Source organism: Zobellia sp. OII3, assembly GCF_002211465.1.
Classification (GTDB): domain Bacteria; phylum Bacteroidota; class Bacteroidia; order Flavobacteriales; family Flavobacteriaceae; genus Zobellia; species Zobellia galactanivorans.
Genome location: NZ_MWRZ01000015.1, coordinates 1 through 57,671, shown reverse-complemented (window position 1 = coordinate 57,671; position 57,671 = coordinate 1). Strand labels below are relative to the sequence as shown.

The window sequence follows — 57,671 nt, the reverse complement described above, 5'->3', positions numbered from 1 at the left end:
GTTTATTTATAGACATATAGGTGAAACGACAAATTTAATAGGGCAATTTTTTGGCTACGAAACAGATGTAGAAGGAACAACCATAGGGAAAAACGATACAGGTATTGAGTTTGACCTTGAAACTAGTAGAATGTATTTTGAAAAAGGCTACAATACGCTTGATAAATTAGTTGCCAATACCTTAGAGCAAGAGTGGCTTGAAGAAATTGATACAACTTGGTTCGGGAAAATGGAAAGAATACAACTGCTGTCGGTTCTACTTAATCATAATGCGCATCATTGCGGACAAATATCTTCTGCAATTGTAAAAGGGAAAAAATACGTACTGTAAAGAACAAATTTTAATATCTAGAATGATTGTGGTAGCATAAAGAAACCAAAAGAACACCACTTCAAACCTTTAAGTTATTTCAAAAAAACTAAAAAATATTTGCGCAACCAAATAACCGCACATATATTCGCAGTTAAATAACTGCGTAATGAAATTAAGAAGAGATGTTTTTCAAGCCATAGCCGACCCAACAAGAAGAACCATCATCACCTTGGTTGCTGCGAGTGCAATGACACCAAGTGCTATTGCAGAGAACTTTGGTTATTCCAGACAAACCATTTCCAAACATATTCAAATCCTTACCGAATGTGAGTTATTGAAACAGGAACAAAAAGGGCGAGAAATATACTATCAACTTAACCCTGATGGTATGAAACAAATAGCGGATTTTATCGAACCTTTTAGGAAAATGTGGGACGACCGATTTAACACCTTGGAAGCTGTCATGAAATCGAAGATTCACTAACACAAAAAATAAAATGAACAAAAAGTGAATAAAATGCACCAATCAAACTCAAAATAAACCATGGAACAAAAGACAAAGGTTAATGCTCCTGATGGCAGGCAGGAATTGACAATTACCAGAGAATTTGACCTTCCGGTCGAGCTTGTTTACAAAGCCTACACAGAAGCCGAGTTTGTCTCACAGTGGATGGGGACCAAGGTGCTTAAGTTAGAAAATAAAAACCACGGAAGTTATGCCCTTGAAACCTCGCACGAGGGCAAAGTAATGTTCAAAGCCAATGGAACCATACATAAAGTGGTGCCCAATCAAGAGATCGTTAGAACTTTTGAAATGGAAAATATGCCCATAGGCGTACAATTGGAGTTCTTAAACTTTGAAAAAATTACAGAAGACAAAAGCAAGTTAACCATTCAGATTATATACAAATCAGAAAAACATCGTGAAGAGCAATTAAAACTACCATTTGCTTATGGCTTAAATGGGGCTCACGATAAACTTCAAGAAACATTGACACCATCAAAATAATTCAAAAATGAATAAAAATAAAATCATGTATTGGCTTGTAACCATCTTTCTTTCATTTGCTATGTTAGCGGGTGGTATACAGCAATTACTTCAAATTGGTGGTTACAATGAAATCATAACACACTTGGGCTACCCCCTATACCTGTTAAGTATTCTTGGTGCTTGGAAAATACTAGGTGTCATTGCCATCCTCATCCCAAAATATCCACTTTTAAAGGAATGGGCCTATGCCGGTTTCTTCTTTGCTATGTCAGGAGCATTCATTTCGCACTTAGCGGTTGGTCAATCATTTGTAGAAGCCATTCCTTCATTAGTATTATTGATTGTGACGGTTTTATCTTGGTATTTAAGACCAGCCAATCGAAAATTGGAAAAACAATAAATATGGCTGATTCGAAACCTAAAACTGTAGATGAGTTTATTGATTTGTCTCCAAAGGAAGCACATGAAGTAATGATTAAACTTAAAAAACTCATTGAAGTCACAGAGCCAAAAGCTGAAGGTGGTATTAGTTGGAATGTACCAATTTATAAATACAATGGAATTCTTGCCGGATTTTCCTTAGCTAAAAAGCACGTGAGTTTTGGTATAGATTCTTTAACTGATGAAGTACGCAAAACACTGGAGGGCAAAGGCTATAAAACAGGTAAGAAAACAATCCAAATAAAATTTAATCAAGATATTCCTTCAGAAGAACTGATAAGCTTGGTAAAAGAGCAAGCCAAATTAAACGAAATTTAAATGGAAAAAGTAGACCGATACATCGAAAAAATAAAAAACTGGAAAGAAGAAACCACGTTATTGCGAGAAATCTGCTTAGAATGTAATCTTGAGGAAGATTTTAAATGGATGCACCCCTGTTATACCTTTCAAGGCAAAAACATAGTTCTAATTCACGGTTTTAAGGAGTATTGTGCCTTATTATTCCACAAAGGGGTATTGCTTAATGATGCCGAAAATATTTTGGTACAACAGACCGAAAACGTACAATCTGCTCGACAAATTCGATTTGGGCACAAAGAGCGAATTATTGATCTGAAAGCCGTTATCAAAACCTATATTTTTGAAGCCATAGAAGTGGAAAAAGCAGGATTGGTAGTCAAAATGAAAAAGACTTCGGAATATGAAGTGCCCCAAGAACTCAAACAAGAATTTGAGGTCGACCCAGATTTTAAAACTGCATTTTACAACTTGACACCAGGGCGACAAAGGGGGTATTTACTTTACTTTTCAGAAGCAAAACAATCGAAAACAAGAACTTCGAGAATTGAAAAGACGAAACCGAAAATTTTTGAGGGAAATGGTTTGAATGGTTGAAAAGTCAAAACAATTGAATTCGGTATAAAAATATTGACAGACCGAGTACAAGAATTCAACTCTCTTGAACCTCAACATAAGCTTGTGAGGTAGTTAACAAGCTCTACGCAAAAAACATTACCTCAACAGACAATTTATGATGAACCTACAATAGGATTGTAAAGTTTCCGAAAACAGTTAAAAATTTTGTTTCCCCGCTGCCGCAAGCGTCGCGCCCGTGCCCTACCTCCCCTGAAAAGCAACTTTACCACTGCTTTGCCGGCTTGCCACTCGCCCATGGCTTACACGCTCCCCCAAACGACCAGCATCAAATCCATTTTTCTATACCTAGTGCCACAGGCCCAAGGGCCATAAACAATTGCTAGGTTCCCGCCCGCCTAAGCCAATTTTTAATTGCTTTGCACCTGCCAAAGCAAACGCTAAAAACATGTAATAAAACCAATACAAACACGTTGTGGTCAATAAACGAAATAAAATAGAATGGCCGAACCTACAGGGATCTTTATTGAATTTGCAATTGATGAAAAGGGCATAAAAAAACTGCTTAACCATAAGTTCGAAAAAGCTGCTTACAATAAAAAACTGGGATATTATTTTTGCGAACTGCTATACGATTGCAATTACAATCCGGGCAATGTATTTATCTTAAACTACAATGTAAAGACAAACAAATGTTTTATTGCCTATGTATTGAACCACTTTGAAAAATCGTTAATACAAGCCCTAATAGACAGCTTGCAAATTATCAGCTCATTAAAAAGTCCCCAAACCACCGAATATTCGATTGTATCTTCCACATTTCCCGAGGTGCTCGAGGCTTATAAAATTACGGACGGAAACGTAGCGCAAACCAACCAAGCATTGCCATCGGATATTGTAACCAATTTGATGGATAGGTTTTGGTCTTTTTCAGAAAACAATGCCTTCCCCGAACCTAACATAGCCTTGACCAAAAGGAATTATTTTTATAAAAACTTCAAAAACTACTACAAAAAATACCTCGGGTATATCGAAGAAATAGAAAGACCCCATAAAATTGCAAAAGCGACAAAGGATAATCCTTATCATTTATTTGACAATTTTTACACCTATGACAATAGGGTCTTTGAGTTTAGAAATCACACAAAACAAATTATAGAACTCCCTCAATCGGACCCAGTTTCATTTAGGGACGTTGCGGGAATCAAGGCCGACAAGAATTTTGTCTATAATGCGGTACTAGCTCCCAACTCCCCACCAAGTACGATCAAAGTCGGTGCCTTTACCAAAAACAATCCTGATGCCATTTGGCAATGGATCATTATGGAAGGCATTGATGGGGAGAGTTTTAATTATGTAAAAGAAAAATGGGACACCGTATATTGGAAGGACAAAAACGCTGTGTTCATTTATAAGAACAAGGAACTTATAAAATTGGAAGGCGCAGATAGTTCGTCCTTTACTTATTTGGACTTTTGTTACGGCAGGGACAACAACCACATATTTTATTTAGACCAGGTCATCCCCATTGATGTAAACAATTACACATTGAACAAAAACGGATTTATCTATGATAAGAAAAACGTCTTTCATTATGAAAACCAACTGGAACTGGATGCCGAGACATTTAAGGTTTTAACATATGAGTCCGAGGTAAATCCGTTTATGGGAGAGTTTATCCTGGAAGACAAAAATGGCCGATATAGTTACAACAGAAAAAGGAAAGACGAGCTAATACGGCCCATAAGCACGGAATAAAACACCAAGCCCTAGACCATATCGCCTAAAACCAGGGGCATTGGTTTACCAAGCCTCCCTTTTCGCCGAAGCCGATGCAATACCAAATCAACCTACAGAAAACCGGTAAGGGGCAAAGCCTGGGCCGGGAAGGATTTTTACCGAATTTTTCAAAGGGCCACGCACCTTTGATAGGTCATTTTGCTTAATTTACCGCCGTACATAAAGGGCTAGGCCTTTACGGGCGATGTTCGCAACACCACCAAAAGTCCCCATGAACCAGAAACAGAAAAATATGATCGAACGAAAAAAAGCGGTGTTTAATTGGAGTGGCGGAAAAGATTCGGCCTTGGCACTGCAAAAGATACTGCAAGAAAACGAATTTGAAGTGCTTTCCCTATTGACAACCATCGACGAAGAAACAGCAAGCTCTTCCATTCATTCCATCCCCCTCGGCCTTTTGAAAAAACAGGCCGATAGCATCGGTATTCCGCTTTATCCGGTACCGCTTTCAAAGGATAAAACCTATAAAAAAGGAATGGCCGAAGCCGTTACGCATTTTAAGAACAAAGGAGTAAGCCACTTTATTTTTGGCGATATCTTTTTGGCCGACGTAAGAAGGTATCGGGAAAACATGCTCCATCCACTGGGAATAGAACTGGTCGAACCGCTTTGGGGCAAGACGTCCGATGAAGTGATGAAGGACTTTTTAAAGTCGGGAATCAAGACCAAAATAATCGTAACCCAAGCGGATAAATTGGACCGGACCTTTATCGGTAGGGAAATAGACAGGGACTTTGTCCGATCATTGCCCAATGGGGTCGACCTGTGCGGGGAAAATGGGGAATACCATACGTTTTCCTATGACGGGGAACTTTTTAAGCAGGGCATTGACTTTAAGATTTCCGAGGCCAACTTAATATCGCACGAGTTTAAATTGGACGACGGAAAAGTAAAAAGCTATGACTATTGGCAAGCCGAAATATCGGAATAAAGGACAACCGATCGCACAACAAAAACCGAAAAACAATCAAGTTTCCCCGTGGCGCGAACCTTACCCCGTGCCCTGAAAAACAACATAAAAGTTGCCTGGCCAGCGCACCAACTCGCCCGATGCCAACGCAGACGGCGTCCCCAACCGGAACTTTGAAGGCATTTTCCAGTTTGAACAACCACAAAGTGGCAAAATAAAAGTCCCTTCGTTTTAATTAAAATGAAGGGACTTTTTGGATACTAATTCCTACTATGATCATAAATCCTCCATCACCGACTAAAAGAGGTTGAGTAGATCAAGAATATCTTATCAATTTTGATCTGCTGGTGACAGGTTTGGGTTCGCATCAATCTCCGCTTGTGGAATTTTAAATATCCAATCATCATTTTCCGATGGGCGTTCCACTTGGAAAGCCTCTTGGTATAATACTTCCGATGCTCCTGAACCGCCATCCGCTGCGTGGTCGATTCCCTCGTCCCATCTAATTTTGTCGGTATAGCCGAAACCTTCTCCCCATAGTTCAAGGCGACGTTGGAACTTAATGTGCTCCATTAAAGCTTCTTTGGTATTGTAAGCAGTTACATCGTAAGCGCTGTCGCGTTCCTCGCCCAAAGGTCTCAAAGCTTCCTGTGCACCTGCAATGTCGTCCATCATGGCTTTGGCTTCTGCCTCGATAAGGTACATTTCCGACGAACGCATGTAAATGATATCATCGGGATCAATAGAACCTGAATTGGCGTTCTTCAACTTAAAGTGCATATAGGGGTGTTGATTGTATGCATTGGTAATACCGTAAATTGCATTGATCTCTGCCCTTCTGGCATTGTATCCTTCCAAATCATTTTCATAATTTGGGTCTCTCGGCAAACCGGTATTTGAATCAAGTCCTCCCTGATTGTTCGCTGCGGAACTATTGGTATTCGGTGCATCGATAAAGAAAACATCCTTTCTGTAATCCGTATCGGGAATGGCATCGACCAATCTTCGGTCCGCAATCTTTGGGTTGTTTCTGACCTGACTACCGTTAAAGGTATTACTTACCAAATAGAAATATGAAGAAAAAAATGCGGTCTCGGCGTCTATTACGTGGCTTCCCCAAATAACTTCTGAAAGGTTATTGGAGTTAAAACCGGATTTCCATTCTTCCTCGCCCATCAACGGATAGTTCTCACGCGCCTTTACAGCTGCTTCGGCCGCCGTTTCCCAATCTCCTTTTGATAAGGCAGTGCGGGCCAATAGTCCATAAGCGACATCTATGTTCAATTGGGATTTGGTATCTGCTCCCCCACTTGGTCTTCCCGTGCCTTTTTCAAAAGCAGCTATTGCATCAACCAGGTCAGCCCCAATCTGGTCGTAGACCTCTTGTACGGTAGACCTTGGCTCACTGGTGAACGGTAATTCCGAGGAAAACAACAACGGCACCCCCGGATCTGTTGCCGGATCTCCGATTAAATATCCCTTGGCATAATGCTGTACCAAAGAAAGATAGGCATAGGCCCTATATGTATAGGCCTGTCCCAAAATTTCATATAGTGCCTGTGATTCCAACATTGTTCCATCCGTAGCCCTATTGATAAGCAGGTTGGCACCCAATACAATGTTATATCGGTGGTACCATAGTAACTCACAGGTCAAGGATGTCGGGTCGGTGTGCGAGTTCCATTGCATTTCGGTTCTCCATCCCAAATTGTTGGCACTCGCCGAATGGATAAGCCCCCCTGAAAGGTTATCTCCAAGGGGAACCCAGTAATGGTTGTTGGCCCTGGAGGATTGGCCTCCGGGAAGAATGGTCTGCGACTGGGAATATAGGCCACGATGCAGTCCATTCAATATCAATTGCATGCTTTCTTCGTCGGCAAGCGCATCTACCGCAGAAATGGCATCGGTGGGCGTTGTTTCGAGAAAATCGTCGTCGCAAGAAGTTATGGTTGTCCCTAGGAATACCAATAACAATATATTTATTTTTCTTAACATAATTCTATTTTTTAAAAAGTAACGTTCACCCCTAAAGAGATAATTCTTGCAGGATTAAAGTCGTTTCCTTCACCGGTTCCCGCCAGGTTAAACTGAGGGTTCAATCCCTTTCTCTCGCTTTTGGTGTAGAGATTTTCACCTGATATGGATACCCTAAGCTTATCTAGGCCGAGTTGATTTGCAATCTTATCATCAAAGGTATACCCCAAGTTCACGTTTCTAAGTGCCCAAAACGAAGCATCGGTTATGAAACGATCCGATTGTGTTCTGACCAAATTAGGGTTACCCGATTCCAATCGGGGCACATCGGTAATGTCACCCGGTCGCCTCCAAGCTTTTAAAATATCCGGGTGGTACGAGCTTCCAAAATTACCACTGTGCATCATTGCCGAATATCCATTGTCCAATATCGATCCACCAATACCATAATTGATCAAAAAGTCAAAAGAAAATCCTTTATAGCCAATGCTGTTGGCTATTGACCCCAGTAGATCAGGAATGGAACTATCACCCGTATAGGCACGTTGCGTCTCTTGCCAATCATTGGTTGTGGCTATTTCACCATTGCCATCCAACACGGGCACGCTATTGCCTTCTTCATCGAGTTCATACATAAGGAACAATTGATCCCCTGTTTGAGTATCAACACCGCCGGTCCTCAATAGATAGAAATCATATCGGGAATGACCTTCCGCCCAACGTTCGGACTCATTAATAAAGGGATCGGGCAAACTGGTAATCTCATTTTTAAATGTAGAGCCTTGTAAGGTAACATTCCATCTAAAGTCGTCAGTATCGAACAGATTCGCTGTCAGTGCAACTTCCCAACCGGAGTTGAACATGTCGCCAACGTTCACCGGCACTTCATTTAGGCCATTACTTGGTGCAATGGGCATTTTGTACAATAGGTCGGAAGAGTTTTTCTTGTAGTATTCCACAGAACCATCCAAGAAATTATTGAACAGGGCAAACTCCAAGGCGACATCAAAGTTTTCAATGGTTTCCCATTGTAGGTCGGGATTACCAATATCCGTAAAAATAATAGCAGGACTAGCCGCATTGGATGTAATAGAGAACCTTGCCTGGGAAAGGAAGAAGTCCAAAAGATCATCATTCCCTACTTCACCGTATGAAGCCCTCAACTTCAATTGGTCGATAATATCGGAGTCTTTCAGGAAATTTTCTTGATCGATTCTCCAAGAACCACCTACAGAGTAAAATGTTCCCCATCTGGTGTCGGCATCGAATACGGATGAACCATCACGTCGAACCGAAGCACTGATATAGTATTTGTTATCATAGTTATAATTTACTCTTGAAAAATACCCTTCAATACTCTTTCGTGTGGAAGCCCCTTCCAAATCTACAATATTCGAGAAGTTATCGAACTCATAGATTCCATTGGCCGCCTGGATCGTTTTCATACCACCGTTGAACGTAAAGGTCCTGTCGAAGCTCTCGTGTCCTGCCGTAATATCCAAATTATGGTTGCCGAAGCTTCTTACATAGCTCAATATTTGGTTAAAGTTCTCTACTTGCCTTCTGGATCTTTCCTCACTATACCTTCCATCAGGCTGGGCATCACCGATTATGGCATTTTCGTATTCTTTTTCAAGCCCTTCGTTGATATCCCTACCATAGTTCACCCTCACACTTAGTCCTTCAAAAATTTCCTGCTCTGCGAAAAACCTGAAACCATAGGTATTGTCCTTATCGCGCTCGTCATTGAGCATAAGCTCTTGAAGTGCATGACGTCCTTGGTAAACAGGTCTTGAGCCAATATTGTACTCAGAAAAACCTTCTCCACTGTCAAAAACTGGGTTTCCAAAATTGTCGGTTACCATATTTCCTTGAAGGTCGTTTACATATACGGGATACACAGAACCTATATTTTTAGCAAAACCAAAAGGGTTTACTATACTGTTGGTCCCTGCGGAACTAGGAGCCACAGCCTCTGTAAGGGCAATACTGGCACTACCTCCAATGGTCAATCGATCGTTGACATCGAATTCTGCGTTAAGACGGGTGGTCAAACGATTAAATTTTGAGTTTACCACAAAACTCTCCTCGTCTAGGTATGAAGTGGAGAAAAACACCTTATGATTCTCGCCTCCACCGGAAACGTTTACATTGTAGTTTTGACGAACCCCTGTTCTCGACATCGCATCGTACCAATCAAGGTTTTTATAGATAACCTTGGCATTGGGGTTCAACGTACCATCCACACCTACAATTTGATCGTTGGGCACATCAAATGGATTGTAGCCCAAACTGTTGTAAATGTTTTCGGAAGCAAAGGCCGGATCTCCACCACCCGCACTTGAATTTTTTAGGGCTTCCCACATGCTTTCATAATACTCGCCAGGTGTAAGTTCCGGATAAAATGGAATAGCAGTGGATACAAGGCCATATTGCATAGAAGCATTTACCTGTATTCCTTCCTTTCTTCCACTTTTAGTAGTAATGATCACAACCCCATTGGCTGCCCTGGAACCATACAGAGAAGTTGATGCGGCATCTTTTAGGATCGTAAACGATTCAATATCCTCTTGGTTGATCGTATTCAGCGAACCTTCATATTGTACACCGTCTACGATGAACAAGGGATCGGTATCGCCGTTCAATGTTCCTACTCCACGGATAACAATCCCCGGTGAAGAACCAGGGCCTGTAGGCGATGTAAACTGCACACCTGTGGCACGCCCTTCAATGGCCGCAATTGGAGAGGTAACACTCCTATTCTCCAAGTCCTTGGCGCCAACGATATTGGCAGAACCTGTAAAAGCCTCTTTAGTACTAGTGCCATAGGCCGTAACGATTACCTCTTCGAGCGCCTGTGCATCCTCTTCCATCCGCACATTGATGGTATTGGACGCCCCAACGGTTCGCTCAACGGTTTTCTGTCCCATATAACTAAAACTAAGGACATTTCCAGTAGCGACAGCAATACTATAGTTACCATCAAAATCTGTCTGTGTCCCCGTAGATGTACCAACTACAACAATGGAAACACCAGGTAATGGCAAGCCTGATTCGTCGGTCACCTGACCCGACACGGTTTTGTCCTGCGCCTGTAATCCCAAACAAAACAACAGGGATACAATCGACACATAGCATCGAATTTTTAATTTCATAAATCTAGTCTTTGGTTGCATACATTTTAAATTAGCCGAATTAAAATAAGGTGATAAATATATTTTATTTTGTAAGAAATAGAAAAATAGGACTACACATAAAAACCCTACAAAATACAACATTAACCAATTTTAAAAGATTTAACAAACCTAAATGATGAAGGAATAAGACTACTTTATATTTTTGTAATAGTTACAAAAATCAGTATATTATTTTAAACTATTTGTTTTTTAAACCTACATATATGATAAGATAGCAATACCCTAGGTCGAGTAAAAACACCTCCCTGGCACGAACGTCACGCTCGTACTAAAATCCCCACTTCGGCAGGCTCAGTGTAACGCTTTGAAGGGGGTGCCCGAAGGGCGGGGAATGTTCTGCGACACCAAGCAGTACCTCGATCAAAAAAATAACCCGGCCTTCACTTTATTTTAATAGTTCCCCTTCTATTTTTTGCTGTGTATTGTCTAATTTAGTTGCTACGACCAGCCTCCATCTTATCCATAGGTCTGTGTCCGTATCCACTTTGAACAAAGCATAAACAAAAGATAGAACGATGAAAAAAGTACTGTTCCTAACCGGAGATTTTACTGAAGACTACGAAACCATGGTACCCTTTCAAATGCTGCAAATGGTCGGCTATGAAGTGCATGCCGTTTGCCCCGACAAAAAGAAGGGAGATACCGTTAAGACCGCCATCCACGATTTTGAGGGCGACCAGACCTATACCGAAAAACCGGGCCATAATTTTGCCCTGAACTATAGTTTTGACGATGTGGTCGCCGAAGACTACGACGGTTTGGTCATTGCCGGCGGAAGGGCACCCGAATATTTGAGGTTGAACCAAAGACTGCTAGAGATCACCACCCATTTTTTTGAGACCAACAAGCCCGTAGCGGCCATTTGCCACGGTATTCAGATACTAACGGCCGCCAATGTGGTAAAGGGCAGGAAACTTACCGCCTACCCTGCCGTAGGTCCCGAAGTGACCCTGGCCGGTGGCGAATTTCAAGATATCCCCGCAGACGGGGTCTTTGTAGACGGCAACCTGGTTACTTCCCCGGCATGGCCCGGACACCCTGGCTTTATCCGTGAATTCTTAAAAGTAATGGGCGCGACCATTACCCTGTAAAACGGTATTACAAATTCTAAGGAAGCTTATTGTAGCGCAATAAAATGCGAAACATTTAAATACCCCCGCTAGCGCGAGCTTCACGCCCGCGCTAAAATCCCCCACTTCGGCAGGCTCAGCGCACTGCTTCGAAGGTGGAGGGCACAGGGCGGGGGTGTTTCTTGGAGGACGAAAGTCCCCCTGTTTATTCCTCTGGAGGGCGCATGAGGTACTTTTACTTGTCGAGCTTTAAGTGCCTACACAGGTCCTCGTAGCCCATCTTCGCATAGTCTACCGATGCTTGCCCCTTGGCGGCACTACCACTGGGCACTATGATATATCTGAATTCCGTGAGGTAGGGAGCATAGATATCGCTACCATCCACACTTGAAACACTAATGTTCAATACATCTACAGCAGAAAATAATTTGATGGAATAATATTGAAAATCAGGATTATACCGATGGTAGGGCAATTGAAAATACAGGTAATCGCCACCATTACTTTTTCTGGCAAATACGGTCACCAAACCGTTATCCCTAATTTCTTGGTCTAAGTCGGGCACATTCATATTATCGGATGCATTAATGGCATTTATAGGTGTTTCCCCAAAATCGAGGGTAAACCATTCGGAAGAAATGACATTGGCCGTACCGGTTTCCCCCTGCTCTCCATCCTGTCCGTCCGCACCATCTTGTCCGTCGATCCCGTCTTCACCATCCCGACCATCAATACCCGCAGCCCCCGTTTCCCCTTGGGGTCCCATTGGGCCTAAGGCACCATCATTACCGTCTTTGGAGCAAGAGACAAGCAATAAGACCAGAAGTAAGCCGTATAATACACCCTTTGTTCCCATAATTGAAATTTTATCTTTTCCCTGTAAAACTAAGCCTCGCTCCCTTGGGTAGAGTCCTGTATGTTTGAGATTGAAAAAATCAGGATACATGTGATGGCCAAGGCTTTGCTCCCCGCTGTCGCAAGCATCACCTCGTGCTAGAAAAACACCTATATATAAAATAAGGATGCGGATAAAGTCGTTGTACTTCCTAACGAAGACAATCCACTAAAACAAAACACCTTATAGTCCACTAGATCAAACCAAATTCGTTTTTTTAAGTCCAACCCACAAACCGATATAACATGAAAAAGCATTTTTTTATACTTTCGATGATATCCTTGTTTACGATTGGCTGTTCCAACAATGACGACAACGATAAGGAAACAGTTCCGGAGGCCGAAGACACCTTTACCACCGAACAACTTTCGGATGCGGCCAACTACTCTAAAGAGAAAGGGGGAAGCGCCGTCTTGGTCATGACAGACGGCTCCGTTATTTTTGAAGATTACCACAATGGCGCCGACCAAGATACCGCGCCCCATATTTACAGTGCGACCAAGCTTTATTGGTCGGCCGTTGCCGCATTGGCCAAACAACAGGGCCTTATCGATTACGAAGAGTACGTTTCGAACACCATCACCGAATGGCAGGACACCGGTCTGCATCCGGGGAAAAATAAAATCAAGATAAAGCATCTATTGACCCTGTCTTCAGGACTCTCCCAGAATTTTTTAACCCTATCGGACGAGAGCGATAGATATCAATATGCCATTGACGAATTGAAAATGGTAAGTACCCCCGGGGAAAAATTCTCTTACGGACCGAGCAACTATTATATCTTCGGGGTTCTTTTAGAGCGAAAATTGCAAGAGAAGGGCATTTCCCAAAACCCATTGGAATACCTTGAATCTGAAATTTTCGATAAAATCGGATTGGAGTATGACAGTTGGTCCCATGACGAGGCCGGAAATCCCAACATCCCCAACGGTTGCCATTTAACCCCGAGAAACTGGGTCAAGTTCGGACAGCTTATGATCGACAAGGGCAACTATAACGGCACGCAAATCATCGAAACGTCGCTGTTGGAAAATATGTTCGTTGCCACGGGTCCCAATCCGGGACACGGTAATTTTTGCTGGTTGAACAATGTAAACGGTTATGGGCTCAATCCCCTAGATGCCGCCCCCGATGGTTCATCGGGCGGAATTATGTACTACCATGGGTACACCGAAATCATTGGCGGTTTGGGATCAGGAAAAAACAGGATGTATCTCATACCCTCGCTCAAAACGGTTATCATCCGACAGACCACACTTGATGAAGATACCTTTGAGGACCATGAATTCCTAGAATTTTTATTGAACTGATCAAGGCGCAACACAGCGTTTAAAAAAGTGAAAATCCCCTACCTGTATGGCGGGGGGATTTTTCTTGTTCTTAATGAAAACTGATTCCTGATTTGGCCCAAGTAATTTTTAAATCGTCTAGGGCCCGCTGAAACCGATCAAAATCTTTATTGTGGGTTTGGGTCCACCCTACCTCCGCATAGGCTGCCAGCCTCGGAAAAATTTGCTTTTCCATGCTTTCTACCGTTGGTATCCATTCACTCCACATTTGGGTGCCCGAACCTAAAATACGCGCATGGTACTTTTGGTCCAAGCCTTTAGGAATGGGATCAAAGGCGTAGGACTTTGACAGGGGCAGTCTTTGGTAGGTATAATCCAAGTAGGTATCCCAGTGATTCGAATTCACCACATCATACCCCTCTTGAACCGCCCGATTGATCAATTGCAAATCGCCTTTCCAAAAGTGTACGATGGCCGATTTTGCCAGTTTCTCCGTTTGAACCGTTTCTTGCTCGCGTTCCCCATGTATATCATCGCCCATAATTTCATTCCACCCCATCATTCGTTTTCCGGCATTGTCGATATAGTTCGATATTTCATTGGTAAAGTAAATCTGTAAATCAGCAGGGCTACCCAAGTTCTTTTCCTTCATAAAGCTTACAATATCTTGATGGGTCTCCCAAGGCGTATAGTTCACCTCGTCTCCCCCGATATGCACTACGGAACCTGGAAAAAGGGCCATTACCTCATCGAGGACATCCTTGAGAAAGCGCACTACCTTTTCGTCTCCAATATTGAAGGAATCGTCCATTTTTCCGAATACGGCTGGAACTTCGGTTGTGGTCCCCAAGGTCCCTAGCCAGTGGTAAGCCGCAATTGCCGCCATGGCGTGGCCCGGCATTTCTATTTCGGGCACTACGGTGATATGCCTAGCCTTGGCATAGGCGATGATTTCCTTGATCTCTTCTTGGGTATAAAAACCTTCATGGGGTCCTTTTGTTCTTTCCTCACTCTTTCGGCTCACCTGGGTGTTCTTTCTTTTGGAACCGATTTCCGTGAGCTTCGGATATTTCTTTATCTCGATCCGCCAGCCTTGGTCATCGGTCAGATGCCAGTGAAAGGTATTCATCTTCAAGAGGGCCATTTGGTCCAACATCTTTTTGACCGTCTCACTCCCCTTAAAATGCCTGGATTCATCCAACATAAATGCCCTCCAAGGAAACCTGGGAGTATCGCTTATTTCCAAAATTGGAAGCGTAACCCCCTCCACGGGTGCAGCATAGCCAAAATCTGGGGGAAGCATCTGTCGCAAGCTTTGGATGCCATAGAACACCCCTGTATTGGTAGCGGCTTTAATGGTTATCCCCTTTTTTCCAACCGATAGGATATAGCCTTCCTTGCCCAACTCCGACAACAGGCTTTCCTCTAGAAAAAGACCAATACCCTTGCCCTTGCGCTTTATTCGGGGCGATTGCCCAAAGCCTGTTTGAAGCACTTTTGCCAAATAGCTTGCTTCATTCCCCAAGTTTTCAGCGCTTATTATGGAAATCTTGCCCTTTAATTGAAAGGAACCTTCTCCATATGCCACTGACGTAGGCTGGGGAATGATAGTGACTTCTTCCCTAGCCTGCATTGAAAAAACGGAGAGGACAAGAGCTATAAAAAAGGAATTGGAAAGCTTCATATACTATATATTTTTATGTACTGTGTTTTGATTCTACTTTGTGTTTTAAGTGATACTAGCCTTGGTAAACCACTGCGCCGGACTTAACCGTCCTTACAATTTCGATGGTATTGGCGCGCCGTTCAAAGACGATGAAATCCGCGCTAGCCCCTTTGGTCAACCCCAAGGTTTTATTGGCCCCTAACCACTCCATAGGTTTTACGGAGGCCATATCCAGAGCTTCCGACAGGGGAAGAATGCCCGAATTCGTCAAATGGTCTACGCACCAAGCCAGGGACTGGGCGGAACCGGCCAACATTTTTGGCTCTTTCTTCATAAACAATCGACCTTCCTTGTTCAATTCTATCTGTCCTCCAATATGGCTATCGTAGGATCCCGGCGCGAGGCCGGCAAACTTTGTACAGTCACTCACCAAAATGCACCGCCCTTCCTTTACCTTGACGAATATTTCTAGCATGGCCTTGGGCAAATGAAAGCCATCGGCGATAATAGAGGCCCATAGCTTGTCCGATGCCAACTGTTCCCAAATGTAATTGTCGTGCCTGGGCAAGGATAAATGGGTAGCATTGCCCAAATGGGTCGACATGGTTGCGCCCGCCCCTATGGCGGTCTGTATTTGCAACGGACTGGCGGCAGTATGCCCGATGGATACCAACACGCCCGAAGCCGTACATTTTTTTATAAACCCTTCGGCTTCCGGCCATTCGGGGGCCATGGTCATTAGCTGTATCCTGCCTTCGGCCAATTTCTGCCAAGAACGGAACAGCTCCCAATCGGGGGCTTTTATATGTTTTAAAGGATGTGCGCCCCGTGGACCGTCCTCAGCCGATAGAAAAGGGCCTTCCAAATGAATCCCTCCAATGGAGGCGTTCACCCTTTCGTCGGCCTTACAGGCGGCAACAATGGCCTCTATGGCCTCGACTATGCCTTCGTCGGAATTGGTGATCAAGGTCGGGAAATAGGTAGTGACCCCGGCTTCCCATAAAAAACAGGTGAGCTCACAAACCTCATCGGCCGTCAATAGGCCACTATTAAAGTCGATTCCCTTGAATCCGTTAACCTGAAGGTCTACCAAGCCTGGGGCCAAATGAAATTCGCCCTCGGCAGCAAGGGACTCTTTCACCTCCACTATCATTCCCCCATTAACACGAATGTCAATAGGCTTTCCCGTTTTGTAATGCTGACCTTTAAAATTCGTTTTCATTACTTTAGTTTTTATCCGTCTTCGCCAAATTTTTATGCAATTCCAATACTTCTTCCGGTACTTCGCCCTTGTTCAAAAATCCGTATAACGCAAACAAAAAGAAGGAAACCAAGGTAGGGGCACCGATCTCTAGGGCAAAGGAATCTATGGGAAATATTTTAAGAAGTATAAAGGTCACCAAACCGCCCACAATGGATATCAGGGCCGCCCTTCCGTCGCTTTTCGCGAAAACGGGCAACAGGCCTAGGATCATAGGGATGGAGATGGGACCCAAGAGGGCGCCGAACCAACTGATGATCAAGCCGAAAACACCCCCAAAATGACTGGAATTCAAGGCTACTACAATGGTAAGCATCGTAAAACAAAAAGTTGTCAATCTCGCCAATTGCAATAGTTGTTTACTATCGTATGTCCTTATGGCGGGAAACAAGACCGGAAGAATATCACGACTGATAACGGCGGAAACCGTATTTGAGTCCGATGCCGTCATAGACAGGGTATTCGCAAAAAGTGAAGCAAGAACGAGTCCGACCAAGCCCGTAGGGAGAAATTGCTTTACCATCATTCCGTAAGAAAGTGTGGGGTCCGCCAGGTTCTCTAGAAAAAGAGGCGAGGCGAACATGGGGTAGAACAAGACCAAGGGCCATATAAAGTAGAGTATGGACGATAGAATGGCCGCCTTCTTTGCCGTTTCCCCCGAAGTGGACGAGATAAAACGCGTAGCCAGGTTCCAAGTGCCCCCGCTATAGCTAAAAAAGTTGATGATCAAGATGACGATGACAAAGCCAAAGGTATAGGGGCTATTAAAAAAGTTGGAATTTTCGGCAGGTAAGCGATCCCACATCGTAAAGATACCTGCGATACCATCATCTAATTTCATAATGATCATGACGAACATGGTGGTTCCGGCAAGCAGCTGTACGATAAACTGTCCGAAATCGTTCCACACATCCGCCCAGAGCCCCCCTATGGTTATATATACGAGGGAAATAGTACCCACCAAGATAATCCCGAAGGTTATGGAGCTTCCGCTGAACACATTCAGTAGAACGGCTATGGCGGCAAGTTTTCCCCCTGTGTCGAAGATTTTTATGATGGCCCCCGACCAGGCGATCAACTGTTGGGTTTTTAGGTCGTAGCGCTTTAAGAGGTATTCCGTAGGGGATTGGATCCCGGAGAAAATCCGCAGCCTCGACCAACGGGGCGCAATGTAGAATGCGGCCAGGAGGGTAGCAAGGCCCACCGTAAAGGCCCACCACACATAGAGACTAAAGCCGTGGGTATAGGCAATACCGGCATAAGCCACGAACACGGCCCCACTATAACCGGAAACATGATGCGAGATACCCGATAGCCACCAGGGTAAATTCCCCCCGGCCGTGTAAAAGTCGGCAGCGTTCTTTACCCGAAAATAAGACCATAGGCCAATGGACAAAAGCATTAAAAAATACAATGATAAAACAATCCAATCGAGTAGCTGCATCTTACTTATTTAGGGCAAAAATTTGGTTTTACGATATTCATCCACGACTAAGGTTTACCTTATTTTAATTTGGCCAAACGGTCATAGAGTCCTTTCACGGGCTCGACCCTTAAGGCATTTTGCTCTTGTAATTCGGCATCGTATAGAAATCCCTTATTGAGGTCTATAAATCGTTTATCGAGGTCTTTGGCATCCTTTAAAACCTGGTCTAAGGCCTTAAGCAGTTCGGGGGTATCGACAACGGAAAACCCTTTGGAGTTATAGCGCGCCTCAATGTTTTTAAAATCCAGATAGTGCATCCTTAAATCGGCCATCAACTTAAAATGTCCAAATTCCCTGATGTTCTTTGAGGGCGTGACACTGCTTATGGCCTCCCTTATCTTTCCGTAGCGCTCCTTCACTTCTTCAATACTGCCACTCTTTGAAGCTTTGCCGTTGGTAATCGGTTCGGGGTTTGCCGAAAAGAAGTCCCAAAGTTTTTGACTATCGGCCCGGTTCAAGCCGAACCTTTTCTTGCCGTAATCCCTAACAAAGGCTTCGATATCCAAGGGTTCATCGGTTTTCAGGGCATGGGCATAGCTGGCGATAAGAATACGAAAGCCCGCCATAGGATAGGTATTTCGCATTTGCACCATATCCATCACATCATAGCCTACGTCCCATGTAAAGCCGTATACGCCACTGGTAGACCACGAAGTCATGACCAGGCCTTTATAGTTGGCTTCCCGGGCGTAGGGAATAAAATCCCGTTGGTTTTTAAAATGGGCCATCCAGCCCGTTCCGTACCAGTTATCGGGATGGGAGCGGATCGCAGGGGAGCCCCAAAAGGTGAAGCCCAACTCTTGAAGTCCGGCCACATCCCCAAAGTGATTGGTTTTCCAGCCGTAGTTCCAGTCGATAAAAATGGTTTCCTCGGGCAACTCGGCCGCAGCCTCAGGATATTTTAAAATGATATCGGCCCAAATAATCGGCTTCTTTCCCAAGGCGATCACCGCCTCGGCCACCATCTTCATATGGTCGACGAACAATTTCGACTTTCCCTCTTCCTCTACCTTTTTCTTACAGAAGGAACAATGGCCCAACAAATAAGTCTCATCGCCACCAAGGTGTATGTAATCGGAATTATGGGTTTCCGACAAATCGGCCAATAGATCCGAAAACAGCTCTATGTTCGCCTCCACCTGCATGGGGCATAATTGCGAAATATCCTTTCGGTCTTCCTTTAAGAGGCTGTACCGGGGGTTTCTGAGAATATACTCTACATGGCCCAAGCTCTGTTGAAGTGGCACGACCTGTATGCCTAGACTATCGCAATGGGCCACAAAATCTTTTATCTCTTCACGCGTGTAGGAGTACTTATTTGAAATGGTAGCGTGATTTTTAAAGGGATAGGTTCCCTCCCACTCCATCACCAAGGTATTGATTCCGAAACCGGAAAGTTCCGTAACAAAGTCCTTTAAAGCCTGGGGGGTCATTACCTGAATCCGTAGATCAATATGAAAACCCTTAATGGCAAAGTCATCCGTTCGTTTATTCCCCGATGTCTGGGCCTGAAAGTGCAAGGGCATCACAAGGAGTACAAGCCACACCGCAATCGAATATAAAATATGTTTTGACCTCATAGGATAGTTCGTTCTTTAATTTAAAAATTTAACTCGACACCTTTACCACCCCTTGATAGGCATCCTCATCGAAATAATATTCGCAATTGGCATGTGTTGCCAATATCGAAGCCGGACATTCGGTAGTGATCGGCCCCAACAAGGAGTTTTTTACCGCTTCGCTCTTTTTAGCGCCCAAAACAATACAGAACAGCTTCTCGCCCCTCATTAGGGCGGGAATGGTCAAGGTCAAGGCCTTTTCAGGCACTTGGTCCAAGTTGGCGAAACAGCCATCGTTCACCTGTTGCTGGCGACATCCCTCGTCAAGGGTTACAATCTTGACCGTTTCGGGGTCATCAAAATGGGCTACCGGGGGGTCATTAAATGCAATATGGCCATTCTCGCCAATACCAGCGCAAACCATATCTATCGGGCCTTCGTTGACCAGTTTTGAATATCGGTCGAGCTCTTCGTCCAAATCCGTATGGGGGTTTATCAAAAACCGCTCCTTTAGGCCTACTTTAGAAAAAAGGTGGTCTTCGAGGTATTTGGAAAAGTGTTGTTGTGCCCCTTGGGGCAACCCGATGTACTCGTCCATATGCAGGGCGATGATTTTATCCCACCGAATGGATCGGGATTGCGCCAAGTACTCCAACATGGCATCTTGCGAAGGCGCGGCGGCAAAAATAATACGTACCACCTCTTGTCTTTCCTGCAATTTTAGGATATGTTTTTCAATTGCTTTCCCGGCAGCTGTACCTGCTTCGGTCCTAGAAGGAAAGACATTAATTTTCTTTGCGTAATCTAGCATTTTTATTTCTGTTTTTTATTGCGCTTAGGCCACATCTTTTATGAGCCTATAAAATTTCGATTCTGTCGATAATGATTTCGACCTCTTGGTTGTTCGATGGACTACTTCCTTTAAAAAGCCATAAGTTTATTTTTAATCTTTCTTCCTTGTCGGGCGGAATATCGGCACCCTTGTACACCCAGTGATTTAGGGGTTCTTCTAAACTTACATCGACATGCCCGTTGAAACTGGCAAATTCGATACGATCGGGTTTCCAATCGAAAAAGTGGGTCGACAAGCCATTTTCCATTTCCATATTGAACCGGAACTTGTTGTCAACCACTGAAGACGGCTGTACGGCAAACTGCGAATTGTCATTCTCGGTTTTAGACCATTTCGAAAATTCGATATCTATTTCCTCGGTATCGTTTCCGTACACGAAAAATCCCGCGACCGCATTCTCATCGATTTGATCCAGCCTACTCGAGGCATACATAACATACTTGTTATACCCGTGCGACCATAGCAAGCTTATTCCTGAACAATACCAAATGCCTTCCTTTTTGATAATCTTCAAGTGCAAGCGCCCCTCATCGTCTACCCAGACATTTTCTTCGGAGTCTAAGAAGTAGTTGGGGCCTGGCCCCTGCTTATCATTATTTGAATTACGGACCAGCCATTGGTGCCCGGAAAAATCGATAATCCGATTCGATTGTTGAACCGGTGTTTCTTGGGGGTCTTCCGGGCCACTACAGGCTTTAAGGGCAAAAAGGTCAAGTACTACAAAAAGACCGAACATACCTTTTCGTAACATAGCATACATTTTGTCTTTTTGTATTTGCATGGGAATATTTAAACTTATTACTGAATAAGGATTTCCAAGGTGAACGGTTCTATGACCGACCCAACCCTGTCTTTGGCCGATAAATCAATCTGATCCGCACTACCCGATCCGTTATTGATGTAGACCAAGTTCATCAAATCGATATCTTGCTGGGTAAACTTATCACCCACCTGCAAGGTTTGTGCCCCTTTGATCAACCATCCGTTTTGAGGTATCCCTTCTACGGTATAAATGATATCACCGTTGGAAGCCCCCGAGATTTCAAGAACATCGGAATTCCATACAAAAGCTTCACCCGTGTTTACGCTAAAACCATTGTTTTTCTCCAATTCAAGAAAACTGTTGCCCGAACCTAGGGTGGCGATCAACATGGGCATATTAAAATCGGTATTTTCCTTAGAACCAAATTCGTCCGTTTCGTTGGTACCCGCCTCACCGTCTAGCATAAAGGCCACACGTTGCATACCGCCCAAACCGGTCACATAATCCGTTAGGTCATAGTTAAACGTGCTCACCTTGGTGGTCGTAAGACTGGCTATCGGGTCATCGGTAGGGAAGGTGGCATTGTCAAAGGTGAGTCCCATTTCGTTCCACAGCGTATCCTGTACGGCATAGAGATCCAAGGCCACCCCTTTGGCATGGGTGAACTTTACCGCTATCTCAAGTTTTATATCGGTAATTACGCCTTCTTCGTCAAAATCGTTCAAATCGAACATTAAAAAGGCCTTTCTATCATAATCGCCGTTACCATCGACATTCTTTACCTTTAAAAGCACATCGGAACCAAAATTGACCCCAGACTGGCTTCCACCGTTGACGTAGGTATCGTGTATGGGATAAATGGTATCGGTTTTTACGGTGGGATCAGGAACGTTCAGATCGCCTGAAGGGGCCGAAAAATACACTATGGAATTTACCACGTGTACCACATCGCCCAAAGGCTCTATGTTCGAGCTGTAAATCTCCCATTGTTTGCTCGTACCTTCATTGATAAGTCCAATAAAGTTACTGTTATGCGACAAATACATGGTTTGCCCGTTCTCGGTGCTATAGGGCAAAGGCTTATTGTTCTCGAACAGCTTCGGGTCGGTAAACAATACCTTATCATTTACAATGTGGTATTTGAGGGCGTTGCGCAAAATAGGCAAAGGCACATCGTCTATAGATGCATAGGAATTCGTCTCTAGATATTCGGAAAAAGCGGTATTGGTAGGCGCTATAAAGGTCCTCGTTTCGCTATCGCTAAAGAAGCCCTGTAATTCCGCTCGTACTATGGCGCTTTCGAACATGGACAAGGAGGTATCCCTTTTAATAAATTCCCAAGCGGAAATCTCTAACTTACCGTCTATACCCGACTCTTGATAATCAAAGTTTTCTTGGATCTCACAGCTGTAAACCCCACCTATGAAAACAGCGGCAAGGAGAACGGGTTTTGTGAATTTTATGATATGATTTTTCATGTTTTATTTTTTTATTGAACACATAAATGAACCGGATTCTAGTAAAAAGCGTTCTGTACGAGTTTAGGGTTTCTATTTAGGGCGTCTTCGTGCAATGGCCACACCAAGTTGGCTTCATCACTTAAGCCATTGATCGGCTTCATCACCTCAATGGCCTTACCGGTCCGCACTAGGTCGAACCAACGGTGTCCTTCAAAGGAAAGCTCTATGGACCGCTCGTGTAAAATGGCCGATTCCACATCCCCATAGGCACTTATGGCATCGTCTTGGGTCAACTCGGCCAGACCTGCCCTGGTTCGAATAGTGTTCAAGAGTCCTAAAGCTTCATTTACCTGCCCCAATTTATTATGGGCCTCAGCCTTTAAAAGCATAATATCGGCCAATCGGACCATTACTATATTTTTATCGGAGGGATCCGGACTTTCGTCGTTGAACCCTTGTCCGAAAAACTTCCAGATTTTTTTAGGCTGCTCTGCCGTCACATCATAAATAAGGTCCATTCTCAAATCGCCTTCCTCAAAGGAATTTCTAAAGGTCTCACTGGGAAAATAGTGGCTATCGGAGCCCAAGGCGTAAAGCACCCTTAAATTGTTGGTCTGTGTTTCATCGTAACCGATCTCAAAAATGCTTTCGTTTGAAAAACCGGTCGAAAAAATCTTTGACCAATCCCCTATCCCCACCAAGGAGTACAAACTATTGCCCATCACTTTTTCGGCAGCGTCTACGGCCTCTTCGTATTTGTTCCTCCACATATACACCTGGGTAAGCAAGGCATAGGCCGAACCTTGGGTAATCAAGAGGCGATCTCTTTCCCCTCCAAAGCTCTCGCGACAATTGTCAGCGGCAAACAATAAGTCCGCTTCTATTTGGTCTAAAATAGCTTCTTTATCCGTTTTTTCGACAAAGAACCCTTGTTCCGAACTTTCGTAGGGTTCCAATATCATGGGTACATTGCCCCACACACGTACGGCATAAAAGTAAGACAAGGCCCTGAGTGCCCTTGCCTGCCCCACCAACTGATTGCTAAAATCGTTTCCGGACTCAAAAACACCCGGTACGTATTTTATGGCATAGTTGGCCCGGCTGATGGTTTCATACAGATTGTTCCATCGGGCGGAAGTCATGGTTTTGTTCAAGGCATTCTGCTTCATGAGCAATGGGTCGCCCGAGTGGTTTGTATCGACCGCATCGGCCCTACCCTCCCCCCAAAAGGAAAAGTTCAAGGAAAATGTAGATTGAACGGCATCGTAGATACCGTATACCCCGGCCTGGGCATCACTTGAGGTCTGGTAGAAACCCGAGGCGGAAAAACCGCTTTGGGGATCCTTATCCAATATATCGTCGGAACAAGAAAATATTCCTGCCATAAGAATGAGCGAAAGTATTTTTTTATAATTTTTCATGGTCCTTTTTTTTAAAATTGAAAGTTTAATCCTGTCATGATGGTACGGCTCTGTGGGTAGGACCCCTCGTCAATACCGGCGCGCAGGCCATTATAAGAGTTTACGTCCGGATCAAAACCGGTATACTTTGTCCAAGTAATCAAATTGGACGCCGTTACGAACACATCAAGTTTACTAAGTCCGAATGAACTGATCAACTTAGAAGGGAAGCTATAGCGCAGGTTGACGTTCTTTAGCTTTAAATAAGAACCATCTTCTACCCATCGGCTCTGTACCCGACTATCGGATTGCATAGGGTCATCGCGAACCGGTTTTGGAAAATCGGTAACATCGCCCTGTTCACGCCATCTATCGAGTGCATCGGTAGAAAGGTTGTTATAGCGGACCACTGAATTTCTTTGATGGTTGATCTCGCTATAAATATCATTGCCATAAGAGAACTGCATAAAGACGCCAAGACTAAAGTTTTTATAGCTAAAGTTGTTCGTGATCCCCCCAAAAAAATCAGGCTGGGCATCCCCGATAACCTCACGGTCGTCTTCATCAATGATATTGTCGCCGTTAAGGTCGTTCCATATAGGGTCGCCCCCTTTGAACACCTTGCCCAGGGCCCCGTTGGTAATACCGTTTACATTGTCCTCATCACGGGCATATACCCCGTTGAACTTCCATCCGTAGAAGGTACCTATCGGCAATCCCTCCTGTAAGATATGATAGGTTCCGTTCTGTATATATCCATTGGTCAACAAGTCGTCGGGCAAATCTTTTACCACGTTACGGTTGGTGCTGATATTAAAATTGGTATCCCATTTAAAGTCACCTACCAAGTTACGCGTAGAAATCAGGAGTTCTACCCCTTTATTTTCAATGCTTCCTATATTCTGCGTGCTATAAGCGAAACCAGAAGTTCTAGGTATAGGTACGTTGTACAACAAATCGTTCGTTTCCTTTAGGTAGACATCCGCATTGACCGTGAGCCTGTTGTTCATAAAAGACAGGTCCAGGCCCGCATTGTATTGGGTAGTGGTTTCCCAGGTGAGTCCAGAATTCGGCATTACCGATGGCGATGCCCCGGAATACCCCAAATAATTGGTGCCCACTAAAAATTCACCTTGGGAAGTATAGTTTCCTATGGCTTCGTTACCCGTCTGTCCCGCGCTAAACCTTAATTTTCCATCGGAAAGGAAATTTACGTTTTCAAATATATTCTCATCGGAGAACCTCCATCCCACGGAAGCCGAAGGAAAATAACCGAAACGGTTATCCTTACCAAAACGCGAAGAACCATCGGCCCTCAGGTTCATCTCCAGCAAGTACTTGCCTTTGTAATCGTAGGACAACCTTCCGAAATACGACAACATGGAGTGTTGGGTATGGATGTTGGCCTCTTGTCCGGAAATGGTTCCCGCCGCATTTAAGGTGATGACGTTATCACTAGGAAAAAACATTCCCTCAAGGCCGGTACGCTCATAGTTCCATTCCTGAAAACTAAAGCCCGCCAAGGCGTTAAGGTTATGCCCCTTGTTGAAGGCCTTGTCATAGGTCAAAAACGTTTCGTTGCCCCAAGTCAAGTTGTTGAGCGAGCTGGTCGCCCCAGAATTGTAGCCTTCCCGATAATCTAAGGAAGATGGAAGGAACTCGTCTTCCTTCATATTGAGGAAGTCTAAGTTCAGGTTACTGCGCAACTTCAATCCTTCAAAAAAGGTAAATTCACCGTATTGGTTACCGATTACCCTATTGGTCTTGTTCAAATGCGTTGCGTATTCGGCGAGACCTACGGGATTTCTTTTTCCAAATTGATACCCGTTCAAAGAACCGTCGGGCAAATACATGGCATAGGATGGCGGTCTGATCAAGAGTTCACGGACCACACTTAAGTTACCCGTTCCCCCCGCGTTTATTCGGTTATTCACCCCGTTCGTATAGGAAATGCTCTGACCAATTTTAAATCGGTCGGAAACATCAAAATCAACATTTAAGCGCGAGGTCACCCTTTTGTAGTTGGAATTTAGGATGATACCGTCTTGATCCAAAAAGGAAGAACTCCATGAATACTTGGCATTCTCCGAACCACCTTGTACCGATACGTCTACCTTATATTGTGGCGCGACCCGCAACAATTCTTCTTGCCAATCGACATCACCATTGTTTTTAGGGTTCAAGGAATCAATGACCGTCCAGTTCGGTTCAACGGGATTGTCCATATTCAGGTAAGAATCTATAATCACCTGTCGGTACTGGGAGGCGTTCAAGACACTGAGCTTTCTCGTAATCTGGCTCGTACCCGATGTAAAACTGATATTCACCTGGCCTTTGCCTTCCTTTCCCCTTTTGGTCGTGATCATCACCACGCCGTTTGCGGCACGGGAACCGTAAATTGCGGTAGAAGCCGCATCTTTCAGAACCTCGATGGATTCAATGTCATTGGGATTGATATCGGAAAGCGGGTTCAAACCGAAGTTTTCCGTTCCGTTCAACGAAGAAAGGGAATTCGATTCAACGGGTACCCCGTCTATCACGTACAATGGGGAGTTTCCCGAGTTCAAGGAAGAATTCCCCCTGACCCTTACCGTCATACCGCCACCGGGCGCCCCGGAATTGGAAACGATCTGTACCCCAGCGGCCCGTCCTTGTAAAATGCTCAAAGCATCCTGTTGGTTGGTCTGGGCAATATCTTCCACACCGACGGACACCACGGACCCCGTCAAGTTCCGCTTCTTCTTTTTACCGTAGCCTACCACGACGAACTCGTCGAGTTGATTGGCTACCAGCTGTAAAGCAAGGTCCAATTCTTCCTTTTCACCCACTTGGATCTCTACAGCTCGGTAACCCATAGAAGAAAAGCTCAATACGGCTTCAGGGGAATTTACTTTTATTATATACTTTCCATCAAAGTCGGAAGCCACCCCATTTGTGGTTCCCTTCTCCACGACACTGACCCCGATAAGAGGTTCACCACTCTCTTGGTCGGTAATTTTCCCTACTATCCGAAGCTCTTGCGAAAAGCCAAAACCATGAAGGAAAAACAACATCACCCAAAGAATACCAGTCTTTAAGAAGAACTCTCGACTACCGAAATGCGAACGATCGGATTTACTTTTTTTACTCATAAAACAATGTTTAACTGGTTATTAGAAAAGAACTATCAACGCCTAATGATCTCAAATATAAAATTAAGATCGAATTAATGCAAACGTTTGCATAAAATAACTGTAAAATCTCCTTAAATTTTATTCCCACTTAAGAATAATTGGCTAAAAAATGTTAAATTTGCAATATATACACATCATAATATACGTTTAGAGAATATTTCTTCTAATTTGAGATTGTAAAATTTACGCAAACGTTTGTTAAAATTTACTTATGGGGAATTCCAGAGTTACCTTAAAAGATTTGGCAAAGGAGCTGAACTTATCGCCTTCCACGATTTCACGGGCCATCTCGGGGCACCCTGCCATTAGCGATGCCACACGTAAACTGGTCCAGCAAAAGGCAGACGAACTAGGCTTTACCCCCAATTCCATTGCCTCGAGTTTTAGAAAAAAGAAAACCCAGTCCATCGGTATTATCGTTCCCAAGATCGATATACACTTCCACTCCCTGGTCATTAGTGGTATTGAAGAGTACGCCTATAGCAAGGGATATAATGTTACCATTTTTCAATCGAAAGATTCCTTCGAAAGGGAAAAAGAGATTACCCGTATTTTACAAAACAGGATGGTCGAGGGCATTATCATCTGTCTTTCGAACGAGACCAAGTCGTATGCCCATTTTAAAAAATTCGCCAAATTGGGGGTACCCGTAATTTTCTACGACCGCGTCCCGACCAATTTTAACGCCAACAAAATTGTCATCAACGATTACGAATCGGCCTTTAAGGCAACGGAGCACCTTATCCAACAAGGCTGTAGCCGCATCGCCCATATCGCCGGAAACCAGTCGACCCACATTTTTAAAGACCGCTTGGAGGGCTATAAAACGGCTTTAAAAAAACATAAGTTGCCCATAGACCCGTCCCTTATTCTAGAAACCAAGAACCTGACCTACGAAGAAGGGGCCGAATGCGCAAAAAAAATGCTGGCCCTACCCGAATTGCCCGACGGATTGTTCTGTTCGAACGATTATACGGCGATCAGCGCCATTCAGGTCTTTCAAAAGGCCCATATCAAGGTTCCCGAGCAAATAGCCGTAGTGGGCTTTAGTAATTACCCCATATCAAGGGTCATAGAACCCAACCTTACCACGATTAACGACCGCGCCTTTCAAATGGGGCAGGCCGCCGCAAGCCTATTGATCCGACAGATAGACGATACCGATAGTTTTGTAGAGTTCGAAACCATTACCCTCAAGACCGATTTGGTGGTCAGGGCTTCCTCAATGAGAAAAGCAAGCGACACGAAATTGTAGTTAAATTCCCGTCCCTAAAAAACCAACACCCCTCCTCACCCAAAAAATAAAATAAAGGCAGAAGCCGTGTTCGGAATTCGATGTATAATGATGTACATTGCACCGATTTTATGAAGTTCTACAAGATATAAAAGCCGATTTTACGCATTGAAACTTAAGAGCAAAAAGAAACTAGTAAGCTACCTCAACATCTTAGACCAACCCGTAAGGTTCAACCCCTTCGTCTTTAGTCGCACGTTTTTGTTGTGGGCCTTTCTTGGATTGGTAGGCGGAACCATTGCGGGGGCGTATTGGATCGCACTCGAGTTTTTGACCCACCAATTCGCTTTTTTCACTGGATGGCAAGTGATTCCCTTTATGGCGGTTTGCGGACTTTTAGCGGGTTTGGTAATCTACTTTATCGGAGACCCGGGAGAAATCCATTTGATCGTGAACAACATTCGGTTCAACAAAGGGAAGCTTGACCCCAAAAATAATCCTTCAATGGTGCTGTCGTCCTTATTATGTGTGGCATCGGGCGGAAGTCTCGGCCCCGAAGCCCCATTGGTACAAATAACGGGTTCGACAGGCACTTGGATCGGAAAAATCTTCCGGCTAAAGGGCGAAGAATTACGCTCATTAAGTATCGCAGGCATGGCCTCGGGTTTTACGGCCTTGTTCGGGGCCCCTTTAGGCGGTAGTCTGTTTTCCTTGGAAATACTCCACCACAAGCACGCGGTAGAATATTACAAAGCTATAATTCCCGCCTTTGTCGCAAGTTGCTTTAGCTATTTGATCTTTGCCCTGATCGTCCATTTAGGATTGGGGCCTATATGGGATTTATCCGCCTATGAATATTCGGGGATTTTCGATTTCGGCTATGCCGTTCTCTTTGCCATAATCGGGGCGTGTTTTGGTTGGGGCTTTATTTTCTGCACCAAATTTTTTAAATCGGTATTCGAGAAAAGCCCCATTCCCATTTACATTAAAACCCTGATCGGTGGCCTTTTGCTCGGAACCATCGCCTTTTACCTTCCGATCACCCGATACTTCGGGCATCACGAAATTAACGAACTCATTGCCGGGGATTTTTCCTTGACGGTATTGATCGCCATATTGGTGTTTAAACTAGTGGCCATTTCAATTACCGTGACATCAGGTTGGAGGGGCGGATTTATTATTCCCTTGTTTTTCGTCGGGACGACCTTGGGATTGATTATCCATCAATTGTTTCCAACGGTCAACCTAACATTGGCCATTGTCAGCTGTATGGCCGCCATTAATGCCTGCGTAACCCGAACCCCAATGAGCACGACCATCTTGCTCGCTACCTTGACCGGCTTCGGACATTTTATCCCCATACTGTTTGCAAGCTTGACCGGTTATTTTTTAGCCCCAAGAATACCTTTTATAGGAGCGCAAATGGAAAATAAGGAGGACGCATAGGAATACCACCCCCAAAACTCAAAAAGCCCTTAGGCGGCATTAGGCTGTATGCTTCGGAAGCTTCACTCTCGACGGACATGTTTACTTCATTATGAAAATTAAAAAAGCTCCTCTGTCTATTAAAGACCATTACCGTTCAGTCCTCTATCGATACTATCAGGGTAACGACTACTATGTCATCGGCTGACTTCTCTACCTAACCAACTCGTAGTTGTAGAGACCTCCCCAGAGCCTGCCCCGATCTTTATCGGGGTAAGAACATCTTCTTTCACTTGATTCCTGCCGCATCTACATTAGTTCACTTTTGGTATTCTTATGGGCTTTGTAATGATCTGCTTACTTACCCGTGCATTTATGCCTCATATGCGATTCCTGTTCGTCGGTACCAAGTTTTGTAGGGTCGCTTCCTCCAGATGTAACCTCACGATTACCACCCTTGCAACTTACTAATGGCTCAGGGCGTTACCCCTGCCCATAAGGGACTTGCACCCTCTAAATGAATTAGCTACCTTTCGATAAATAAAAGATGCCCATGCTGGGCACACACAATTTATATAGTGTATAGCTTCCTATCGTCAGCTTCGTCACCATATACTAACAGTTGTACAACATTATAACCAACCGGTAACCATTGATAAAATTCTTTAGAAAAATTCGCCAAAAATTGCTGACTGAAAATAAATTCAGTAAATATCTACTTTATGCTATCGGTGAAATTATACTCGTTGTGATTGGAATATTAATCGCTTTACAGATTAACAATAACAATAATTACAACGAACAAAGAAGTCTAGAGCAGGAATATTTAATATCCCTACAATCAGAATTTGAAACGAACCTGAATCAAATAAATGCCTCTATTCAAGAAAATGAGCTGCGTATACAGTCACTTGAATATCTATTGACTTTATTTGACAAAAATGTGCTTGACACAGTCAATAGTCAAATAATTTCCCAAAAGTTCGCCCCTATTTTCGGCAGTGAAATCAGCTATGTACCGGCAACAGGAGTTTTAAATGACATCATTAGTTCAGGTAAGCTCAATATGATTTTGAATAAAAGCTTAAGGCAAAACTTAGCCTCTTTTAATAGTTCTTTGGATTTTTTAAACAAACAAATAAATGGAGCTGAATTCACAGACGAAAAATTGCGTACTATTCTTTATGAAAAGGGAAGTATACGGAAAATAGTGACGGATATAGGATTTATGAATTTTGAGCACGAATCGATTTCCGAAAAGCTCGATAACAAGCTGGTGTTCGAATCAATTGAATTTGAAAATTACCTACTGGGTTATCGATTGTTAGCTGATGCCACGAATGGACCGCGACTATTTGGTCGCATAAAGAAGGAAATAGAAACCATACTAAAGGAAATTGAGCAAGAACTGGAGAAATAACGAAAGCACAATAATGGCTATAGTAAATAGGGCATAAAAGTGCCAAATTTAAAGGCTTGGGTGAGTTTTCCAAGCCCACCAAACCTTTCGGATATACTCATGTGATTTCTATTTTCAATAAAGAATTCGTGATAACGCTGCGCTAAGTTGGCAATTAGAAAATAAAGATAATTACACAACGCAAAAGTTTTGACGAAGTGTAAGACGGAAGGTTGGTTGCGTGCCACCTGCCCTATTTAGCTCAGCCCAACCGTTAGCACCAATTCAATAAAAAACAAAATTTGAATTATTAACCCAATTTTAAAGATGAAATTATTTTATACAAATTATGGGACGGATAAAAGTATAAACTCTGATAATCCAATTGAAACTAATGCAGAGGATGCTATAAATATTTTTTTAGAATTAGTAGATGAAGATGAAAGTTTTATTGGTTTTGTAGATAAAAATGATAAATCTATCCAATTCATAAATGAGAAAGAAAAATGGCTGTTGGATATTCCCAATCCACCTCATTTTGAAAATCTACAAGCATATGTAAACGACAAAGAATGTATCTCTTTAATTGAAAAAATTATCGATGAAAATAAAATAAGTCTTGACATGAAATTATATAAGGTAAAAATTATGAATGAGACATTAAACGATATATTGCTTCAAGAACAAAATAATAAAAGAGGCGAATCTAAGAAAGCAAAACCTTTTTGGAAATTTTGGTAATCTAAAAAAACAACACTTAAAAATTGTTCAGATAATACAAAAAATGTTCGGTTTAACGAGAGGAAATCACCGCAGGGAACAATGCGCCATAAGCTTACGGTCGCTGATGATGTTCTCCACATACCCCACAAGACAGAGTATGAAGAAGACTACCGGTTCTATGCTCTTTTGGCCGCTGTCCCCATAATAGCCTTGGGTAAGACCATATAGGAACCGCAGCTCCAAGACCTCCTTTAACCTTCTGTAAAAATTGCTCTTCGGAATACGCTCGCTTAACTGCTAATGGGCGAACAGCGTTTCTTGACACCTCTTTTTTACCTTCATACCTAAAACTAACGCCCCAACGTTAAGATCACGTTGACCCTCTATGTTTTTTTCGTTAACTTGTGCAACAGGCACGCCGTATATAAAAAACTGCTGGTGTTAGGCTTAAACAAAGGTCGTTGCAAGTTTACTACTTCTGATTTTCCTTCGGAAAAACCTCGCACGCAAATCCTCAACTATTCTTATACGTAAGCATTGTGTAAAATATTGAAAAACTTTCCAGAATTCAAGAAATAGTGCTGATTAGATGTAACCATTGCGAATTAAAAAAGAATCTAAATAAAATGAAAAACCTGTTATTGATACTATTGACTTTTTCAATCTTGATTTCTTGCAAATCAAATCAAGAAAAAAAAGAACAGCAAGAACCAAATAGACAAAAACCTTCTTCGACACAGATAATTTCTGAATTGGATAGTAACGAAGACGGAAAATTATCGAAAAGTGAAGTAAAAGGACCAATCGCTGACGATTTTACCAATATAGATAGTAACAATGATGGCTTTTTGACCATAGAAGAACTTAATAAAGCAGAAAAGAATCAAGAGCATAGACCCCCACAACAAACAAATACAAATTTGTCAAATGAGATTGACGCTTCGGTTATGACCATTCCAGTAAATACGAATTATTTTATTTCAGAAAACATAATTGATGGAATACAAAAGCAAATAGTTGAATTAAACGGAATTGAGACACTTTGTTATGTCATTAAAACAAATTCCCAAGCAACTGAGCATAAAATGGGACCTTGGTGTCCTAGACATATCGAGGATGGAATGGAGAAAGCTGGAATTTGGTTTAAAGATGATAAAGTTTATGATGTTTCAGGACACTTTATTGCTAAATTAGATGAGTTTTACAGCGATGACAAATGGAAATTATATAGAGAAGATGGAACGATTAAAGTAACCGATACAGAAGAGGGTTGTTTGGCGGCAGCAAAACCAAATGTAGAGGAAGAATATCATAACCATTGTGTAGAATGCTTGCCCGAATATTTCAAAGACCAAGTAACCACTTTTGTAATTCCAGTCACCCCAAAATATATAAAAACCGCTCAAAGTTTTGGAAGAGGAGGAATAGGAGTTGCTTTCAACGGAGTTAAGTATGACCCACCTGCACCAACACACGCAATATTAGCAGCTCATACAATAGCGCCTTTAGATGACCACGGAGGGCACGTAAATCCGCACGGAGGCTATCATTATCACGCAGTTACCGGCTCAACAAAAGAAATTCCGCAAACTGATATTCACTCGCCAATTATCGGTTATGCAATCGACGGATTTGCAATTTATGGCTTATTGGATAAAAACGGAAACAAGCCAACAGATTTGGACGAATGTGGTGGGCATTCCGATGATAAAAGAGGATATCACTATCACGCTGGAGAACCTGGTGGAAACCAAATTATAAAATGTTTACACGGGTTACCTGGGTATACAGAAGTAAAAGAGTAAAAAACATTATACACAACAAAGAACCGTTGCGCATCTCGACATGGCGTCCCAAACCCTTATTTTTTCAAATAAAAAAACCATAACTTACTGATTTTAAAAGGGTACATTTATAAAGTCGCTAAATTAAAAATTACGCGATAGCGAAATATTCAAAATTTAACTTTGGACAAGAAAAAATAGAACTAAACAAAAAGCTTTAGCTATGTTCGTAGACAGAAACAGGCCAGCGCACCAACTCGCCCACTGCTGTCGCAGATGTCGTACCTCCGATCTGCACTTAGCCCAAGCCTTATCTTCAATTGAAATAGAGTATGATCAAAGCTGATAAAATAATCCACAAATACTGTTTAGTCTTGGTAACACTCATAATCTATGCCTGTCAAGCCGAGAATAAATCAGCAGACATTTACAGCTATCAAATTGACGATAAGACTGAAAAAATTGAAACGCTAAAAAAGTATTTAACAAAGGAATCAGGTCTTATTGAAGCTGAATATCATATATGGTTCCAAGACAATGGAACAGGTAGAATTCCTGGACCTTCAGATTATAATATTAAACTTGCATTAAAAGTTGAACCTGACTCTCTTGATTCTTGGACTAACTATCTTGATCGATCATCAAAAAAGATATCAATTGACCTATGGGACGAATTGCAACTAGATAAAAACTTTTGGAAGTTAGAATCCGAACCGGAGTTATATCACTCTAGTTTGTCTACTGAAGTGAAATTATTATTTAGAAAAGAAAATATCATTCTTTGTATTTATTCGACAATGCCTGTCGCCCTTGAATATCTTGATGAATAAACGAAGATTGCCTATATACTATTTGACGAAATAACTCTTTTTAGATTTTATTGGATCTATGACCTTATAAAGAATATAAAAACTAAAGGGTTTATGATAAATCGATAAAGGATAGTTTTGGACTAGAAATTATTCTCGATAAAATTAAACCTGATTTATCGGATTATGATATGATGCTTGCGCCAGTTCGTCGCGCTCGTGTCAGTTTGGTGTGTACCTGTAAAGTTGAGTGCCACCCCATCACCTACCCATATTCGAAACCGTTAGATTTTATTATGAAAAAAATAACACAATTGTAAAATTGGAATACTAATTTTGCCCGGAATGAAAGAAAAGCTGGAAATAAAAAATTGCTACTTAATCCTGTCCGTATTCGGACTAGCATTGTTGCTTTTACTTTCGCCGTGTAAGGTTAGGAACTTTATACAAGCCGAGCTAGATTTCCCTCAAACAAACGTATTAAATAAAAGTCGGACCACAATTTCGGCAACAAGCTGTGTGGCTTTTGATATTGCCGAAATCAACCATTCATCTTCAACATCAGATACAAAAGCACAGGACTTTTTATATAATAATGAGTTATTTGCTTTTCATTTTCCTACTCGATTAAAGGTTAACAACACCTTTCGAATCCGTGCTTCTAAACGGGTTCCTTCCATACCCCTTTACATTTTATACCAAAACATCCAGGTCTATTCGTAGTTGACTATTTACGTTCAAACCAATCAGTTAACCAACTGTATTTAATAATCAATCCCTTATAAAAATGATAACTCAAGATAAGAATCTTGAAGTTAGCTACACGTATTCTTGATGGGGGAAATCTTACTAAAAAGAGCTTTATTACTTTAACGATTTAGCAAGCAATAAAATGAAAGAAATAAATATAAAGAACGATTCAGGCCTATTAGCTTTAGCTATTAGACTTGTAGTAGGCTGGACCTATTTTTCAGCTTTCTGGAGGAGAACAATTCTAGCCACCAAATTAGACCCAGATCTACCGGGTTACATTGGGGAGAAATTCAATCACTTTTTACCAAATGCACTTGGTATAAAACCGATAATTCAATATTTAGTAGAAAACCCAGACATTTTATGGATAAATATGGTCGCCTTTACAATCATTGAAGGTATAGTAGGTCTATTTATCATTTTTGGTCTTTTTACAAGATTGATGAGTATTGGCGTTTTTGGTTTGGCCATGGGAATACTTTTAGGTTCTGGATGGATTGGTACGACTTGTCTTGATGAATGGCAAATAGGAGTGTTGGGAATTGCCACAGGATTTGTTCTGTTCTTAACAGGAAGTGGAAAGTATTCATTAGACAACTACTTTGTAAATCATAATTATTCATTCACCAAAAAGAAATGGTTTGCTTGGCTTGGCTCTGGTACTATTCCTATCAAAGAAAGAATTTTCCCGAAAGTAGTATTAATAGGATCTTTGCTTATTCTTGGGATTACCTTAATGACCAACCAAGTATTTCACGGTGGCTTATGGGGCACACTACACAATAAATCCGTAAAACCTAAACTAGAAATTACAGAAGGTAAAATTGAAAATTCGACACTTTCGTTCGACGTATTTAGAACAGAAGGTGTTGATGTTTACGGCTCTTGGGTAATAGCAATTGAGTTAATTGATAAAAACCATAATACAGTCCTTCAATATACTCAAGAAGATTTAGCTCAATTGAAAAAGGAGAATTTCGATAATTATTATATTGCCAAAATCAAACCAGGAGAACATAGCTTAATTGTTCCATTGGGAGCTAAAGCTAGAATAAGCTTAAATCATACGGTTTTATCGAACATGGCAAATGGAATATACACCCTGAAAATTACAGATATTAGCGGTGCTTTTTGGACACATTTGATTGAAAAATAACTAAAGCTAACAATAGTGGCCGTTGCGCAACTCGACATGGAGTCTACCCCCTATGTTTTGAAATTTAAAATATCATAACATACTGGTTTTTAAAAAGGTATTGTACCGATTACGTATCAGGATTGACGTGTTTATTTTAAATTTTGAGTTGTGCAACAGGCACAATGTATAAAAAACATAGCTATTACAGGCTCTCCGAGAGCTTTGTGTGTATTTGCGAATACCGCCTAATTTAAAAATCCGGATCGTGTACAATCCGAAAAGCTAGCGCTTTTTTATGCTGCGTTTCATACACAAGGTCGCTAGCAATACTAACAAAACATTTCGTGAGTGAAAAACCATCGTATTTTAACGTCCTTGGAACGTAATGTTTTAGAACAAAAATTGATTTAGAGTTTCAAGCAAAAATGTAACCTTACCTGCTTTTAGGGATGGCTACACCCAGATGGATTTTATTCATGCGTAATTGTTGCGCCAAAGGATTTTTCAACAAGTTTATGTAGAGGCTTCGATCAAGCCAAACTGTTGCTCTGATGGACTTTATTGTTAAGTTCTATAACAAATTTAAACGTACCTTTGTAGTCAAATGCAAGAAAACAGACTTTCAGATTGGTTACCAACAACGAACAAAGAAGTGAAAATTCGGGGTTGGGAAGAATTAGATGTTATTCTATTTAGCGGAGACGCCTATGTAGATCATCCTTCATTTGGACCAGCCGTTATCGGTCGCATTCTGGAAAGCTATGGCTTAAGAGTAGCTATTGTTCCGCAACCGAATGTGAACGATGATTTGCAAGATTTTACAAAATTGGGGACGCCAAAATTATTTTTTGGAGTTACCGGTGGGTGTATGGACCCCATGGTGAGTAATTATACCGCTAGTAAAAAACGTAGGGATAAGGATGCCTATACCCCAAATGGTGATAAAGGATTTCGACCAGATTACGCCACATCGGTTTATTCAAATATTTTAAAAGATAAATTCCCGGATGTTCCCGTTTTAATAGGGGGTATTGAAGCTTCCCTGCGTCGTGTTACGCACTATGATTATTGGAGTGATAAATTATTGCCAACTATTTTAGAAACTTCTAAAGCAGATATGTTGGTGTATGGTATGGGTGAACAACCTCTGCGAGAAGTGGTTGAGCTCTTGCAAAAAGGAGTGCCTTTCTCGAGTTTAAAAACCATAAAACAAACCGCTTTTTTAATTGATAAGGATGAAGCTACCCCTAAAAACAAAAATTGGGAAGATGTAGAAATTCATTCGCACGATGTTTGTTTAAAGGATAAGAAAAAATTTGCCTCTAACTTTAAAGTCATAGAGCAGGAATCTAATAAGCTTAAAGCTAGACGAATTTTTCAAGGCGTAAAAGATAGAATATTGGTGATAAATCCACCATACCCAACAATGACCGAAAAGGAAATTGATGCTTCTTTTGATTTGCCCTACACTCGGTTACCGCATCCGAAATACAATAAACGTGGGCCAATTCCTGCGTTTGAAATGATCAAGACTTCCATTAACATTCATCGTGGTTGTTTTGGAGGTTGTAGTTTTTGTACGATTTCGGCACACCAAGGAAAATTTATTGCCAGTAGAAGTGAAGAATCTATTTTAAAGGAAGTCGACAAAGTCGCCAACATGCCTGATTTTAAAGGCTACCTATCAGATATTGGAGGGCCGTCGGCCAATATGTACAAGATGAAAGGGAAGGTACAGTCCATTTGCGATAAATGTGTGGCCCCTTCTTGTATTTCCCCAGTCATTTGCAGTAATCTAGATACCTCTCACAAACCGCTAACCAAGTTATATCAAGCCGTAGATAAACATCCTAAAATAAAAAAATCATTTATCGGAAGTGGTATTCGTCACGATATGTTAGTGCCCGAATTCAATAAAAATGCGGACCCTAAAGAATTAGATGATTATACGGAAGAGGTAATGACAAAGCATATTTCCGGGCGTTTAAAAGTGGCTCCGGAACATACGTCCGATCCCGTCTTAAAACTGATGCGGAAACCTTCCTTTCAATACTTTCATAAATTTAAAGAGCGTTTTGATAGAATCAATATAAAGAAGAACCTGAAGCTTCAGTTGATTCCTTATTTTATTTCAAATCATCCTGCTTGCGAAGTAGAGGATATGGCCAATCTAGCGGCTGAAACAAAAAATATGGGTTTTCAGTTAGAACAAGTACAAGGTTTTACGCCAACACCAATGACGGTTGCAACGGTTATTTATTATAGTGGATTTCATCCTTACACACTAAAACCGACCAAGACTCCAAAAACAAAACAAGAAAAGGATGAGCAGCATCGCTTCTTTTTTTGGTATAAAAGGGAAAATAAAGGCTGGATCAGAAATACGTTGAATAAATTAGGCAGAAAAGATTTGGTAGAAGCATTAGTGCCCGAAAAAGAAAATGATTCTTGGAAAAGCATTAAACCGAAGAAAGTTAAAAACACCTTTGATGACGCGATTCCTGCAAGTCATTCACGCCTAAAAAACAAACGTAAATCTAAAAATAAGAGACGTTAAAACGTCTGCTACCCCATTCGAAAATTGAAAAGTAAAACTCCCAATGCCAGAACTTGATGTCATTCATGAAAACAAAGACTATATTGTTGTAAATAAAGCGGCGGGACTTATAAGTGAAAAAAGTCCTTACGAAGCGGTCACAGTCGAGACTCAGGTTTTGAATCACCTTTTAAAAAGTAAGCGGAAGCCTTATCTTGGCATCATACATAGGTTAGATCGCGTTACAAGTGGTGTCTTAATTCTTGCAAAGAAGAAAAGCATTCTTGTAGAATTCAATAACCTTTTCAGTAGCCGTAAAGTTCAAAAGACCTATTTGGCAATTGTTAAGAATAAGCCGGCAAAGAACAAAGGGAACCTGGTGAATTTTCTTGTAAAAAACAACTTAGAAAAAAGAGCGGACATCGTCCCGACAAAATCAAAAGACGCCCTGAACTGCTCACTTTCCTATGTGGTTATAGACAAAAACGATTTCGGTTATCTTTTAGAAATTAAGCCAAAAACAGGTCGATTCCATCAAATAAGGGCGCAATTAGCCAATTTAGACCTTCCTATTATCGGAGATGAAAAGTATGGTTCGGATCAAAAATACTTTCCCCTATCCATTTGCCTACATGCATGGAAAATAACCTATGAAAACTCAAGCTCCAAAGAATCCCAGACCTTTGAAGCACCTCTGCCCAATAACGATTTTTGGACATTCAAATCCATCTAGACCTATCGATTATTTTTAATAAGTACTATGGTGCAGAAGAACTGTATTCGAACAGATTTCAGTAGGTTTGAATCTCCACAAGCAGAACGTACTTACTCAAACGTATCACTATTTTTGCTGTCAAAAGTAACCGTTGCACAACTCGACATGGTGTCCAATCCTCTTATTTTTTGAAATAAAGAAGCATAACTTACTGATTTTAAAAGGGTATTATTTCCATTAAGTATCAGGATGGACGTATTTGTTTAAGATTTTGAGTTGTGCATCAGGCACAAGGAAAAAAAATATACGGCGGTTAAGGCTTTCTGAAAGGTCTCTGTATTTGCAATCTTGCCAACTACAAAATATGGGATTTACAAAAAATGATAAAAGCAAAATATTTATATTTGGTTTTGTACCAAACAGAAACGTATCGCTTATCACCTGCCCTATGTTTCTTATACTGACGTTTACAACAAGTTGGTACGATATTCAAGCACCAGAAAATGAATAAAAGAAAACAAATGTACCAAAGCACATTATTTATTGTTTTATTTACATTTTATCATGTAATAGGAATAGCACAAGAAAAAACAGATTCAAAAAAACCTATAACATTTGAACCCACTTGGGAATCTCTTAAGCAATATGAATCGCCAGAATGGTTTCGCGATGCGAAATTTGGTATTTGGGCCCATTGGGGTGCACAATGCGAACCTGAAGCTGACGACTGGTATGCCCGTAATATGTATATTGAAAAAACAGCAGGCTACCGTTTTACGGATAGTACGGGAACGGTTGGGACTGAAACAAATCGACAATACCTTTACCATCTAGATCATTACGGCCATCCTTCCGAATTTGGTTTTAAAGATGTAATCAATGAGTGGAAAGCAGAGAATTTTAATGCCGATTCATTACTTACCCTTTACAAAGATTGTGGGGCTCGTTATTTTATGGCAATGGCCAACCATCATGATAATTTTGACAACTACAATTCTAAATACCAGCCTTGGAACTCGGTAAATATGGGTCCCAAAAGAGATATTATCGGAGAATGGTCCAAAGCTGCTCGAAAATTAGGTTTACGCTTTGGTGTCAGTGTACACGCTTCCCATGCCTGGAGCTGGTACGAAACCGCACAAGGTGCTGATACTGAAGGACCATATGCCGGTATTCCTTACGATGGAAAGCTTACAAAAGCTGACGGAAAAGGTAAATGGTGGGAAGGCTATGACCCTCAGGATTTATACGAGCAAAATCACAAAGCAAACCCAAACAATATTGTCGAATGGAGCTGGGACCCGAATTTAGGTGTTCAAACTCCAGATTCAGCTTATATAACAAAATACTACAATCGTGTAATCCAACTTTGGGACGATTACAAACCGGACCAAATTTACTTTGATGATTTTGTGCTTCCATTGTATGAGATTGATTCAACCCTAGGGCTAAAAATGGCAGCACACTTTTACAACACCAACACTAAATGGAACGGTAGAAACGAAGCTGTAATGAATACCAAAATGTTGAATGAAGAGCAACGTGATGCCATTATGCTCGATATTGAAAAAAGCAATGCACCCGATATATTACCTGATGCATGGCAAACGGACGAATGTATCGGCACATGGCATTATAACAGACAAATGTACTATCAACACAAGTATAAACAGGCAGCTGAAATAATACCAATGCTTGTGGATATTGTGAGTAAAAACGGAAACTTGATGCTTAACCTTCCATTACGGGGCGATGGTACTTTAGATTCAGATGAGATTAAAATTATTAAGGAAATTGGAGCTTGGTTAAAAATAAACGGTGAAGCCATATATGCCACACGTCCTTGGAAGGTAAGCGGAGAAGGCCCTTCTACAAAAAAAGCACCTCGCCACCAGACTTTTGGAAGCAGTTATACCGAATATAGCAGCGAGGATATACGTTTTACCCGCTCAAAAGACAACAAAACGCTTTTTGCCATTGTATTAGCTTGGCCAGAGGACGGGAGAATTAATATTAAATCACTGGCTAAGGGTGCACCCACTGCGGAAAAAATAAAAGATGTATCTCTAATTGGTTATGAAGGTAAAATTAATTGGAAACTGGGTGACAAAGGCTTGCAAGTTAACCTCCCTAACAAACTGGTAAGCGAACACGGTTTTGCCATCAAAATTCACAAAAAACCCTAATTTATAAATATTAAGCAGTATAGAAAGAATAGAGATACAACGCCAGTGTACCACAAGGAGCTGAGTTCAAAAACAAAGCTTCCCGTCCCGCTTTTTCAAAGGTATTTCGTGAATTTCAGGTTGTAGGCGATCGCCGAGAGATGTATCACCTTGTTGGCCTTTGCCCATCCTATGCTGTTTATCTTCCTGAGTCCCATGAACTGGGGCAAGGGACCGAAAGTGGGCTCCACCGTACGGTCGTCGTTGAACACCTTGGCGAACGGGATCTTCTCTTTTCCCTGCATGGCTAAACTTAACAACCCAACGTTAAGATTACGTTGATCCCATATGGTTTCTTCGTTAACTTGTGCAACAGGCACACAACCTAAACATAACACGGACCTTAAGGCTGAATTTAAAGGTCAGCGTATATTTATCAAGTCGCAAAATTGAAAATTACGCGTCAGCGAAATATTCAATTTTTGCATTGGACCGTAAACGACAAAACAAACAGTTTTTGCCAAGTGCGTAACGGGAAGCATTCCCAAGGTATCAACTCGCCCGCTACTGTTGCAGACACCGTGCCCCGTACTATAAGTACTGTGACAAAAAACATATTTTATTGAATGAACAGACAACTACTTATGATAAATAAACGCGATTTTTACGCCATCGTTTTGTTCATATGCTCCACTCAATGGATGTATGCCCAAAATCTTGAAATTACACATGGCCCCTACCTTCAATACCTAACCTCCAATGAAATAACAATTAATTGGAGTACTTCTAAAAATTCTATATCATGGGTTGAATACTATAAAGAAGACGGATCAAATTTTTATCAAAAAGAAAGAGAGAAAATATTTAATGCATCTGATGGACTAAAAAATATAAGTGTACTACACAGTGTAACACTAAAAAACTTGGATCCTGCGACAAAATATGCCTATCGTATCTACTCAACAGAAGTAAAAGATGATAGGAGTTTTGGAAAAACCGTGGCGACCCAAGTATACAAAAGAGCACCACTTTATTTTACAACACAGCCCATAAAAAAAGAACAAATATCGCTTCTAGTACTAAGCGATATGCATGAAAATACCGAAAAAGTAGGCAGCCTTTTGAAAGGCGTTGAATGGGACAAAACAGATTTTGTATTGTTAGATGGTGACTTTGTGGATTCCTTTGAATCGGAATCCGATCTGTATGATGGGGTACTAGATACATGTGTTGATATATTTGCACAAAATAAACCGCTAGTTATTGCAAGAGGAAATCATGAAACAAGAGGCAGAAAGGCACATGAACTAAAAAAATACTTTCATTTCCCAGATAACAAATATTATTATACCTATACAATAGGAACTACATTGTTTATTGTATTGGATTCAGGAGAGGATAAGGCTGATTCGGATATAGAATATAACGGATTTGCAGATTTTGACGCATATCGTAGCGAACAAGCTAATTGGTTATCGGAAGTCGTAAAGTCAGATGCCTTTAAAAATGCCGAACATAAAATAGCTTTTATGCATATTCCGCCCTATGATGACAACAGAGGACAAGAATGGCATGGGGATCTTGAAGTAAGGTTAAAGTTTGTACCCATACTTAACAAGGCAGGCATAGATTTAATGGTCTCTGGCCATACACACCATTACTCATTTCAGCCTCCTAAGATTGAAGAAAACAATTTTCCAATTCTAGTTGCGGACCATAAGACGCGATATAATTTGTTAATTGATAAAACGGGAATTAAGATCAAGGGAATTGACATCGATTCTAAAGAGGTGTTAAACATGTTCATTGAGAAATAATATTAAGCTTCCGGTATCCTAAAAAAACAAGGAGCCCAAAACGGCATTAATAAACGATTTGCCATCAAAGCCTAAAATTCATTGCTTGCGGATTTCCTAAACGGAAATCACGCGCAACAAAGCTATCTTTAGGGTCGGCTGCCCCGATAGCTATCGGGCTTCGGACGAATCAAAGCAAACAAGCTTGGCCTAACCCTTGCACACACATTACCCCCCTTAAAAATACATTTGCACAAGCCCGTACCACATTTCACGATTTAGGCCTCGGAATAACGCTGGCCAAGAACTTAAAAGTTTCCGATTATTTGACCTAGGTCAAATAAATTCCTTCATTACCGCTTTAGTTTTGCATTTTAAATCACCATAAAATTTTAAAATGGCACTTGTAGAACCACACCCATTAACAGCTTCTTCGCACGACAGTCAAATACGCTTAGAAAAAGCATTGGAACACCTTCAAAATGGAAAGGGACTTATTCTGACCGATGATCATGACAGGGAAAATGAAGGGGACCTCATTTTTTCCCCTCACCATATGACCATTAGCGATATGGCCCTTATGATAAGAAGAGGTAGTGGCATTGTCTGTCTTTGTCTGACCAATGATAAAGCTGACGCACTTCAGTTACCCTATATGGTAAAGGAAAATACAAGTAGCTTCCAAACCCCTTTCACCGTTTCCATAGAAGCAAAAGAAGGGGTAACTACAGGGGTTTCGGCCAAAGACAGATTAAAGACCGTTCAAGTTGCCTGCCGTGAAAATGCCACAAGCCACGATTTAGCAAAACCGGGCCACATCTTTCCGCTAAGGGCCAATGACAATGGGGTACTACAAAGAAACGGCCATACCGAAGGCAGCATCGACCTAATGAAATTAGCCGGTCTAAAACCGGAAGCCGTACTATGTGAATTGATGAACGACGACGGGACCATGGCAAAAATTGACACGATTACACGGCTTGCCCACGAACATGATTTGATGGTCGTATCCATACAAGACATTATTCATTATCGTAAATTTGTTAGAGATTACTACTAAATGACAAATTATATTGAGCTCGCGAATTTCATACAAAAGAACATTCATATAGAAGATGACGATTTAAAAACCGTGCTATCTTATTTTAAGAGCATCAAAAAAAGTAAAAATGAAATTTTACTTTCACACGGTAAACATAGTCAGGTGAGCTATTTCGTGAAAAAAGGTTGCCTAAGGCTATTTTACATAGATGAGGAAGGCAAAGACGTCACCCGTTACATTGCATTTGAAAATCAATTTGCTACAGAACTGGTTAGTTTTATAACGAATGAACCCGCACAAGAAAGCATTCAAGTCATCGAAAACAGTGAGCTTTTATATATCACCCACGAAGACTTTAGACATCTGATGACCCTTGTTCCCAAATGGAAGGACTTTTACAGTATCTATTTGGAAAAGGCGTATGTAAACAACGCTAAAAGATTAATTTCATTTACTACCCTAGATGCATCAGAGCGATACAAACAATTATTTAAAATAAATCCGAACATTGTCAAGCGTTTACCGAACAAGATTGTAGCTTCTTATATTAACATCTCACAAGAAACTTTGAGTCGAATAAAGTCCAAAATTTGAAAAGGCAGCCTCCTCCCCTCCCTTTATAAAGTTATGGGTAAAAAAACTAGTGCCGAATTGATTATGCAAGTGGAGCTGCACCCAACTTCCCATTCTTGTAGGTCCGTTAAAATAGAATGGCGGAAAACACGTTTAACAACAAAACCCAAGCCTAATACGGACTTTAGACCGAAACCGATAAGGTCTGTGTATAATTGCAATGTCGCTGAATCTTTTGGGTTTAGCTTTGAACAACAAATAAAACCAAACCATAAGCTTTAGCTTCGTGTGCAAACGGGAACCGGCCTGTGCTTCAACTCCCCTGCCACTGTTTTCGAACGGCGTAGCTTCATACTACGCTTGGCTCAAACCTTGTGCGTCATACCAAGAAAATGGACGAAATATTTAGTCAGATAAAAATCTTTTTTGAGCAAAACCCGGAATACTCGTATTTACTGTTCACCGTTGTTTTTCTCATTTACGGAATCGGGAGTTTCATGAACAAAGATTGGGCGACCAATCCCGCTAACAGTACCCAAAAATTAAACTATGAAACTTTTGGACATAATGCTTTTAGATTTGGTAGAGGCTTGCTTTTTATACTAGGGGCTATCGCCGGCATATTCGGATTCTTATGGGCCATAGAGTAACTATATAAATCGCACCTATCCCCTAAACCTATGAAAATAAAGCTCGTAATCTTATTTATTTTGGTCCTAACCGGACTTTCGTGCAAAACAACCTTAAAGAATACGAACACCCATCGGAAGCTAAAGATCGAGTGGACAGAAAATTTAAAAGGCGACTTTTCCTTCAAAGACAAATGGAGTTATCCTGAATATGTTTATCGCAACGCCCATGGACAATTAAGCTGCGATGGAAATTGCCCCTTAGAAACCGACCGAATGAAAGATGCGTCCGGAAAAATCTATAAAGATTCCTTGCAAGCCTTCTATGCCCTTATCGATACCACCCATGTATTTCACTCTTTACGATCGCAAAACAAGATGTATGAATACTCCGGAACCGATTTTATTGAATTCCATAAAACCGAAAACGGAATTGTCAAAGGGAAATCGGCAAATAACGTTTCAACGAATAGCAGTCTCATTATAGAAATACAAAACGATTCGTGCTTGGTTTGGGTCGATTTTAATAGTATCAGGGGTTTAGGTCAGAATATCTTCCCCCTTACAAACGGAAGCATTACAGTTGACCGAAAACGATTTGAAGAAGGCACTTTAAAAGCTGCATTCGATTTTCATTTCAAAAACACCTTAGAACCGAACATCCCCCTTTTCTGGAAAGGACTGATCCATAGTAAAATAAAAACCGAATGAACAAGTACGAAGGCTCGGAAAACCTAGGGCAATACGGATATGGATCTGAACAGAAAAAACGAAACAGCACACTGACGGAATAGCTTTAACCTATGCTCAGCGCGAGCGCCACCATCAATTATGGAACTATGAAATACACCTATATAACACTGCTCTTCCTTTCCCTTGTTCTATACAGCTCCGGAAACGAGACTAGACAAGAAACCTTTGTAACGCCCTCAACTTACATCGATAGTATTTTTACCGCTGTCAAAAACAATGATTTCAAAAAGTTTAGAAGGCAATTTGATTCCCAGGAACTAAAAAAAGCCAATCGCCTAAAAACATTGGGGAACCTTAATGAGGTCCAAGAAAAATTCATCCTTTATGTAGATGACCATGAAAAAGGACTAGTCGAGAATTACAACAACCTTAAGGATACCATAAGCAAATACGGCCTAAGCCGAGATAGGCAATACCACAACCGTTTTGTGTATGTTAACAGACTTGATAAAACCCATAAGCGGGTAGAGTATGCCAAAAGTGTCGATTTTAGCTTTTTAAAAGACTCTGTGATCTTGACTTTTACCCCTTTCCACTATGAATTGCACAAGACCGACACCCATTGGGTCTCTAAAAATAAACTAGAAGTCAAAAGGTATCCCGTACAGGAAATTTCTAAAAGACCCCCCTATTTTGTCAATACCATCCCTGAAGATTTTATCGCCTACGGTGAAAAAATATATACCCTGATCAAAAATAAAAACCTAGAGGACTTACAACTGGAATACCCTCAAAAGGATGAATTCGGGCTATTGAACACTTCCGAAGAAAGTCTTGGGAAACTACCGAGGTATCTACAGGAAAACCATGTCAAATTAGAAAAAGAGTTCGATACCTTTACTATTGTAGAATCGTTATACCGCGAAAGGACAAGCGTATTATGGAAGAAAAAAAACTACAGAAACGAAGGGAATATGAGGGTTACACTTTATGTCAAAACCACAAAGGGAGACAGGCTCATAAATATAATTTGTATGCCCACCGAAAAAAGGATAATGTTAGACCATATATCCACTAAGCTGATTACCCCCTAGAAATAAAGTTTTAAAAGATGATAAAACAAGCTTACTTAGAAGCGAATATCCCAAGTAGGCCCGTAAGCATCGAATCCGTTGGCTAGGGCATTCCCAAAAAGTCTTTCCGATCCTTTATATTTACCCTTGTGGTTTGCATTTTTTATAAAGGAATCCGTATACTTTCGTTCGGTAATTCAAAAAGGAAAAACAGTTACACCACACAAGCCTTGGCCCAGCCCTGGTAAAAACAAATAGATCTACTCGTGGAGCAACTAAAAAAGAACAAAAAGGCCATCATTATTTCGCTTTTCTTCACGCTTATAGCCCTACTATCATTTTATACCTGGAGAAAAGAAGCATCCTTGAATTCCAACAGAAAAATAACCATAGGAAGGGTAACCGACGTCAACTATTCCATTAAAAACGGATATATTTCCTATGAGTTCTATGTCGACGGCAAGCATTACGACACAAGTGACCCCGACGACGCCGGATGGCCCAAATACTTCCGACAGGGCAAAGCGGTCAAAAACCAGTTCTACCCCGTGGAATACGACCTTACGGACCCCTACAATTCCAAAATTAAAATAACCCAAATGCCGATCAGCTTAAAAACCCTTTTAGAAAATGGAACTAAAGTCAAGGGCTTGGTTGAGAAATCGAGTCCGGTATCCGATTCGTATGTAGACCTATACATCAGCTATACCTTCCTCAAGCGTCAATTCAAATTCAGGACAAGATTGCACAAAGACAGTTTACCCTGCGGAACGGCCGATAGCTGCCCACAAAAAGAGATCGACCTAGTAATATCCGATTACTTCCCCGATGTAAGCGATCTGTATTATTCCAGCTATGACAGAATTGCCAGGGAAAAAGCAAAAAGACGAAAACCCTAGGCTTCGATAATACGGTGTTTACCTTCGTAGAACCTAGGCATCCATTACACAGTTCTCCCTTCATATGAATATACCTCCAAACTTTACACGTTTAAAAGAATGTCTTTACCTTTGAAGCATCAATCTACTAATGGGCACTACCAAATGCCAGCTGAATTTTAGCACTACCCTATGGCCCTATCTAAGCGCCCTAACACTATAAACACATAAACCATTATATATACAGATGAAAACGTCATCATTAAATTCCGCCCTCGCCCTAGCTACCGTAGTTATCGTACTTTCTTCCTGTGGGGCAAAAAACAAGAAAAGCCCAAGCAAGGATTTTGAGGACCATCACACCCCTGAAGTCGCATTGGATTGGCAGGGGCATTACTATGGCCTACTGCCCTGTGCCGATTGTGAGGGCATAGCGACCGAATTAAGCCTCAAAGACGACCTTACCTATGTTCTGACCCGAGTCTGGAAAAAGAAGGGCACTGCCGCGTCCGATACCCTAAAAGGGAAATTCACATGGCAAGGAAACCATATCAAATTAGAAGGCATGGAAGACTATAGCAGTCCGGCCACTTTTAAGGTCGAAGAAAACCGTGTTCGCCAATTGGACATGGACGGAAATGAGATCACCAGCCCATTAGCGGCACATTATGTACTTTCGAAAATGGGAAATCCGCAAATTGAGGATCAACGATGGCAAGTAGTCGAACTCAACGGAAAGCCGGTAAACGGTACTCCGGAAACGCACTACCTTATTTTCCATTCGAAAGAAAGACGCCTTGAGGCAAAGATGAATTGCAACGTACTATCTAAAAGTTACAGGATCACCGATCAGTTCAAGATTACCATCGGCCAAGGTATTTCTACCATGATGGCCTGCCCAGACCCTCTAGAGGCCGAATTCAACAAAGCCCTTGACATGGCCGACAACATTGCCGTCGGCGACGGAACAATGACGATCAACAAAGCACGTATGGCGCCCTTGGTAAGCCTTAAATTAGTGGAATAAAAGTCCCGTTTTCCATATACAACGGCAACTTTTCCCATACCTCAACGTTCTAGCGTATTAAATAAACTACCATGAAAATTGAACCCCTTAAAGAAGGACAATGCAGCAATGGCATAATTTGCAAAAGCTTTCTCATTAGTGCCTATACAAGCATTGAAGAACTAATGGAGACCTACAGGCAACTTTTAGGGCAAAACAAGGGGAGTTCAGTGTTGCTTACCCTTGATGACTTGGGACAGGCCGAATACACTTGTGGCCATTCGACGATGACCCATAATTTAGATGAAACGGAAAACTACGATTTATCGATGGTCGACCCGGTAGCCTTTGAAGACGGGGAACACATCGGCTACTTATCGACCCCATCTGAATTCTTTATAAGAAAAAACAATTTTGACAAGCTCGTAAAAGGAGTAGCATATTCTTCCGTACTTCAAAAAGGCTTAAGTCTAGATGACGAAGAGCTGGAACGCCTGGTCGATGCAAATACCAATCCGTATGCGTGGATCGATGAATATGTAATCGCAAAAATAGTTCCTGTAGAAAAATCCTATGAAGCCATTTGTGCCTTTCCCAACGGATATTTCAGTTGTGACCTAAATCCCTTTGAAAACTATGTTTTGGCCAAAAGACTTTACGACAAATACGGATACGAATTATTCGGGATTGGAGCCTCATTGCTCGGCTTTGTCAAAAACGAAAAACTTCAAGAAAAAGAATACCGAGGCCTCGTCGCCGATTTATCAGAACTGTATCATCGTCCTGAAGCTGAAATCGAAAAAATAATAAACCCCAAGAACAATTTACTTTTCCTAAAATATACCGAGCAATTGGAATAGCATGATAAGGGCCCGCCACAAAGAAACAGGACAGGAAACAAACAACTCCTTCCCTGCCCTTTTTAAAACACCCGTAGCAATCTATCTTGCTTTTTCCGTAAGCCTACACCTTCATAAACACATGTGATTTACTATCTTAGTCCTTATAAGTTGTATAGTATCAATGATGCTATACTAGCGTTGTGTATGGTATACCATGGGTATGGCCCTTAACAAACATCAAAAGGCATATGAAAGTAAATGAAGTGATCGACTTAATTAAATCCACTTATCCGGACTCTTGGTTTAAGGAGGTAAATCAAGAATGGATCAAAGAGATTGAATCAAAATATTCAGAGCTTCCTAAAAACTTAAAGACCTTATACAATCAGCTAGGTTATGGCGGAATTGGCCCAAGCCACTATGCCATACATGTGTTAATGGAACCCGAAGAAATCTATGATCCCCTAACAGCGAAAGAATTGGCCGGAAAATTAATCGTTGGAGATGATTTTGCCGGATGCTGTTATGCATATGACACCCAAGATAATTGGCAATTTGGATATATTGAACATACTGGTGAATTTGAATCATTGGAAGGTGTCTATTCGGACTTTATAGATTTTTTGAGAGCATTGGCCACCAATGAAAAAGAATAAAAACGCAAGAACTTGTAAATGGCAACAGAAGAAAATCAATTGGGCATATTCACGGATTTTTGAGACGGCGAGCACCCGCATCACCTGCCTTTAATGGCTTTAAGAAATGATAGGTCGAACAAAGATTGCAACCTTGAAATTAGTCTAAACCCGATCGAGCATATATTCCAAGACCATGAAAGGCAGACGATCATCAAAGATTTGGAACTTCTGATCAAGCAAGACGATTGGAGACCTCAACTGATCTTTTGCATCTCTATTTTGAAATTACACCGCGAAGACCTCCCAAACCTAAAAAAGGAACTATGCCATAAATTAAACGAACAACGGTTTTGGGTAAGTCCACAATTGGCGGCAACGGTATCGATCCTAGATTCAAACTTTAAATCGATGGCCATCGACATCCTAAAAAAGCAAAAACGAATTGACCATGTAGACCGGTTAAGCAGTGATCATGTCTTTATTGAACTAAGCAGAGGAAATACACCATTCGAAGACAAGGGCAAGATTGCAATTCGATGGAAAGAAAGAGTATTACAACCGTTACAAGACGAAAAAATATAAGTCGCCCCCCATAAAGACCCCAGGTAAAGGTCACCCCCATCTTTCCCCTTGCCTTTTTTAAAAACTCAACAATCTTCTGTCTTACATTTTTTTGTAAGAAAAATCCTTTCCATATATACAATTTAATATCTTAGTACTTATTAAGTAGGATAGCATCAATGATCATATTCTGTTGTTGGCAGTAATATCGACAGACGAAGAAACTGAATATTAACCTAAAGCGGTTCTATTGATAAACATTTTTTAAACTTTTAAAATCGAACATTATGAAAAAAGTACTTTTTATTTTACTATGCTCATTTGTAAGCTTTGCTTTTACAACAAATGAAAAAGTCGAGCCAATTTCTGTAGAAGAAAATACAGAATTTATATTACCTATGGAGGTAAAGGTATATCCTATTGAAAATGGCTCTATTACTGTGGTAACACCAGCAAGAAGTACTTGCGATGAAGGTGTAGTGTCAAATTTAACCATCGAAGTTGACTGCGGAGGTGGTGGAGGTTATTCTTGGAGTGGAAAAATATGCTACGAACACATCGAAGCTTTAGTCGAACAATTCCAAGAATCTTGTTAAATATTTTATGAAGTCATAGAACCGCTTTTTCAACAAAAAACAAAATGAAAAAACTTACAATAATATTTACTTTGCTACTATGTATAAACCTTTATTCGCAGGACAAAATGGGTTTAGTGCAATACGGTCACAAACAAAGTATGGGGTTAGGCGCACCTATTGGAGTAGATTACAATGCAGTCCTAATCTTTAACAATAACCATTCAAGTTATATGTATGCTAAAGATTCTTTAGAAGGTGGCTTTGTCAACAAATCCGTGGTTATAAAAAAAGACAGTGATAATGTGTTTGTTAAACCAATGAGAACTTCTAAAGAGGGTTATCAGGTTTATATAGAACTAAACAATCAAATGTTAACAAGGAACAAAGGGTATAGCTATGTTAAAGAAAATATACCAAAAATAGATTGGAAAATCTTAAAAGAGAAAAAGAAAATTGGAACTTTTGAATGTGTTAAAGCGATCGGTATATTTAGAGGAAGAGAATATACCGCTTGGTTTACAAAATCAATTCCTTTATCATATGGCCCATGGAAATTACAAGGTTTGCCTGGATTAATCCTTGAAGCTTATGATACAAATAAAGAAGTATATTTCTATTTTAAATCCATAAAGTATCCTTTAGATAACAAAATAAAAATCACCAAACCAAATCCCAAAAGTGATAGTACTGATTGGATAACCTTAGATGAGTATAAAAAATTATTAAAAAATCTTCACGAAAAAAATATTCAAAATGGTAGAATGATAGCAGAAACTTATGATGCCGTTGATACAACTGAAAATGAAATACCAATGAAAAACTTTTTTATAGAGGCATTTGACGAATAAATGAAAAAACTTCAATTAATATTTTTCTTTATAAATACCTATTTCTCTATCTCACAAGAATATAAAGTCTCTGGTGTTTTATACTCAATTCAAAATGAACCAGTCCAAAATGCGACAATTCTAGTTTATCAAGAAAACGAAATAATTGCTTATACCTATTCTAACACAAATGGTCGGTATCAAACAAAATTTAACTTGAAAGGTAGAGAGTCTAATAAATTAAAAATAGTTGCAAATAGTTTAGGATTTCAAGAGAAAGAAAGAATAATAGGCATTGAAAACAAAACCGAATACAATCTTGACTTTATTTTAGAAGAAAAAGCAGAACAATTAAACGAAGTTGTTTTGGAGGCTCGGGAAAAAATAAAAGTAAAGCAAGATACAATAACATATAAAGTTTCAGCTTTTAAAGAGGGTTCAGAAACTGTAGTTGAAGATTTACTCAAAAATATTCCCGGAATAGAAGTGTTATCTGATGGAAATATTAAAGTGAATGGGAAAGCTATAGACAAATTGCTAATTGAAGGTGATGACCTTTTTGACGATAAATATAAATTGTTGACCAAAAACTTAGACGCCAACAATATTGAAGAAGTTGAAGTGTTAAACAATTTTGAAGATAATCCTGTATTGAAAAACTTTCAAGAATCTGAGAAAGTGGCCTTGAATCTAAAATTAAAAGAGGATAAAAAAAATGTATGGTTTGGTAATTTTGATTTAGGCTACGGAACTTATAACCGTTACAATTCAACAGCTAACATTGGACTTCTAAAAAAGAAAATAAAGTTTTTCAACCTGACAAATGTAAACAGTATAGGAAGAACAGCTATTTCGCAAGTTAAAAATACCGGAAAGTTAAATATTAGTGGTTTTGACACCAGTAAAAAGATTGAAAAAACAAATAATACTTTTGTCAATATAGATAATCTGTCATCAACAAACTTTTCAAACAACGAAGATATTTTTAATAACTCGTTTTTAAACTCTTTGAGTTTTGTTACCAACTTATCAAAACAAACCAAAATAAGAAGTCTAACTTACTTTACTTATGATGAGATAGAAAAGCAAAACGATAACATTACAGAATATTTTATCGAGCCAGAGGTTATTTCTTTTAATGAACAAAACAGGGTTAATATTAAAGATTTATCGTTTGTAACAGAATTAGAGCTTAAACACTATTCTGAAAACGAGACCTATTTTACCTACGACTTTACATTTGAAAACAACCCAACTGAAACAAAAGGAAACCTAATTTTTAACAACGATAATATTTTGCAATTTCAAGATGATAAAAAATATAATTTCTTCAATCATCTAAGTAATACAAAAAAAATCACTAACAATACGCTTTTATTGGCTTATGGTTATTTAGGTATAAACAATACAAAACAGGATTATACAATTCAGCCCAACATTTTCAGCGATATTTTCAACAATGATGAGGATTTAACCATAACCCAAAACAGCAACACGCCTTTAAGCTATTATGGTCTGATTTCTGAAATAGTTACAAAAGGAAAAAAGTCAGAATATGGATTGGAATTTTCAGCTACTGTTGATAGGGATCGGATTGAGAACAGTTTTAGGTTTGATAACCAAACACCAGTCGATACGATTTCAAACAATACCGATTATAAAAATACTAGAATTTCAATTTTAGGTAAATACAACTACGATATTTCAAAGCTGTTTAAAATTAGTAGCTCGTTAAGTGTTTCTCAAAACTATTTAGATGTCAATAACACCAAAAAGGATTTCTTTTTTATTAATCCAAAAATCAGGTTTCATACTAAAAAAACCAAGATTGGTAATTTTGGGATAAGTTATAGCTACCAAAACAATTTGCCACAAGCTCGATATTTAACAGAGGATTTTATATTAACCAATTATAGAACATTTAATAGAGGAACGAACGACATACAACAAATTAACAATCATAGTTTTGGTTTTTTCTACACCTTTAACAATTATAAAAAGCAGTTTTTAATCAACTCTTTTCTGTTACATAGCTTTGCGGACAAAAGTTATGGTTTAAACAGCCAGATTACGGAACAGACAAACTTTAACGAATACCAAATCATTGATGGAGGAAAATTGACTAATTATAATTTAAGCATTACAAGATACTTAAAAGCATTTTCTAGCACATTAAAAGTCAGTACTCAACAGTCATGGTCAAATAATCCAATAATCATAAACAACAATATTAACGAAGTCATAAATTATAATGCCAATTATAGAATACAAGGAACAACTTATTTTAAACTGCCAGTAAACTTTAAATTTGGCTTTCAGTACAACTATTCAAAAGGGGAATTTGACAATCAAATCTCAACAAATGAGTATTTGGAAAGTAATTTAGGTGCAACCTTAAAATTATCTGACCAATGGCTATTTAAAATTGAAAACAATTATTATTCGATAAACGAAAATGACTATTGGTTTATAAATGCCAATCTGAATTACAATCCCGAAAAAAGCCATTTTTCTTATAGATTATCAGCTAACAACTTATCCAACATTACAGAATTTAAAGATATTTTTATATCTGAATTCCAACGAAACGAAACAAATTTTAGAGTAATTCCAAGCTACATACTTTTAAACATAAAATACAGATTTTGACAAACGAACTGAATAAAATACTACTGCCAACAACGAACTGAGGTAAAAAATAACTATAATTTAGCTCAGTTCTTTATTAGCCTCCGTGGCGACACCCATAAGTAAATAAGTAATCGATTCATTATACTTTTATTAGGCAGGATTTGATTATTTTAAGATGCCCAATTAAGGGAAGATTATGACGTTTACTTTAAAAACGCATTGTAGCCAATTATAACCATTGAATTAATTTTTAAGGGTCAAGGTTTTAAAATCCATATAATCACCTACAAAATTTAAAGAATAAATTACCTCAAATTTAGATCAATACCAACAAATGCTATTATTATGAGACCAGTCAAGATAATTGTTTCCAGTTTTACGTTAGGAAATGCACACATAACAAGCTTTCCCGATGATCAAAATTCACGAATTTTATACAAAGTTCCATTATACCGTGTTTATGTTGAGGGAAGGGACGCTGCGAATAACTTAGTGCAAGAAGATTTTGAAGCCGTACGCTTTGGAGTACATAAACCTTATTCTAGCCATCCTAGAATGGTAGGTTTGGCCGAAGCTCAAACGTACAATCTAACATGGGATTGGGTCACTACGATGCAGGAAGATGCATGGCGGGTCTATGATGGATTTTTTATCCATAGAGGGCCGAGGGATCCAATGTTCGGTTTTGGTTCTATTGGGTGTGTAGAAATTTGTGGCATTGGCGAGTGGGACCGATTTAACAATACAATTTTGAATTTAACAGGACTGACTAGCTTTACAGAAATAAGTAACAAACAATTATTAACCGCTGAGTATGAAAGTGCTACTCGGCCTCCATTAACACTTGTATAAGGATGAAACAAATTATTAGTATTCTTTTAGTTCTCTTGATATTCTGTAGTTGTAAGGAAAATAAGAATCAAAATACAGAACAAATTACTAACCGATTGGAACAAAAAAAAGACAGTGTTTCAGAGCCTCCTATTAAAATAATCGGTGTTGTGTTTGACAGCATTTATAAGAACCCATCGGTACAACTTAATACAATCAATGAAAGCTTAAACGAATTGTATAAAGAAGCTAAGAAAATAAATAATAAAGAATATTTAGATAGGAGGATAAATGACATTAAATTAAAAAGGTTTGCCAAAAGTTTGGCAAAACAGTTTGATAACGACGATTTTACAAGAGCAACACAAATAAATGCCTCTTTTTTAACAAAGAAAGAACAAAAAAACCCAGGGGATGTTAGGATAGAAGAATGGTATTTTAAAGATGAAAATACAGCTAAATCTTGTTTTGAGAGTTTGATTGAGTATGAAGAGCGGGAACTCTATTTTAATTTCATAAGTTGGATATGGGTGCAGCAGAATAATAAATTATTTCTCATATTCACTACTGAATTTAATGTAGATGAAGAACCTATGCAAACTGTAAAGCGACATTTGACCGATGTTTTAAGTAAACAGGGGGAATATGGTATTATTGAAATGCATTGAAATAGTCAATCATCTTGATTAACTTTAGAGCTAATAAATACTGAAATTAAATAATTATCCACTACTCGTTTCAAAGAAGATTCTGAAGCTACGCAAGCCATGAAATGATATCTAATCGATATTGTAAAAAACAGTGAGCATATAATCATATCGAAATAGGACAAATGTTATTTTTAAGTAAATTCAAGTTCTTCTATTTTTTTGGAGCCATTGAAGATAACACAAGTAACCGTTGCACAACCCCATAATCATTAAAATAACGACTCACATAACCGCTTTTTAAGGCGGTTTTATCTTTTAGACCACTGGCCAACCTATATTTTTTGGGTAGCCTACAAGTGAACTTTGAA

The 57,671-nt window shown here is 40.5% G+C and carries 50 protein-coding genes (1 of these 50 running past the window's edge); 36 read left to right on the top strand and 14 right to left on the bottom strand.

The window, feature by feature from the left end:
- From B4Q04_RS21205 to B4Q04_RS21170, 8 genes are all read left to right on the top strand, one after another.
- Window positions 1-331 carry the 3' portion of a DinB family protein gene (locus B4Q04_RS21205; protein ID WP_088698013.1) on the top strand. The gene continues 122 nt to the left of window position 1, outside the view, so 331 of the gene's 453 nt are visible here — the last part of the coding sequence; the start codon falls outside the window, past its left edge; its stop codon occupies window positions 329-331.
- A 148-nt stretch (window positions 332-479) separates the two neighbouring features.
- Entirely contained in the window at window positions 480-797 is a 318-nt protein-coding gene (locus tag B4Q04_RS21200; protein ID WP_088698012.1) for an ArsR/SmtB family transcription factor, read from the top strand.
- 60 nt (window positions 798-857) lie between these two features.
- Window positions 858-1,322 carry an SRPBCC domain-containing protein gene (locus B4Q04_RS21195; RefSeq protein WP_088698011.1) on the top strand — a complete coding sequence of 155 codons (465 nt, stop codon included), beginning with the start codon at window positions 858-860 and terminating at the stop codon, window positions 1,320-1,322.
- 7 nt (window positions 1,323-1,329) lie between these two features.
- The gene (locus B4Q04_RS21190; RefSeq protein WP_088698010.1) at window positions 1,330-1,704 is read left to right on the top strand and encodes a DoxX family protein; all 375 of its coding nucleotides are present in this window, start codon (window positions 1,330-1,332) and stop codon (window positions 1,702-1,704) included.
- Between the two features lie 2 nt (window positions 1,705-1,706).
- Window positions 1,707-2,063, top strand: a complete 357-nt coding sequence (locus B4Q04_RS21185; RefSeq protein WP_088698009.1) for an iron chaperone — start codon at window positions 1,707-1,709, stop codon at window positions 2,061-2,063.
- Entirely contained in the window at window positions 2,064-2,639 is a 576-nt protein-coding gene (locus tag B4Q04_RS21180) for a YdeI/OmpD-associated family protein (protein WP_088698008.1), read from the top strand.
- A gap of 480 nt (window positions 2,640-3,119) precedes the next feature.
- Entirely contained in the window at window positions 3,120-4,376 is a 1,257-nt protein-coding gene (locus B4Q04_RS21175; RefSeq protein WP_088698007.1) for a DKNYY domain-containing protein, read from the top strand.
- A gap of 253 nt (window positions 4,377-4,629) precedes the next feature.
- The gene (locus B4Q04_RS21170; protein WP_236631072.1) at window positions 4,630-5,349 is read left to right on the top strand and encodes a diphthine--ammonia ligase; all 720 of its coding nucleotides are present in this window, start codon (window positions 4,630-4,632) and stop codon (window positions 5,347-5,349) included.
- Window positions 5,350-5,658: 309 nt separating this feature from the next.
- Here the strand turns inward: B4Q04_RS21170 and B4Q04_RS21165 are convergent, their stop codons facing one another.
- A complete protein-coding gene (locus B4Q04_RS21165; RefSeq protein ID WP_013994688.1) occupies window positions 5,659-7,323 on the bottom strand; it encodes a RagB/SusD family nutrient uptake outer membrane protein in 1,665 nt (554 codons plus the stop codon).
- Between the two features lie 11 nt (window positions 7,324-7,334).
- Window positions 7,335-10,457, bottom strand: coding sequence for a SusC/RagA family TonB-linked outer membrane protein (locus tag B4Q04_RS21160; RefSeq protein ID WP_088698006.1), 3,123 nt, complete (start codon window positions 10,455-10,457; stop codon window positions 7,335-7,337).
- 557 nt (window positions 10,458-11,014) lie between these two features.
- Here B4Q04_RS21160 and B4Q04_RS21155 point away from each other — a divergent pair.
- Window positions 11,015-11,590, top strand: coding sequence for a DJ-1/PfpI family protein (locus B4Q04_RS21155; protein ID WP_013994686.1), 576 nt, complete (start codon window positions 11,015-11,017; stop codon window positions 11,588-11,590).
- Between the two features lie 214 nt (window positions 11,591-11,804).
- On the opposite strand, the gene B4Q04_RS21150 is transcribed toward B4Q04_RS21155, so the two are convergent.
- The gene (locus B4Q04_RS21150; RefSeq protein WP_088698028.1) at window positions 11,805-12,425 is read right to left on the bottom strand and encodes a collagen-like protein; all 621 of its coding nucleotides are present in this window, start codon (window positions 12,423-12,425) and stop codon (window positions 11,805-11,807) included.
- Window positions 12,426-12,709: 284 nt separating this feature from the next.
- Between B4Q04_RS21150 and B4Q04_RS21145 the strand changes: the two genes are divergently transcribed.
- The gene (locus B4Q04_RS21145; RefSeq protein WP_088698005.1) at window positions 12,710-13,774 is read left to right on the top strand and encodes a serine hydrolase domain-containing protein; all 1,065 of its coding nucleotides are present in this window, start codon (window positions 12,710-12,712) and stop codon (window positions 13,772-13,774) included.
- Window positions 13,775-13,844: 70 nt separating this feature from the next.
- On the opposite strand, the gene B4Q04_RS21140 is transcribed toward B4Q04_RS21145, so the two are convergent.
- From B4Q04_RS21140 to B4Q04_RS21100, 9 genes are read right to left on the bottom strand one after another with little or no spacing between them, the layout of a single operon-like run.
- Window positions 13,845-15,437: a beta-N-acetylhexosaminidase gene (locus tag B4Q04_RS21140; RefSeq protein ID WP_088698004.1), complete on the bottom strand. Its 1,593-nt coding sequence runs from the start codon at window positions 15,435-15,437 to the stop codon at window positions 13,845-13,847.
- A gap of 55 nt (window positions 15,438-15,492) precedes the next feature.
- On the bottom strand, window positions 15,493-16,641 hold the full coding sequence (locus B4Q04_RS21135) for an N-acetylglucosamine-6-phosphate deacetylase (RefSeq protein WP_088698003.1): 1,149 nt from the start codon (window positions 16,639-16,641) through the stop codon (window positions 15,493-15,495).
- Window positions 16,642-16,645: 4 nt separating this feature from the next.
- Complete coding sequence (locus B4Q04_RS21130) at window positions 16,646-18,124, bottom strand: sodium:solute symporter family protein (protein WP_088698002.1); 1,479 nt, start codon at window positions 18,122-18,124, stop codon at window positions 16,646-16,648.
- A 59-nt stretch (window positions 18,125-18,183) separates the two neighbouring features.
- A complete protein-coding gene (locus B4Q04_RS21125; RefSeq protein WP_201723433.1) occupies window positions 18,184-19,746 on the bottom strand; it encodes a family 20 glycosylhydrolase in 1,563 nt (520 codons plus the stop codon).
- A gap of 28 nt (window positions 19,747-19,774) precedes the next feature.
- Window positions 19,775-20,536, bottom strand: a complete 762-nt coding sequence (locus B4Q04_RS21120) for a 6-phosphogluconolactonase (protein ID WP_013994679.1) — start codon at window positions 20,534-20,536, stop codon at window positions 19,775-19,777.
- 46 nt (window positions 20,537-20,582) lie between these two features.
- A complete protein-coding gene (locus B4Q04_RS21115) occupies window positions 20,583-21,329 on the bottom strand; it encodes a glycoside hydrolase family 16 protein (protein ID WP_123772410.1) in 747 nt (248 codons plus the stop codon).
- Between the two features lie 47 nt (window positions 21,330-21,376).
- Complete coding sequence (locus tag B4Q04_RS21110) at window positions 21,377-22,819, bottom strand: DNRLRE domain-containing protein (RefSeq protein WP_013994677.1); 1,443 nt, start codon at window positions 22,817-22,819, stop codon at window positions 21,377-21,379.
- Window positions 22,820-22,857: 38 nt separating this feature from the next.
- Window positions 22,858-24,222, bottom strand: coding sequence for a RagB/SusD family nutrient uptake outer membrane protein (locus B4Q04_RS21105; protein ID WP_088697999.1), 1,365 nt, complete (start codon window positions 24,220-24,222; stop codon window positions 22,858-22,860).
- Window positions 24,223-24,233: 11 nt separating this feature from the next.
- Complete coding sequence (locus B4Q04_RS21100; protein ID WP_088697998.1) at window positions 24,234-27,332, bottom strand: SusC/RagA family TonB-linked outer membrane protein; 3,099 nt, start codon at window positions 27,330-27,332, stop codon at window positions 24,234-24,236.
- A gap of 253 nt (window positions 27,333-27,585) precedes the next feature.
- Between B4Q04_RS21100 and B4Q04_RS21095 the strand changes: the two genes are divergently transcribed.
- The 4 genes from B4Q04_RS21095 to B4Q04_RS21080 all read left to right on the top strand — a co-directional run bounded on the left by B4Q04_RS21095 (window position 27,586) and on the right by B4Q04_RS21080 (window position 32,173).
- Window positions 27,586-28,629 (top strand): LacI family DNA-binding transcriptional regulator, encoded by a 1,044-nt coding sequence (locus tag B4Q04_RS21095; protein WP_088697997.1) that lies wholly within the window; start codon window positions 27,586-27,588, stop codon window positions 28,627-28,629.
- A gap of 147 nt (window positions 28,630-28,776) precedes the next feature.
- The gene (locus B4Q04_RS21090) at window positions 28,777-30,054 is read left to right on the top strand and encodes a chloride channel protein (RefSeq protein WP_088697996.1); all 1,278 of its coding nucleotides are present in this window, start codon (window positions 28,777-28,779) and stop codon (window positions 30,052-30,054) included.
- A gap of 631 nt (window positions 30,055-30,685) precedes the next feature.
- On the top strand, window positions 30,686-31,453 hold the full coding sequence (locus B4Q04_RS21085) for a DUF6090 family protein (protein WP_013994663.1): 768 nt from the start codon (window positions 30,686-30,688) through the stop codon (window positions 31,451-31,453).
- 306 nt (window positions 31,454-31,759) lie between these two features.
- On the top strand, window positions 31,760-32,173 hold the full coding sequence (locus B4Q04_RS21080; protein ID WP_013994662.1) for a hypothetical protein: 414 nt from the start codon (window positions 31,760-31,762) through the stop codon (window positions 32,171-32,173).
- Between the two features lie 66 nt (window positions 32,174-32,239).
- Here B4Q04_RS21080 and B4Q04_RS22880 read toward each other — a convergent pair whose 3' ends face one another.
- Window positions 32,240-32,398 carry a transposase gene (locus tag B4Q04_RS22880; protein ID WP_201723432.1) on the bottom strand — a complete coding sequence of 53 codons (159 nt, stop codon included), beginning with the start codon at window positions 32,396-32,398 and terminating at the stop codon, window positions 32,240-32,242.
- Window positions 32,399-32,781: 383 nt separating this feature from the next.
- Here B4Q04_RS22880 and B4Q04_RS22985 point away from each other — a divergent pair, with 383 nt between their 5' ends.
- The 6 genes from B4Q04_RS22985 to B4Q04_RS21040 all read left to right on the top strand — a co-directional run bounded on the left by B4Q04_RS22985 (window position 32,782) and on the right by B4Q04_RS21040 (window position 42,076).
- Complete coding sequence (locus tag B4Q04_RS22985) at window positions 32,782-33,960, top strand: YHYH protein (protein WP_088697995.1); 1,179 nt, start codon at window positions 32,782-32,784, stop codon at window positions 33,958-33,960.
- A 311-nt stretch (window positions 33,961-34,271) separates the two neighbouring features.
- Window positions 34,272-34,769 (top strand): hypothetical protein, encoded by a 498-nt coding sequence (locus B4Q04_RS21065; RefSeq protein ID WP_013994659.1) that lies wholly within the window; start codon window positions 34,272-34,274, stop codon window positions 34,767-34,769.
- Window positions 34,770-35,640: 871 nt separating this feature from the next.
- The gene (locus tag B4Q04_RS21055) at window positions 35,641-36,657 is read left to right on the top strand and encodes a TQO small subunit DoxD (RefSeq protein WP_088697993.1); all 1,017 of its coding nucleotides are present in this window, start codon (window positions 35,641-35,643) and stop codon (window positions 36,655-36,657) included.
- 586 nt (window positions 36,658-37,243) lie between these two features.
- Window positions 37,244-39,196 (top strand): YgiQ family radical SAM protein, encoded by a 1,953-nt coding sequence (locus B4Q04_RS21050; RefSeq protein WP_013994656.1) that lies wholly within the window; start codon window positions 37,244-37,246, stop codon window positions 39,194-39,196.
- A 43-nt stretch (window positions 39,197-39,239) separates the two neighbouring features.
- Window positions 39,240-39,908, top strand: coding sequence for an RluA family pseudouridine synthase (locus B4Q04_RS21045; protein ID WP_013994655.1), 669 nt, complete (start codon window positions 39,240-39,242; stop codon window positions 39,906-39,908).
- 485 nt (window positions 39,909-40,393) lie between these two features.
- Entirely contained in the window at window positions 40,394-42,076 is a 1,683-nt protein-coding gene (locus tag B4Q04_RS21040) for an alpha-L-fucosidase (protein WP_088697992.1), read from the top strand.
- 95 nt (window positions 42,077-42,171) lie between these two features.
- Here B4Q04_RS21040 and B4Q04_RS21035 read toward each other — a convergent pair whose 3' ends face one another.
- Window positions 42,172-42,435: a hypothetical protein gene (locus tag B4Q04_RS21035; protein WP_236631071.1), complete on the bottom strand. Its 264-nt coding sequence runs from the start codon at window positions 42,433-42,435 to the stop codon at window positions 42,172-42,174.
- A 246-nt stretch (window positions 42,436-42,681) separates the two neighbouring features.
- Between B4Q04_RS21035 and B4Q04_RS21030 the strand changes: the two genes are divergently transcribed.
- From B4Q04_RS21030 to B4Q04_RS20955, 16 genes are all read left to right on the top strand, one after another.
- Window positions 42,682-43,872 carry an FN3 domain-containing metallophosphoesterase family protein gene (locus B4Q04_RS21030; RefSeq protein WP_088697991.1) on the top strand — a complete coding sequence of 397 codons (1,191 nt, stop codon included), beginning with the start codon at window positions 42,682-42,684 and terminating at the stop codon, window positions 43,870-43,872.
- Between the two features lie 376 nt (window positions 43,873-44,248).
- On the top strand, window positions 44,249-44,911 hold the full coding sequence (gene ribB / locus B4Q04_RS21025; protein ID WP_088697990.1) for a 3,4-dihydroxy-2-butanone-4-phosphate synthase: 663 nt from the start codon (window positions 44,249-44,251) through the stop codon (window positions 44,909-44,911).
- The gene (locus B4Q04_RS21020) at window positions 44,912-45,487 is read left to right on the top strand and encodes a Crp/Fnr family transcriptional regulator (protein WP_088697989.1); all 576 of its coding nucleotides are present in this window, start codon (window positions 44,912-44,914) and stop codon (window positions 45,485-45,487) included.
- 371 nt (window positions 45,488-45,858) lie between these two features.
- A complete protein-coding gene (locus B4Q04_RS21015; RefSeq protein WP_013994646.1) occupies window positions 45,859-46,116 on the top strand; it encodes an immunity 17 family protein in 258 nt (85 codons plus the stop codon).
- A 30-nt stretch (window positions 46,117-46,146) separates the two neighbouring features.
- Window positions 46,147-46,806, top strand: coding sequence for a hypothetical protein (locus B4Q04_RS21010; protein ID WP_013994645.1), 660 nt, complete (start codon window positions 46,147-46,149; stop codon window positions 46,804-46,806).
- Between the two features lie 92 nt (window positions 46,807-46,898).
- The gene (locus B4Q04_RS21005) at window positions 46,899-47,882 is read left to right on the top strand and encodes a hypothetical protein (protein ID WP_088697988.1); all 984 of its coding nucleotides are present in this window, start codon (window positions 46,899-46,901) and stop codon (window positions 47,880-47,882) included.
- A 245-nt stretch (window positions 47,883-48,127) separates the two neighbouring features.
- Window positions 48,128-48,760 carry a hypothetical protein gene (locus B4Q04_RS21000; RefSeq protein WP_088697987.1) on the top strand — a complete coding sequence of 211 codons (633 nt, stop codon included), beginning with the start codon at window positions 48,128-48,130 and terminating at the stop codon, window positions 48,758-48,760.
- A gap of 226 nt (window positions 48,761-48,986) precedes the next feature.
- Window positions 48,987-49,766 (top strand): copper resistance protein NlpE N-terminal domain-containing protein, encoded by a 780-nt coding sequence (locus B4Q04_RS20995; RefSeq protein WP_088697986.1) that lies wholly within the window; start codon window positions 48,987-48,989, stop codon window positions 49,764-49,766.
- Window positions 49,767-49,837: 71 nt separating this feature from the next.
- Window positions 49,838-50,605 (top strand): hypothetical protein, encoded by a 768-nt coding sequence (locus B4Q04_RS20990; RefSeq protein WP_088697985.1) that lies wholly within the window; start codon window positions 49,838-49,840, stop codon window positions 50,603-50,605.
- A 230-nt stretch (window positions 50,606-50,835) separates the two neighbouring features.
- The gene (locus B4Q04_RS20985) at window positions 50,836-51,243 is read left to right on the top strand and encodes an SMI1/KNR4 family protein (RefSeq protein WP_013994639.1); all 408 of its coding nucleotides are present in this window, start codon (window positions 50,836-50,838) and stop codon (window positions 51,241-51,243) included.
- A gap of 93 nt (window positions 51,244-51,336) precedes the next feature.
- The gene (locus B4Q04_RS20980; RefSeq protein WP_088697984.1) at window positions 51,337-51,807 is read left to right on the top strand and encodes a hypothetical protein; all 471 of its coding nucleotides are present in this window, start codon (window positions 51,337-51,339) and stop codon (window positions 51,805-51,807) included.
- A 266-nt stretch (window positions 51,808-52,073) separates the two neighbouring features.
- Complete coding sequence (locus B4Q04_RS20975; protein WP_088697983.1) at window positions 52,074-52,382, top strand: hypothetical protein; 309 nt, start codon at window positions 52,074-52,076, stop codon at window positions 52,380-52,382.
- A 44-nt stretch (window positions 52,383-52,426) separates the two neighbouring features.
- On the top strand, window positions 52,427-53,212 hold the full coding sequence (locus B4Q04_RS20970; RefSeq protein ID WP_013994636.1) for a GLPGLI family protein: 786 nt from the start codon (window positions 52,427-52,429) through the stop codon (window positions 53,210-53,212).
- Entirely contained in the window at window positions 53,213-55,840 is a 2,628-nt protein-coding gene (locus tag B4Q04_RS20965) for a carboxypeptidase-like regulatory domain-containing protein (protein WP_088697982.1), read from the top strand. It abuts the gene before it with no gap.
- Between the two features lie 327 nt (window positions 55,841-56,167).
- Entirely contained in the window at window positions 56,168-56,674 is a 507-nt protein-coding gene (locus tag B4Q04_RS20960; protein ID WP_088697981.1) for a hypothetical protein, read from the top strand.
- Between the two features lie 2 nt (window positions 56,675-56,676).
- Complete coding sequence (locus tag B4Q04_RS20955; protein ID WP_088697980.1) at window positions 56,677-57,321, top strand: hypothetical protein; 645 nt, start codon at window positions 56,677-56,679, stop codon at window positions 57,319-57,321.
- The last annotated feature ends 350 nt before the right edge of the window (window positions 57,322-57,671 follow it).

Coding starts and splice junctions, on each gene's coding strand:
- B4Q04_RS21095 (WP_088697997.1), top strand. CDS start 27,586: ATGGGGAATTCCAGAGTTACCTTAAAAGATTTGGCAAAGGAGCTGAAC.
- B4Q04_RS20960 (WP_088697981.1), top strand. CDS start 56,168: ATGAGACCAGTCAAGATAATTGTTTCCAGTTTTACGTTAGGAAATGCA.
- B4Q04_RS21200 (WP_088698012.1), top strand. CDS start 480: ATGAAATTAAGAAGAGATGTTTTTCAAGCCATAGCCGACCCAACAAGA.
- B4Q04_RS20980 (WP_088697984.1), top strand. CDS start 51,337: ATGGCTTTAAGAAATGATAGGTCGAACAAAGATTGCAACCTTGAAATT.
- B4Q04_RS21130 (WP_088698002.1), bottom strand. CDS start 18,124: ATGCAGCTACTCGATTGGATTGTTTTATCATTGTATTTTTTAATGCTT.
- B4Q04_RS21010 (WP_013994645.1), top strand. CDS start 46,147: ATGAAAATAAAGCTCGTAATCTTATTTATTTTGGTCCTAACCGGACTT.
- B4Q04_RS20995 (WP_088697986.1), top strand. CDS start 48,987: ATGAAAACGTCATCATTAAATTCCGCCCTCGCCCTAGCTACCGTAGTT.
- B4Q04_RS21145 (WP_088698005.1), top strand. CDS start 12,710: ATGAAAAAGCATTTTTTTATACTTTCGATGATATCCTTGTTTACGATT.
- B4Q04_RS21115 (WP_123772410.1), bottom strand. CDS start 21,329: ATGTTACGAAAAGGTATGTTCGGTCTTTTTGTAGTACTTGACCTTTTT.
- B4Q04_RS21015 (WP_013994646.1), top strand. CDS start 45,859: ATGGACGAAATATTTAGTCAGATAAAAATCTTTTTTGAGCAAAACCCG.
- B4Q04_RS21030 (WP_088697991.1), top strand. CDS start 42,682: ATGAACAGACAACTACTTATGATAAATAAACGCGATTTTTACGCCATC.
- B4Q04_RS21165 (WP_013994688.1), bottom strand. CDS start 7,323: ATGTTAAGAAAAATAAATATATTGTTATTGGTATTCCTAGGGACAACC.
- B4Q04_RS22985 (WP_088697995.1), top strand. CDS start 32,782: ATGAAAAACCTGTTATTGATACTATTGACTTTTTCAATCTTGATTTCT.
- B4Q04_RS20965 (WP_088697982.1), top strand. CDS start 53,213: ATGAAAAAACTTCAATTAATATTTTTCTTTATAAATACCTATTTCTCT.
- B4Q04_RS20990 (WP_088697985.1), top strand. CDS start 49,838: ATGAAAATTGAACCCCTTAAAGAAGGACAATGCAGCAATGGCATAATT.
- B4Q04_RS21100 (WP_088697998.1), bottom strand. CDS start 27,332: ATGAGTAAAAAAAGTAAATCCGATCGTTCGCATTTCGGTAGTCGAGAG.
- B4Q04_RS21135 (WP_088698003.1), bottom strand. CDS start 16,641: ATGAAAACGAATTTTAAAGGTCAGCATTACAAAACGGGAAAGCCTATT.
- B4Q04_RS21105 (WP_088697999.1), bottom strand. CDS start 24,222: ATGAAAAATTATAAAAAAATACTTTCGCTCATTCTTATGGCAGGAATA.
- B4Q04_RS21155 (WP_013994686.1), top strand. CDS start 11,015: ATGAAAAAAGTACTGTTCCTAACCGGAGATTTTACTGAAGACTACGAA.
- B4Q04_RS21190 (WP_088698010.1), top strand. CDS start 1,330: ATGAATAAAAATAAAATCATGTATTGGCTTGTAACCATCTTTCTTTCA.
- B4Q04_RS21180 (WP_088698008.1), top strand. CDS start 2,064: ATGGAAAAAGTAGACCGATACATCGAAAAAATAAAAAACTGGAAAGAA.
- B4Q04_RS21050 (WP_013994656.1), top strand. CDS start 37,244: ATGCAAGAAAACAGACTTTCAGATTGGTTACCAACAACGAACAAAGAA.
- B4Q04_RS21185 (WP_088698009.1), top strand. CDS start 1,707: ATGGCTGATTCGAAACCTAAAACTGTAGATGAGTTTATTGATTTGTCT.
- B4Q04_RS21110 (WP_013994677.1), bottom strand. CDS start 22,819: ATGAAAAATCATATCATAAAATTCACAAAACCCGTTCTCCTTGCCGCT.
- B4Q04_RS21140 (WP_088698004.1), bottom strand. CDS start 15,437: ATGAAGCTTTCCAATTCCTTTTTTATAGCTCTTGTCCTCTCCGTTTTT.
- B4Q04_RS21150 (WP_088698028.1), bottom strand. CDS start 12,425: ATGGGAACAAAGGGTGTATTATACGGCTTACTTCTGGTCTTATTGCTT.
- B4Q04_RS21005 (WP_088697988.1), top strand. CDS start 46,899: ATGCTCAGCGCGAGCGCCACCATCAATTATGGAACTATGAAATACACC.
- B4Q04_RS21125 (WP_201723433.1), bottom strand. CDS start 19,746: ATGAGGTCAAAACATATTTTATATTCGATTGCGGTGTGGCTTGTACTC.
- B4Q04_RS21175 (WP_088698007.1), top strand. CDS start 3,120: ATGGCCGAACCTACAGGGATCTTTATTGAATTTGCAATTGATGAAAAG.
- B4Q04_RS21195 (WP_088698011.1), top strand. CDS start 858: ATGGAACAAAAGACAAAGGTTAATGCTCCTGATGGCAGGCAGGAATTG.
- B4Q04_RS21160 (WP_088698006.1), bottom strand. CDS start 10,457: ATGAAATTAAAAATTCGATGCTATGTGTCGATTGTATCCCTGTTGTTT.
- B4Q04_RS21120 (WP_013994679.1), bottom strand. CDS start 20,536: ATGCTAGATTACGCAAAGAAAATTAATGTCTTTCCTTCTAGGACCGAA.
- B4Q04_RS20955 (WP_088697980.1), top strand. CDS start 56,677: ATGAAACAAATTATTAGTATTCTTTTAGTTCTCTTGATATTCTGTAGT.
- B4Q04_RS21080 (WP_013994662.1), top strand. CDS start 31,760: ATGAAATTATTTTATACAAATTATGGGACGGATAAAAGTATAAACTCT.
- B4Q04_RS21170 (WP_236631072.1), top strand. CDS start 4,630: ATGAACCAGAAACAGAAAAATATGATCGAACGAAAAAAAGCGGTGTTT.
- B4Q04_RS20970 (WP_013994636.1), top strand. CDS start 52,427: ATGAAAAAACTTACAATAATATTTACTTTGCTACTATGTATAAACCTT.
- B4Q04_RS21055 (WP_088697993.1), top strand. CDS start 35,641: ATGAAAGAAATAAATATAAAGAACGATTCAGGCCTATTAGCTTTAGCT.
- B4Q04_RS21065 (WP_013994659.1), top strand. CDS start 34,272: ATGATCAAAGCTGATAAAATAATCCACAAATACTGTTTAGTCTTGGTA.
- B4Q04_RS20975 (WP_088697983.1), top strand. CDS start 52,074: ATGAAAAAAGTACTTTTTATTTTACTATGCTCATTTGTAAGCTTTGCT.
- B4Q04_RS20985 (WP_013994639.1), top strand. CDS start 50,836: ATGAAAGTAAATGAAGTGATCGACTTAATTAAATCCACTTATCCGGAC.
- B4Q04_RS21045 (WP_013994655.1), top strand. CDS start 39,240: ATGCCAGAACTTGATGTCATTCATGAAAACAAAGACTATATTGTTGTA.
- B4Q04_RS21040 (WP_088697992.1), top strand. CDS start 40,394: ATGAATAAAAGAAAACAAATGTACCAAAGCACATTATTTATTGTTTTA.
- B4Q04_RS21020 (WP_088697989.1), top strand. CDS start 44,912: ATGACAAATTATATTGAGCTCGCGAATTTCATACAAAAGAACATTCAT.
- ribB (WP_088697990.1), top strand. CDS start 44,249: ATGGCACTTGTAGAACCACACCCATTAACAGCTTCTTCGCACGACAGT.